58 protein-coding genes and 1 pseudogene (1 of these 59 running past the window's edge) are annotated in these 56993 nt (G+C 68.1%); 28 read left to right on the forward strand and 31 right to left on the reverse strand.

Translation table 11 applies throughout. The annotated features are described in order from the left end of the window. Positions 1 to 91 (forward strand): annotated as a pseudogene (locus C8K36_RS25475) (superoxide dismutase); the annotation flags it as partial. A 244-nt stretch (positions 92 to 335) separates the two neighbouring features. On the opposite strand, the gene C8K36_RS16110 reads toward C8K36_RS25475, so the two are convergent. Genes C8K36_RS16110 through C8K36_RS16120 form a run of 3 tightly spaced genes read right to left on the reverse strand, consistent with a single transcriptional unit; the run spans position 336 to position 3564 of the window. Then, positions 336 to 2033, reverse strand: coding sequence for a CotH kinase family protein (locus C8K36_RS16110; RefSeq protein WP_107985535.1), 1698 nt, complete (start codon positions 2031 to 2033; stop codon positions 336 to 338). Next, entirely contained in the window at positions 2033 to 2710 is a 678-nt protein-coding gene (locus C8K36_RS16115) for a DUF4956 domain-containing protein (RefSeq protein WP_107985536.1), read from the reverse strand. Before C8K36_RS16115 ends, C8K36_RS16110 begins: the two co-directional genes overlap by 1 nt. After that, positions 2707 to 3564, reverse strand: a complete 858-nt coding sequence (locus tag C8K36_RS16120) for a polyphosphate polymerase domain-containing protein (protein ID WP_107985537.1) — start codon at positions 3562 to 3564, stop codon at positions 2707 to 2709. The genes C8K36_RS16115 and C8K36_RS16120 overlap by 4 nt, the downstream gene beginning before the upstream one ends. Positions 3565 to 3688: 124 nt before the next feature. Here C8K36_RS16120 and C8K36_RS16125 point away from each other — a divergent pair, with 124 nt between their 5' ends. From C8K36_RS16125 to C8K36_RS16175, 11 genes are all read left to right on the forward strand, one after another. Then, a complete protein-coding gene (locus tag C8K36_RS16125; protein WP_107985538.1) occupies positions 3689 to 4549 on the forward strand; it encodes an SMP-30/gluconolactonase/LRE family protein in 861 nt (286 codons plus the stop codon). A gap of 175 nt (positions 4550 to 4724) precedes the next feature. Continuing rightward, complete coding sequence (locus C8K36_RS16130) at positions 4725 to 5252, forward strand: peptidase (protein ID WP_107985539.1); 528 nt, start codon at positions 4725 to 4727, stop codon at positions 5250 to 5252. A gap of 268 nt (positions 5253 to 5520) precedes the next feature. Then, positions 5521 to 6225, forward strand: a complete 705-nt coding sequence (locus C8K36_RS16135; RefSeq protein WP_107985540.1) for a TMEM165/GDT1 family protein — start codon at positions 5521 to 5523, stop codon at positions 6223 to 6225. A gap of 9 nt (positions 6226 to 6234) precedes the next feature. Continuing rightward, entirely contained in the window at positions 6235 to 6720 is a 486-nt protein-coding gene (locus tag C8K36_RS16140; protein WP_107985541.1) for an FABP family protein, read from the forward strand. Positions 6721 to 6928: 208 nt separating this feature from the next. Beyond that, positions 6929 to 7765: an alpha/beta fold hydrolase gene (locus C8K36_RS16145; RefSeq protein WP_107985542.1), complete on the forward strand. Its 837-nt coding sequence runs from the start codon at positions 6929 to 6931 to the stop codon at positions 7763 to 7765. A gap of 33 nt (positions 7766 to 7798) precedes the next feature. Continuing rightward, complete coding sequence (locus C8K36_RS16150; protein WP_107985543.1) at positions 7799 to 8962, forward strand: acyl-CoA dehydrogenase; 1164 nt, start codon at positions 7799 to 7801, stop codon at positions 8960 to 8962. Between the two features lie 26 nt (positions 8963 to 8988). Beyond that, entirely contained in the window at positions 8989 to 9870 is an 882-nt protein-coding gene (locus C8K36_RS16155; RefSeq protein WP_107985544.1) for a VOC family protein, read from the forward strand. After that, a complete protein-coding gene (locus C8K36_RS16160; RefSeq protein ID WP_181319598.1) occupies positions 9867 to 11351 on the forward strand; it encodes an MFS transporter in 1485 nt (494 codons plus the stop codon). The genes C8K36_RS16155 and C8K36_RS16160 overlap by 4 nt, the downstream gene beginning before the upstream one ends. A gap of 73 nt (positions 11352 to 11424) precedes the next feature. Then, complete coding sequence (locus C8K36_RS16165) at positions 11425 to 12186, forward strand: TetR/AcrR family transcriptional regulator (protein ID WP_107985780.1); 762 nt, start codon at positions 11425 to 11427, stop codon at positions 12184 to 12186. Between the two features lie 54 nt (positions 12187 to 12240). Beyond that, the gene (locus C8K36_RS16170) at positions 12241 to 13659 is read left to right on the forward strand and encodes an amidase (RefSeq protein ID WP_107985546.1); all 1419 of its coding nucleotides are present in this window, start codon (positions 12241 to 12243) and stop codon (positions 13657 to 13659) included. A gap of 193 nt (positions 13660 to 13852) precedes the next feature. Next, entirely contained in the window at positions 13853 to 14398 is a 546-nt protein-coding gene (locus C8K36_RS16175; protein WP_107985547.1) for a hypothetical protein, read from the forward strand. Between the two features lie 24 nt (positions 14399 to 14422). On the opposite strand, the gene C8K36_RS25210 is transcribed toward C8K36_RS16175, so the two are convergent. Together C8K36_RS25210 and C8K36_RS25215 are read right to left on the reverse strand one after the other, a co-directional pair. Continuing rightward, the gene (locus C8K36_RS25210) at positions 14423 to 14830 is read right to left on the reverse strand and encodes a PadR family transcriptional regulator (RefSeq protein WP_258195447.1); all 408 of its coding nucleotides are present in this window, start codon (positions 14828 to 14830) and stop codon (positions 14423 to 14425) included. A gap of 11 nt (positions 14831 to 14841) precedes the next feature. Next, the gene (locus tag C8K36_RS25215) at positions 14842 to 15024 is read right to left on the reverse strand and encodes a hypothetical protein (RefSeq protein WP_258195448.1); all 183 of its coding nucleotides are present in this window, start codon (positions 15022 to 15024) and stop codon (positions 14842 to 14844) included. A 261-nt stretch (positions 15025 to 15285) separates the two neighbouring features. On the opposite strand from C8K36_RS25215, the gene C8K36_RS16185 reads away from it, so the two are divergent. Together C8K36_RS16185 and C8K36_RS16190 are read left to right on the forward strand one after the other, a co-directional pair. Continuing rightward, a complete protein-coding gene (locus C8K36_RS16185) occupies positions 15286 to 15780 on the forward strand; it encodes a DUF3558 domain-containing protein (protein ID WP_258195449.1) in 495 nt (164 codons plus the stop codon). A gap of 84 nt (positions 15781 to 15864) precedes the next feature. Then, positions 15865 to 16164, forward strand: a complete 300-nt coding sequence (locus C8K36_RS16190; protein ID WP_258195450.1) for a hypothetical protein — start codon at positions 15865 to 15867, stop codon at positions 16162 to 16164. On the opposite strand, the gene C8K36_RS16195 is transcribed toward C8K36_RS16190, so the two are convergent. The 3 genes from C8K36_RS16195 to C8K36_RS16205 all read right to left on the reverse strand — a co-directional run bounded on the left by C8K36_RS16195 (position 16139) and on the right by C8K36_RS16205 (position 18036). Then, on the reverse strand, positions 16139 to 16750 hold the full coding sequence (locus tag C8K36_RS16195) for a TIGR03086 family metal-binding protein (RefSeq protein WP_107985551.1): 612 nt from the start codon (positions 16748 to 16750) through the stop codon (positions 16139 to 16141). The two genes, C8K36_RS16190 and C8K36_RS16195, sit on opposite strands and share 26 nt — an antisense overlap. Before the next feature lie 70 nt (positions 16751 to 16820). Further along, positions 16821 to 17453 (reverse strand): DUF6308 family protein, encoded by a 633-nt coding sequence (locus C8K36_RS16200; protein ID WP_181319599.1) that lies wholly within the window; start codon positions 17451 to 17453, stop codon positions 16821 to 16823. Between the two features lies 1 nt (position 17454). Beyond that, complete coding sequence (locus C8K36_RS16205; protein WP_107985553.1) at positions 17455 to 18036, reverse strand: hypothetical protein; 582 nt, start codon at positions 18034 to 18036, stop codon at positions 17455 to 17457. A 158-nt stretch (positions 18037 to 18194) separates the two neighbouring features. Here C8K36_RS16205 and C8K36_RS24570 point away from each other — a divergent pair, with 158 nt between their 5' ends. Then, positions 18195 to 20801, forward strand: a complete 2607-nt coding sequence (locus C8K36_RS24570; RefSeq protein WP_146176500.1) for a hypothetical protein — start codon at positions 18195 to 18197, stop codon at positions 20799 to 20801. A 121-nt stretch (positions 20802 to 20922) separates the two neighbouring features. Then, positions 20923 to 21690: an SDR family NAD(P)-dependent oxidoreductase gene (locus tag C8K36_RS16235; protein WP_107985559.1), complete on the forward strand. Its 768-nt coding sequence runs from the start codon at positions 20923 to 20925 to the stop codon at positions 21688 to 21690. Positions 21691 to 21711: 21 nt separating this feature from the next. Here C8K36_RS16235 and C8K36_RS16240 read toward each other — a convergent pair whose 3' ends face one another. Next, complete coding sequence (locus C8K36_RS16240) at positions 21712 to 22221, reverse strand: pyridoxamine 5'-phosphate oxidase family protein (RefSeq protein ID WP_107985560.1); 510 nt, start codon at positions 22219 to 22221, stop codon at positions 21712 to 21714. Positions 22222 to 22416: 195 nt separating this feature from the next. Continuing rightward, positions 22417 to 24012, reverse strand: coding sequence for a TM0106 family RecB-like putative nuclease (locus C8K36_RS16245; RefSeq protein WP_107985561.1), 1596 nt, complete (start codon positions 24010 to 24012; stop codon positions 22417 to 22419). A gap of 121 nt (positions 24013 to 24133) precedes the next feature. On the opposite strand from C8K36_RS16245, the gene C8K36_RS16250 reads away from it, so the two are divergent. The 5 genes from C8K36_RS16250 to C8K36_RS16270 are packed head-to-tail and all read left to right on the forward strand — an operon-like array spanning position 24134 to position 27542. Continuing rightward, positions 24134 to 24775: a DUF6474 family protein gene (locus tag C8K36_RS16250; RefSeq protein WP_107985562.1), complete on the forward strand. Its 642-nt coding sequence runs from the start codon at positions 24134 to 24136 to the stop codon at positions 24773 to 24775. A 21-nt stretch (positions 24776 to 24796) separates the two neighbouring features. Continuing rightward, a complete protein-coding gene (locus C8K36_RS16255; protein WP_107985563.1) occupies positions 24797 to 25324 on the forward strand; it encodes a hypothetical protein in 528 nt (175 codons plus the stop codon). Between the two features lie 42 nt (positions 25325 to 25366). Continuing rightward, entirely contained in the window at positions 25367 to 26041 is a 675-nt protein-coding gene (locus C8K36_RS16260) for a YcnI family protein (protein ID WP_107985564.1), read from the forward strand. Then, a complete protein-coding gene (locus C8K36_RS16265) occupies positions 26038 to 26589 on the forward strand; it encodes a copper resistance CopC family protein (RefSeq protein ID WP_107985565.1) in 552 nt (183 codons plus the stop codon). Before C8K36_RS16260 ends, C8K36_RS16265 begins: the two co-directional genes overlap by 4 nt. Positions 26590 to 26597: 8 nt before the next feature. Continuing rightward, the gene (locus C8K36_RS16270) at positions 26598 to 27542 is read left to right on the forward strand and encodes a CopD family protein (RefSeq protein ID WP_107985566.1); all 945 of its coding nucleotides are present in this window, start codon (positions 26598 to 26600) and stop codon (positions 27540 to 27542) included. Positions 27543 to 27552: 10 nt separating this feature from the next. On the opposite strand, the gene C8K36_RS16275 is transcribed toward C8K36_RS16270, so the two are convergent. The 3 genes from C8K36_RS16275 to C8K36_RS16285 form a co-directional block, all read right to left on the reverse strand. Continuing rightward, on the reverse strand, positions 27553 to 28278 hold the full coding sequence (locus C8K36_RS16275; protein ID WP_258195451.1) for a hypothetical protein: 726 nt from the start codon (positions 28276 to 28278) through the stop codon (positions 27553 to 27555). Between the two features lie 17 nt (positions 28279 to 28295). Beyond that, positions 28296 to 29318: a DUF916 domain-containing protein gene (locus tag C8K36_RS16280; RefSeq protein WP_258195452.1), complete on the reverse strand. Its 1023-nt coding sequence runs from the start codon at positions 29316 to 29318 to the stop codon at positions 28296 to 28298. A gap of 66 nt (positions 29319 to 29384) precedes the next feature. After that, a complete protein-coding gene (locus C8K36_RS16285) occupies positions 29385 to 29915 on the reverse strand; it encodes a hypothetical protein (RefSeq protein WP_107985568.1) in 531 nt (176 codons plus the stop codon). A 283-nt stretch (positions 29916 to 30198) separates the two neighbouring features. On the opposite strand from C8K36_RS16285, the gene C8K36_RS16290 reads away from it, so the two are divergent. The 3 genes from C8K36_RS16290 to C8K36_RS16300 all read left to right on the forward strand — a co-directional run bounded on the left by C8K36_RS16290 (position 30199) and on the right by C8K36_RS16300 (position 31773). Beyond that, on the forward strand, positions 30199 to 31059 hold the full coding sequence (locus C8K36_RS16290; protein ID WP_107985782.1) for an SDR family NAD(P)-dependent oxidoreductase: 861 nt from the start codon (positions 30199 to 30201) through the stop codon (positions 31057 to 31059). Between the two features lie 76 nt (positions 31060 to 31135). Continuing rightward, positions 31136 to 31576, forward strand: a complete 441-nt coding sequence (locus tag C8K36_RS16295) for an SPW repeat protein (RefSeq protein WP_107985569.1) — start codon at positions 31136 to 31138, stop codon at positions 31574 to 31576. Next, positions 31576 to 31773: a hypothetical protein gene (locus C8K36_RS16300; RefSeq protein WP_107985570.1), complete on the forward strand. Its 198-nt coding sequence runs from the start codon at positions 31576 to 31578 to the stop codon at positions 31771 to 31773. Before C8K36_RS16295 ends, C8K36_RS16300 begins: the two co-directional genes overlap by 1 nt. 42 nt (positions 31774 to 31815) lie before the next feature. Here C8K36_RS16300 and C8K36_RS16305 read toward each other — a convergent pair whose 3' ends face one another. The 9 genes from C8K36_RS16305 to C8K36_RS16345 all read right to left on the reverse strand — a co-directional run bounded on the left by C8K36_RS16305 (position 31816) and on the right by C8K36_RS16345 (position 43476). After that, positions 31816 to 33459, reverse strand: a complete 1644-nt coding sequence (locus tag C8K36_RS16305) for a DHA2 family efflux MFS transporter permease subunit (protein ID WP_107985571.1) — start codon at positions 33457 to 33459, stop codon at positions 31816 to 31818. Positions 33460 to 33602: 143 nt separating this feature from the next. Then, a complete protein-coding gene (locus C8K36_RS16310) occupies positions 33603 to 35153 on the reverse strand; it encodes a carboxylesterase/lipase family protein (RefSeq protein WP_107985572.1) in 1551 nt (516 codons plus the stop codon). Between the two features lie 49 nt (positions 35154 to 35202). Further along, complete coding sequence (locus tag C8K36_RS16315; protein WP_107985573.1) at positions 35203 to 35886, reverse strand: GAP family protein; 684 nt, start codon at positions 35884 to 35886, stop codon at positions 35203 to 35205. Positions 35887 to 36069: 183 nt separating this feature from the next. Continuing rightward, positions 36070 to 37782 (reverse strand): hypothetical protein, encoded by a 1713-nt coding sequence (locus C8K36_RS16320; protein WP_107985574.1) that lies wholly within the window; start codon positions 37780 to 37782, stop codon positions 36070 to 36072. Beyond that, positions 37779 to 38438 (reverse strand): response regulator transcription factor, encoded by a 660-nt coding sequence (locus tag C8K36_RS16325; protein WP_258195453.1) that lies wholly within the window; start codon positions 38436 to 38438, stop codon positions 37779 to 37781. Before C8K36_RS16325 ends, C8K36_RS16320 begins: the two co-directional genes overlap by 4 nt. A 94-nt stretch (positions 38439 to 38532) precedes the next feature. Then, a complete protein-coding gene (locus tag C8K36_RS16330; protein ID WP_258195454.1) occupies positions 38533 to 40128 on the reverse strand; it encodes a succinic semialdehyde dehydrogenase in 1596 nt (531 codons plus the stop codon). Between the two features lie 39 nt (positions 40129 to 40167). After that, the gene (locus C8K36_RS16335) at positions 40168 to 41166 is read right to left on the reverse strand and encodes a hypothetical protein (RefSeq protein WP_107985576.1); all 999 of its coding nucleotides are present in this window, start codon (positions 41164 to 41166) and stop codon (positions 40168 to 40170) included. Between the two features lie 43 nt (positions 41167 to 41209). Continuing rightward, positions 41210 to 41737 carry a hypothetical protein gene (locus C8K36_RS16340; protein WP_107985577.1) on the reverse strand — a complete coding sequence of 176 codons (528 nt, stop codon included), beginning with the start codon at positions 41735 to 41737 and terminating at the stop codon, positions 41210 to 41212. Between the two features lie 140 nt (positions 41738 to 41877). Beyond that, complete coding sequence (locus tag C8K36_RS16345; RefSeq protein WP_107985578.1) at positions 41878 to 43476, reverse strand: acyl-CoA synthetase; 1599 nt, start codon at positions 43474 to 43476, stop codon at positions 41878 to 41880. 185 nt (positions 43477 to 43661) lie between these two features. Between C8K36_RS16345 and C8K36_RS16350 the strand changes: the two genes are divergently transcribed. The 4 genes from C8K36_RS16350 to C8K36_RS16365 all read left to right on the forward strand — a co-directional run bounded on the left by C8K36_RS16350 (position 43662) and on the right by C8K36_RS16365 (position 48790). Beyond that, a complete protein-coding gene (locus tag C8K36_RS16350) occupies positions 43662 to 44321 on the forward strand; it encodes a TetR/AcrR family transcriptional regulator (RefSeq protein ID WP_107985579.1) in 660 nt (219 codons plus the stop codon). Continuing rightward, complete coding sequence (locus tag C8K36_RS16355) at positions 44318 to 45217, forward strand: ABC transporter ATP-binding protein (RefSeq protein ID WP_107985580.1); 900 nt, start codon at positions 44318 to 44320, stop codon at positions 45215 to 45217. The genes C8K36_RS16350 and C8K36_RS16355 overlap by 4 nt, the downstream gene beginning before the upstream one ends. Further along, positions 45214 to 46845, forward strand: a complete 1632-nt coding sequence (locus C8K36_RS16360; protein ID WP_107985581.1) for an ABC transporter permease — start codon at positions 45214 to 45216, stop codon at positions 46843 to 46845. The genes C8K36_RS16355 and C8K36_RS16360 overlap by 4 nt, the downstream gene beginning before the upstream one ends. A 97-nt stretch (positions 46846 to 46942) precedes the next feature. Next, positions 46943 to 48790: an AMP-dependent synthetase/ligase gene (locus C8K36_RS16365; RefSeq protein ID WP_107985582.1), complete on the forward strand. Its 1848-nt coding sequence runs from the start codon at positions 46943 to 46945 to the stop codon at positions 48788 to 48790. Here the strand turns inward: C8K36_RS16365 and C8K36_RS16370 are convergent. The 9 genes from C8K36_RS16370 to C8K36_RS16410 all read right to left on the reverse strand — a co-directional run. Next, the gene (locus C8K36_RS16370; RefSeq protein WP_107985583.1) at positions 48771 to 50402 is read right to left on the reverse strand and encodes a class I adenylate-forming enzyme family protein; all 1632 of its coding nucleotides are present in this window, start codon (positions 50400 to 50402) and stop codon (positions 48771 to 48773) included. The two genes, C8K36_RS16365 and C8K36_RS16370, sit on opposite strands and share 20 nt — an antisense overlap. Before the next feature lie 39 nt (positions 50403 to 50441). Then, entirely contained in the window at positions 50442 to 52013 is a 1572-nt protein-coding gene (locus C8K36_RS16375) for an ABC transporter substrate-binding protein (protein WP_107985584.1), read from the reverse strand. Positions 52014 to 52101: 88 nt separating this feature from the next. After that, positions 52102 to 53316 carry an acyl-CoA dehydrogenase family protein gene (locus C8K36_RS16380; RefSeq protein ID WP_107985585.1) on the reverse strand — a complete coding sequence of 405 codons (1215 nt, stop codon included), beginning with the start codon at positions 53314 to 53316 and terminating at the stop codon, positions 52102 to 52104. Positions 53317 to 53356: 40 nt separating this feature from the next. Continuing rightward, positions 53357 to 54337 carry an NADPH:quinone oxidoreductase family protein gene (locus C8K36_RS16385; RefSeq protein ID WP_181319600.1) on the reverse strand — a complete coding sequence of 327 codons (981 nt, stop codon included), beginning with the start codon at positions 54335 to 54337 and terminating at the stop codon, positions 53357 to 53359. Next, positions 54334 to 54750, reverse strand: coding sequence for a MaoC/PaaZ C-terminal domain-containing protein (locus tag C8K36_RS16390; protein ID WP_181319601.1), 417 nt, complete (start codon positions 54748 to 54750; stop codon positions 54334 to 54336). Before C8K36_RS16390 ends, C8K36_RS16385 begins: the two co-directional genes overlap by 4 nt. Further along, complete coding sequence (locus tag C8K36_RS16395) at positions 54747 to 55196, reverse strand: FAS1-like dehydratase domain-containing protein (protein ID WP_107985587.1); 450 nt, start codon at positions 55194 to 55196, stop codon at positions 54747 to 54749. Before C8K36_RS16395 ends, C8K36_RS16390 begins: the two co-directional genes overlap by 4 nt. Positions 55197 to 55223: 27 nt before the next feature. After that, positions 55224 to 56009, reverse strand: coding sequence for an SDR family oxidoreductase (locus C8K36_RS16400; RefSeq protein ID WP_107985588.1), 786 nt, complete (start codon positions 56007 to 56009; stop codon positions 55224 to 55226). Next, positions 56002 to 56877, reverse strand: coding sequence for an SDR family oxidoreductase (locus C8K36_RS16405; RefSeq protein WP_107985589.1), 876 nt, complete (start codon positions 56875 to 56877; stop codon positions 56002 to 56004). The genes C8K36_RS16400 and C8K36_RS16405 overlap by 8 nt, the downstream gene beginning before the upstream one ends. Before the next feature lie 33 nt (positions 56878 to 56910). Further along, positions 56911 to 56993, reverse strand: partial view of an NAD(P)H-dependent flavin oxidoreductase gene (locus tag C8K36_RS16410; RefSeq protein ID WP_107985590.1) — the final stretch only. It continues 1003 nt past the right edge of the window; 83 of the gene's 1086 nt are visible here — the last part of the coding sequence; its start codon lies off the right edge, out of view — the gene reads right to left on this strand; the stop codon is at positions 56911 to 56913.

Genomic DNA, 56993 nt, shown 5'->3' on the forward strand with positions numbered 1-56993 from the left:
CGCCTTCTGGAACATCGTCAACTGGAACGACGTCACCGACCGCTTCACCAAGGCACGCACCCAGACCGCCGGACTCATCGTCCCCGCCTGATCCGACGCGCGCGAGCGCTCCGGAACGCCTGACGGCGCCGCCCCCGATCACTCGGGGTGCGGCGCCGTCGTCATTCCCTGCGCCACTCCTCAGTCCTGCCCCCCAGTCCTGCGCCGCTCCCCAGTCCCGCCCCCCTCCCCAGTCCCGCCCCCGCGTTTTGCGCACTTATCGCGAGTTTCCGTCGTGGGGAACCGCGACAAGTGCGCAAAACGCGGGAGGAGCGGAAGGGGCGGGGGGCGGGGGGTCATCCCGCGGTGATCACCGCGTCGTCGGAGAGGGCGTCGGTGCGGGCCTGTAGTCGCGTCCGCATCGTCTCGACCTGCTGCACGAGCGCGTCCGCGGTGAGTCCGTCGCTGGTCGGCACGGACGCGGCGATGTCGTCGAGCACCTCGACAGCGCGCCCGCTCGCGAACAACTGCGCGTACAGGTCGCGGTAGGCGTTCTCGTAGACCTCGGTGAACGCGCCGGACGCCAGGAAACGTTCCTTCAGTGCGTTTCCGCTGCGCATCCCGCCGCCACCCATCGCCCGGCCGCCCTCCTTTGGCGTTTCGGTTTGCCGCTGCGCTCCGGCATGCTGCTGTCCACGGCCCTGCGGAGGCCCACCCGCCCGCATTCCACGCTGCTGCGGCTGACCTGCCGTGTCGCCCGTGGCGGCGGGAGGCCCACCCATGCCTCCACCCATGCCGATCGAATCATGGGGCCCTGCAGTGGAGTTCGACGACAACGCAAGGTTCAGATCCCACGACACCACCGACAGCTTCTTCGACCCCAGGCCGTACCAGAGGTAGTAGTTGCGGCCGGGCCCCGCCATGTCGTCGCTGTTGACGAGAAGGTTCTGGGTGGCGACGTAGCGGGCGAACGACTCGACGTCGACATGGTCCGCGAGATGCGCGGCGAACTCGTCGTCACTTGCGCCGTCCATCCACTTCAGGAAGCTGATGATCGGCTGCAGGTCTTGCGAGCCCTCACCGTTCACCTGAGTGAACTGGTCGGCGTACGTCGTCTGGTCGTCGCCCTGGTATGCGAACGACGAACTCGCGTCGGCCTTGTACAGCACACCGGGATTCTCGAACAACGAGTTGGCATAGCCGTCGTCGGGGTGCTCGAGCAACAGACGCGTCTGCGTCGCACCGCCGTTCACGGAATAGGTCGCGTAGCTGTAGCGCTGCGTCGCCTGCCCCGACTCCGCGGTGAGCGACAGTGCCGTCGCTTCGTTCAGCACAGGGGACCCCGGACGCACCGACAGTTCCGTCATGCCCTGGTACGCCCGGCCTTCGACGTACTTGTCGAAGCGGATCAGCAGCGGCAGTGACGTCGGGTCGTCCGCGGACAGCGAGACCATGCCACCCGGCCCACCTCCCCCGCCGAAGCCGGTTGCGGCACCGTCCGGGGCCGTGGTTCCCTCCGGAAGTTGTCCCCCGTAAGGCATTTCCATACCGTCCGGCAGTTCCATGCCCTCCGGCAGTTCCATACCCTCCGGTGGCTGCAAGCCCTCCGGCCGTTCACCGTCGGGGCCGCCCATCCCGCCTCGCAGTCCGCTGAGCGTCGAGTTGCCCTTGAGTCGCACACCGACGTCGGTGATCAGCGTGCCGTCGACGGTGATGTCGGCGGTGATCCACTCCTTCTCGCCCTCGTCCTGGTATGCGGCGATCATGCGGTCGTAGTCCGATTGGGAGAACGCGAGATTCACCGAATGGTCCTGATCCGTTTCGAAGAAGTCGACGGTGCCGGCGACATTCTCGGTGATGTCGGACGCTATGACGCTCGCGTTGCCGGTGATGTAGGGACGCACCCGGGTCGACCCGAACACCGTCGCGGCGACGAGGACGAACGCGCAGAACACGGCGACGATCGGCCAGTGCTGCCGCAGCGATACCGGAACCCGGTGGCGCAGCCTCCGCCGCGGCGGACGGCCTGTGCCGGAACCTGTCTCGGCCGTCATCAGATGTCGGTCTGGTCGTATCCGGTCAGGACCGTGACGCGCTGACCGGCGTTGACCTCGCTGAGCGCGGCGATCAACTCGGCCGGCTTCTTTCCGGACTTCAGCTGTGCGGTGTAGTACAGCTCGGTGAGGGCGCCGGCCCGGACGGATTCGGTGCTGACGAGTTCGAACTCCTTGGCGAACTGGACCAGGATGTCCTCCACCACCGCGGTGTAGCCGGGCTCCGGCGGCACCTGAACCTTGACGACCTGACGCTGGACGTCGAGCTTGAACCAGTTGAACCGACTCATCAGCACCAGCACCAGGCAGATCGCGACGGTCGCGGCGATCGCGAGGACGTAGAACCGGGTGCCCGTCGTCATACCGATCGCCATGACGAGAAAGATGAAGCCTACGTCGCGAGTCTCCTTGATGGCGTTGCGGAATCGCACCACCGACAGCGCGCCGACGAGCGCGAAGGCCCGAGCGATGTTGGAGCCGACCACCAGCATGATGAGGCTGATGACCATGCCGACCATCACGAGGGTCTGCACGTAGGACTGGCTGTAGGACACGTTCTTGTGGGTCAGTCGGTAGACCCAGCCGATGATCGCGGACAGCACGAACGACAGTGACAGCGAGATGACGATGTCGAAGGTCGAGAAGGTGCCGCTGAGATCCTGTAGATCGAAGTTCATCGGGTTCCTGTCGGGACGAGCTGATCATCGAACATGTCAGCGGTGGTGAATGATTCGGGGATCCCGTGCATACGGGAACGCGGTGCGAGGCCGAACGCCTCGACGCTCTGGCAGTACTTGGATACGCGAACCACCGACATGTCCAGTCGGGCCGTGAGATCGGTGACCCAGTACGGAACCCGCTCGTTGGCCTTGATCTCGACGATGCACAGATGCGGCGGAATGATGAAGCGATTCTCCGACTTCGACGCGAAGTGGAAGTCCCTGTCGCGACCGTGCACTCGATGGTCGATCGTCACGCGCAGACCCAGATCGGCCTCGGTGCCGACGAACGCCTCCCGCAGGTAGCCGGTGGTGACGGTCGGGACCAGTTCGAGGTTGCCGACGAGAGTGGACACTTCGTTGACGAAGGCACGCTGCCCGTCGTCGTGTTCGATCATCCGGCGCTCGTCGCACAGCGAGCGGGCGTCGGCGTACGGCAACCGGATGCGGCGCTTCTGCGTCACCCGGTTGACCCTCTGTTTGATCTCGACGTACACCGGGGTCTCGTCCGTCGCCTCGGCCGGACGGCCGTACAGCCGGACGCGCAGTTTGCGCCGGAAGCGGAGTCCCTCGATCTTCTCCCAGTAGAACCGCAGGTTCCGGGTGTCGTAGTAGAGGCTGGTGACGGGGTAGCCGCCCACCGGGCTGAACTCGTCGGCCGCCATGTGGGCGGCGAGGGCCTCCCGAAGTCGCGGCACGTCCCGTTCGTGCGCCAGGTACTTGATCTCGTACCTGTTGAACGCGTGCAGCGAACTGGCCGTTCGGAGATAGCCGGAGGGCGCGTCGGTTCCGCGCGGCGCGGGTGATGACATGGCGGTGCAGCCTTTCTCTCGAAGTCTGCACCAGTTCAGTGGGTGAACCTCGAGTGAACCTCGAGTGAACCTGGGAGGTTCCTCCAACTCGTCGAGCAAGCGTTCACTGGATAGGGTTACGGCTATGACGGACATCACAATCGACACCATCGCCACTGGCCTGGCCTTTCCCGAATGCCCGCGGTGGCGGGACGGCCGCCTGTGGTTCTCCGACATCTACCGCGGAGTCGTCCTGCGACTGGACCCCGCCACCGGAGAACTCGAGCGCGTCGTAGAGGTGCCGGGCCAGCCTGCCGGCCTGGGATTCCTTCCCGGCGGCGACCTCGTTGTCGCATCGGTCGAGGAACGCAGGATCTACCGTCTCGGCAGCGACGGCACACTGAGCCCGCACGCGGACCTCCACGGCATCGCCACCTGGCACCTCAACGACATGGCGGTGGACGACGCCGGACGGACCTACATCGGCAACTACGGCGATGCCAGCGCGCCGCCGGAGCCGCCGTTCCCGGCCGATCTGGCGATGGTCGAGGCCGACGGCTCCGCCCACGTCGTGGCGACCGAGATGATGTTCGCGAACGGCATGGCGATCACCCCGGACGGGTCGACGCTGATCGTCGCAGAGACACGTGCGACGCCGGCGCGCCTGTCCGCGTTCACGATCGAACCGGACGGCAGCCTCGTGAACCGCCGAGCGCTCATCGAATTCGGCGATCCGCGGGTCATGCCCGACGGCATTGCGCTGGATGCCGAGGGGTCCGTCTGGGTGGCGTCACCTTTCAGCGAGGAAGTGATCCGGGTGAGTGCCGACGGCGCAATACTCGATCGCATCCCGGTACCGCACCCGTACGCGGTGGCGCTCGGCGGCGCCGACGGGCGCGATCTGTTCGTCTGCACCGCCGACACCTGGGTTCCGGAGGACGCGATCCGGATCGGCGGCGGCGCGATCCGGCGCGTGCGGGTCGCGGTGCCCGGCGCCGGGTTCTGACCCTCCCCCGCCCCTGTCCTACTGGCACTCGGGACCCCTTGTGTGCCAGTAGGACAGGGGCGCATGCTCGTACTACCCAACGAGGTGTGAACGACGCGCGCCGGGCGGGCCCGACCATCGGGTCCGCTCGGCGCTCCCGTCGTCGAAACACTCGCGCGGGAGAATCGAGGCCGAGATGAACGAGAACGATTTCGTCGGAATCGCGCCGTTCCACGCCTTCGGAGACCTTCGGGGATTCGTGATCTCCGGACGCTGGCCGGACACCACGCGGGAATGGGCGCAGTTGCTGGCCCTCGCGGTCCGGATCGCGTCGCTGCCGGGCCTGCTACCCACGTCCACGGTGTTCGGTGCCAGGGAAGAACTTCCCGACGATCCCGCGCCGGGAACGGTCGGTTTGATCATCGCCGAAGGACCGGTCCTCGGCGAGTCCGCGGTGGCGCCGGGGCGCTTCGCCCAGCGCCAGCCGCCCGCGCTGATGATGCTGCATCCGCCCGCCGAGACGGTCCCGTCGCTTCCTGAGTGCGTGGGCGCGGCATCGGGGTGCCTGCTACTGCCGGGCCTCCCGCACCTCGGGCTCGAGCATCGGGCAGCGTGGGTGGAGGCAGAGGCGGACGGCACTGTCACATCGATGATTTCGCGCGTCGGAATCGATCCGATCAGCGATCCCGACACCGCAGTTCTGGCCATGCTGCTCGCGGCGTGACTACCCAAGGAAGAGAAAAGTTCGGGAATCCAAACTTATTGTGGCCTTTGCACTTTGGATGAATCCGGGTTATCGTTTCCTCAGCGAAGGGGAGTAGCCCCCAATCGTTGGGTCGACATACTGGCCGACACCTCGCGTGTCCGCCCGGCTCAGCGAACCGGTCCTGTACCGGTGGGCGAGACCTTCGGCCTTCGAGCGCACCGCGTTCGGGGCCGGAGGAAGGTTTCCCGACATCCTCCGAAAGCGAGAAATACGGAGGAGGTTCCACGTGCTGGCCGCAATGCTGCTGAGTTTCGGCGTCATCTTCGTCGCCGAACTGGGCGACAAGTCCCAACTCATGGCGATGACGTTCGCCCTGCGCTACCGCTGGTGGGTGGTGATCGCGGGCATCACCGTCGCCACCACCGTCGTGCACCTCGTCTCGGTCGGTGTCGGCCACTTCCTCGGTGCGTCACTACCCACCACCGCCATCTCGATCGTCGGCGGAATCGCATTCGTGGTCTTCGGTCTGTGGACGCTGCGCGGCGACAGCCTGTCGGACGAGGAGGAGAACAAGGCCCGGAAAGTCACCGGATCTGCATTCCTGGCCGTCGCGTCGGCGTTCTTCCTCGCCGAACTCGGCGACAAGACCATGCTCGCCACCATCACCCTTGCCGCCGACAACGACTGGGTCGGTGTGTGGATCGGGTCGACGGTCGGCATGGTCGCGGCCGACGCCCTCGCGATCGTCGTCGGCGCACTACTCGGCAAGCACCTTCCCGAGGCCTTCGTGCGAATCGGGGCCGCGGTGCTGTTCTTCGCCTTCGGCGCATGGCTCGTACTCGAGGGCCTCTTCCCCGAGAGCCCCGCCGGGCCGATCACCGCGGGTGCGTTGGTGACAGTCGCAGCTGCGGGCGCGGGCGTCCGGCGCATCGTGGTGGGACGCAAGACACCCGCACCCGTCGAACAGGTCGACCCCACCCGCACTTCCTAGACTGGCGGCATGGATCAGACGCAGCCCGACCTGCTCGCACCCCTCGGCGAACTCGCCGCCTTCGCCGGACGATGGACGGGCGGCGGCTCCGGCCACTACCCCACGATCGACGACTTCAGCTACGACGAGGAGATCGAGCTCTCGCCCAGCGGAAAGCCGTTCCTGTTCTACCGGTCCCGCACCCGCAAGCCGGGCGGCGGCATGCCGATGCACACCGAGACCGGCTATCTGCGCCTCGCCGGCGACACTGTCGAACTTCTGGTGACGCAACCCACCGGGTTCGTCGAAATCCACCGCGCCACCCTCTCCGACGGCGTCCTCGGCTTCACCGCGCACGCCCTGAATGCCTCCCCGGATGCCAAGCCGGTCCACCAGATCCGCCGCCGCTTCGAGCTCCTCGAGGACGGTGCCGCGCTCGCGTACGACATGTGGATGGCATTCGACACCACGCCCATGACGCACCACCTGCGTGCGGAGCTGCGCCGCGCGAACTGAACTCGCGCGGCCGTCACGCCTCCATCGTTCCCCTGTCCCGCCCACTGGGAATCTCGAGACACACGTCACTCAATCAATTGATTGAGTGGCCGAAGGGCCGTAGGCTCACCGCCCAACACCCGCACACAGATTTTCCGGGTCTCGTTCGGGCCCAAAGCTTCCGAATCTGCGCACGGGTACGCCCACCACACCGCGAGATAGGACCACGATGGAGATCCTCGACTACGCCGGCACCACCCGCGGACCCTCCGCATCGGACAAGCTGCACTACCACGAGGCCGGCGAGGGCCACCCCCTCGTGCTGCTGCACGGATCCGGACCCGGCGTGTCCGGCTGGTCGAACTTCTCGAAGAACCTGCCGGTCTTCGCGCGCAACTTCCGAACGATCGTCGTCGACATGCCCAGCTTCGGTGCGAGCCCCGACATGGCGTACGACCGCCCGTACCCGGAGATCGCCGCCCAGTCGATCGTCACACTGCTCGACGACCTCGGCATCGAGAAGACTCACCTGCTGGGAAATTCGATGGGCGGCTGGGTCGCCCTCGAAACGGCCGCGCTCGCGCCCGAGCGGGTAGAGCGGATGGCCCTGATGGGCCCCGGCGGCCTGTACGCCCCACTGCTCGGTCCGATGATGAGCGAGGGCGCGCGCCGCCTAAGCGCCTTCCTGACGGACCCGACCCGCGAGGCGCTCGAGGCGTGGGTGGACTCGATGGTCTACGACCCGGCGACCATCACCCCGCAATTGCTCGACGAGCGCTGGACCAACGCCACCGCGCCGCGCGCGATCGAACGCATGCGGGCGGTCATGGCATCGCTCGCACTGCCGGGCAAGGCACCGTTGTGGGCGCGCACCGACGAGATTCCGCACAAGACCCTCGTCACGTGGGGTCGCGACGATCGCATGCTGCCACCCGACGGCGCCCTCTTCGCGCTGCGCCGGATGCCGAAGGCCGACCTGCACATTCTCGGCGAGTGCGGGCACTGGGCGCAGGTGGAGCGCAAGCACGACTTCGAATCTCTCGTGACCGACTTCCTCACTCGCTGATCCGGCACCCGCCGGCGAAAGGAGCTTTCACACATGCTTTTCCAGCACGATGCGATCGACACTGTCCTTGCCGCCGAGGACCGCCTGCGGGCACTCGAGACCGACTGCACCGAGGAGCGTCGGCTCACCGCGGACACCGCCAAGATCCTGCGCGACGCAGGAATCATGCGACTCATCCAGCCAAAGCGATACGGCGGCTTCGAAGCTCACCCCGGCGTGTTCAACGCAGCTGTGTACGAGATCGCGCGACTGTCGAGTTCCGCCGGCTGGGTTACCGGCGTCGTCGGCGTCCACTCGTGGCACCTCGGCCTGTTTCCGGACCGAGCGCAGCGGGATGTGTGGGGCGACAACCCCGATGCGTGGATCAGTTCGTCCTACAGCCCGGCCGGCACCGCTCGGATCGTCCCCGGCGGGTACGAACTGACTGGGCGCTGGGGCTTCTCGTCGGGTAGCGACCACTGTGACTGGGTGTTCGTCGGTGCGATGGTCGCCGACGAGGACGGCCGCCGCACCGGTCAGCACGTCCACCTGCTGCTTCCCCGCTCGGACTACACGATCGACGACGTCTGGTTCACGTCCGGCCTGGCCGGCACCGGCAGCAACGACATCGTTGTCGACGGCGCGTTCGTGCCCGAGCATCGCGTGCACGACGTTGCCGACCTGTACACCGAGCGCTACCCCGGCAACGAAGTCAACACCGCCCCGCTCTTCCGTCTCCCGTGGTACACCCTGTTCGTCAATGCCGTCGTCGTGCCCCTGGTGGGCATGTCCCGCCGCGTGCTCGACGAGGCGGTGGGAATCCACAAGTCCCGCTTGGCAGTCGACGCCACCAAACTGCCACACCCGGCGACGCTCGCCCGCCTGACCCAGGCGGACTTCGAGGTCGATACCGCGTACCGGATCCTGCAGGCCGACCTCGCCGACGCCTTCGCGGCGGCCGAACGCGGCGAGCAGGTCTCGATGCCGATCCGGCAGCGCACCAAGCGCGATCACATCGCCGCGGTCGGCTTGGCAGTCTCGGCCGCCGACAAGGCGTACCAGGTGGGTGGACCGCGCTCGATTTCGTCGTCGAACGCGCTGCAAGCGGTGTGGCGAGACGTCCATGCCGGCCAGCATCATGCGATCAACCTGCCCGACAAGGTCGAGCACGAGTACGGCCAATACCTGCTCACCGGCGACCCCGGCACCCTCTACTGATCACCCGACCGATCCGAGGAGACGCAATGCCTGTTCTCTCGTTGGGATACCTGCGCCTGGGCGTCGAGTCCACCGCGCAGTGGAAGAGCTTCGCGGACGACTTCCTGGGCATGATGCCCGTCGACGGCCCCCTTTCCGGTGCCCTGCACTACCGGATGGACGACTACCCGCCTCGCCTCGTGGTGGCCGAGTCCGCCGCACCCGGACTCGACGCCGTGGGCTTCGAAGTCCTCGATCGCTCCGACCTGCGGGAAATCGTGGGGCGGGTCGAGGCCGCGGGCGTCGAGACCCACGCCGGCAGCGCCGAGGAATGCGCCCTACGTCAGGTCACCGGGTTCGCCGCATTCGACGACCCGTCCGGCAACCGCGTGGAACTGTTCTACGGACCGGTGCTCAGTCACCGTCCCGTCGACCTGCCCCACGTGTCCGGGTTCGTCACCGGCGACCAGGGCATGGGTCACGTCATCCTGAACGCCACGGACACCGAGGCCGCGTACGAGTTCTACGTCGGCGTACTGGGATTCGTCGAGCGCAACTCACTGCAGCTCCCGGGCGGGATCAGCTACTTCCTGGGCTGCAATCCGCGGCAGCACACCCTGGGGCTCAATCCTGCCGACGGTCCGGCGCTGCTCCACTTCATGATCGAGACGGAGTCGATCGACGACGTCGGCAAGGCGCTGGACCGCGCCGAGACCCTCGGTATTCCGATGATGCAGTCGCTCGGCAAGCACACCAACGACCGGATGCTCTCGTTCTACGTCTATTCCCCCGAGGGGCATGCAACCGAGATCGGTTGGGGTGGTGAACGAATCGAGGGTGCAGCACCGACGTACCGAATCACGGAAGGCGCGATCTGGGGGCACCGCTACACTCCGCCGCCCGCGGGCGCCAAGGGTCTTCCGCGGTGACGGGCACACTCGACGGCGGGGCGCCGGTCGGCACCCCGCCGGTGGCGGTCGACACCGACGCCGGCACTCATCGGTGGACTCCGCGACTGGTCACGATCCTGGTCGTGTTGATCCTCGTCTCCGAGATCATCCCGGTCTCCGCGGTTCTCGCCGGAACGGCGCTGCCCGCCATCGCCGCTGAGTACGCGACCACCCAGGCCGGCTGGACCATGACGATCTCGTTCCTCACGGCGAGCATCGCGATGCCGTTGGTGGGCAAGCTCGCCGACATGTACGGCAAGAAGCGTCTGCTGATGATCGTGCTCACCGTGACCTTGGTCGGCTCGGTGTTGTCGTCGATCGCCTCGAGCTTCTCGATGTTTCTGGTCGGCCGGGCTCTGCAGGGCGCGATCTTCTCGGTCGCGTTCCTGTGTTACTCGCTCATCCGGGACGTGTTCCCGGCGAGGATCGTTCCGTTCGCGGTCAGCGTCACCGTGACCGGCACCGGCGTCGTCGTCGTGCTGCAGCCGTTCCTGGCGGGCTGGCTGATCGACAACCACGGTGTCGCGGGCGCGTTCTGGTTCGTGACGGCGCTGACAGCGGCGCTGGGAGTTGCTGCGCTGCTGGTGGTTCCGGAGTCACCGGTGCGGGCAGCGGATTCACGCCCCGATCTGCTGGGCGCCTTCCTGCTGGGCAGCGCGGCCGCGTCGGTCCTGGTCGCTGTGAGCTCGGCGCCGCAGTGGGGCTGGACCAGTGAAGCGACCGTCGGCCTGCTGGTACTCGGCTGTGTGCTGTTCGCGACATGGATCGTGCAGGCCGGACGGACCCCGGAACCGCTCATAGACCTGCGTCAGCTGCGGCGTCCGGCGCTGCTGTACACCGTGCTCTCGTCGGGCCTGGTGTACGGCGTCGGCACCACGACCAGTTCCATTCTCGCGATCATGGCGATGACACCTCGGGAGGCGGGCGTCGACTACGGGTTCGGCATGACCGCGAGCGAGTTCGCCGTGTTCGGTGTCGTGAACGGCATCGGCATCGTGCTCGGTGGCCTGATCGTCGGCGTCACCGCGCGCCGGACCGGGGCCAAGGTGCACATGATCGCGGCGGCCGTTGTCATCGCCGCCGCCGTGCTGACGATGGGCTTCGGGCGCGGCGAGGAACTGGTCGTGCTGATCGCGGCCGGACTCGTCAACCTGGGAACCGGCCTGGCCGGTGCGGCCATCCCCAACCTGGTCATCGCGGCGGTACCGCCGGACAACCAGGTGGTCAGCTCGAGCCTCGCGGAAGTGAGCCGCACACTGCTGGCCGGTGTCGGCACGACGCTGGTGTTCGTCATGCTCAATGCCAACGTTCGGACGGCGGTGGATGGCGTGCCCGTGTACTCGGGGGGCGGATTCATGTGGGCGTACAGTCTGGTCGCCGCATGTGCGGTGGTCGGTGGCGTCGCGGCAGCGTTCCTACCTCGCCGATTGGGTGCCGCAGAGCAAGCGCTTCGTCGGTGAGTCGGCGGGGCGGCCGCTGCTAGCCTCGTCTGGTACACGATCGATACGAAATACCTGAACAAAAGGAGTGAGCGTGGCGTCTCCGGGCCGGCGCGAGGTGATCCTGATCGAATCGGCGCGCCTGTTCTCCGATCGCGGCATCGCGGCAACGACGATCCGTGAGATCGGTGAGGCAGTGGGCCTGAACTCCGGAACGCTCTACCACTACTTCCGGTCCAAGGACGCGATCGTCTCGGAGATCCTGGTCAGCTTCCTGGCCGATCTGGTGGACCGGTACCGCTCAGTCGTCGACGAACCCGAGGACGCGCGGTCCCGCCTCGTTCGAATCGTCCGTGCCTCCCTCGAAGTTGCGGACATGCATCCCTACGCGACGGAGATCTACCAGAACGAGATCGCGAACCTCGGCTCTCTGCCTCGCTATTCGGAGATCGCCGACGCCGTCGAGGCCTCGCACGACGCCTGGTTCAGCGTGGTGGAGGACGGCGTTCGTGACGGCGAGTTCAACTCGGGTATAGATGTTTTCGAGTTCCAGCGGATGATGCGCGAGTGCGTGTTCATGTCGGTGCGGTGGCACCGCGAGACGCTCACCCGGGACATCGATTCACTCACCGAGATGCTCACACGGGTGTTCCTCAACGGCTTCGTTCCGCCGCCGTCGGGATCCTCCACGCCACGGCCCGCTCCCAAGCGCAAGCGGATCGTCAAGCAGGCAGTCGCGGTGGACCGCACGCCGCCCGAGGGCGCCTCCGAGGAGGCTCAGGACATCCGCTCGGAGCTGGATTCGCTGCGTTCCGAGCTTCGGGCAATACGCGAGGCCATCGCCGATCGTCGCTGACGGCGTCCGTCCCGACCTGTTCCCACCGGCGCATTCTCGTCCTACACTCCCGGAATGACCGGCGATCCACGAGTTCACACGTTCCGGGACGACGCCCTCGGCGACCTCGATGCGACAGGCGTCGCCGCCCGGATCGCGTCGGGGGAGGTGTCGGCGCGCGAAGCGGTGCAGGCCGCGCTCGAGCGCGCCGATCTCGTGCAGGGGCGACTGAACGGTATCCAGGTCCGCGACTTCGATCGCGCACTCCTGCAGGCCGAAGCGCCGCAGGCAGGTGTCTTTGCCGGTGTCCCCACCATCATCAAGGACAACGTCGACGTCGCGGGCCTGCCTACCGGGCAGGGCAGCACGGCGTTCACGCCGGAGCCCGCCCGCCGGGACAGCGCCTTCGTCGAGCAGTTCCTGTCGACGGGCGCCGTCCCGATCGGCAAGAGTCGACTACCGGAGTTCGGTTTCAGCGCATCGACCGAGTACGAACATGCCGATCCCGTGCGCAACCCGTGGAACCCCGAGTACTCGTCGGGCGCGTCGTCAGGCGGGTCGGCGGCATTGGTGGCGTCCGGCGCGCTCCCCTTCGCGCACGCCAACGACGGCGGCGGCTCCATCCGAATCCCCGCTGCTGCTTGTGGACTGGTCGGCCTCAAGCCGACCCGCGGCCGCACCGTCGCCGACGCGACGGACAAGACGATGCCGATCCGCATCGTCACGCAGGGCGTGGTCACCCGCTCGGTGCGGGACTCGGCGCGGTTCTACGCGGACGCCGAACGCTATTACCGAAACCCCAAGCTGTCGCCGATCCGGCTCGTCGAGGGTCCCGGATCGGCGCGGCTGCGGATCGGGGTGATCGTCGACTCCGTGACGGGCGTACCCACCGACGACGAGACGCGGAAGTCGGTGCAGGCCACCGCCGATCTGCTCGACTCCCTCGGTCACCACGTGGAGGAGGCCGCGCTGCCGGTGGACACCGGGTTCATGAACGACTTCAAGCTCTACTGGGGTTTCCTGTCCTTCGCGGTCCTGTCCGGCGGCAAACGCATGTTCGGGCCGTCGTTCGATCGGGCCGGTACCGACAACCTCAGCCGCGGTCTCGACGCCCTCTACCGCCGGCACCTGGCCCAGACACCGCGCATGCTCTACCGACTGCATCGCAGTGCCCGCACGTACGCACGCATGTTCCAGACGTACGACGTGGTCCTGTCTCCCGTCGTGAGCCACACGACCCCGAAGATCGGCTATCTTTCCCCCGCACAGGATTTCGACACCCTCCTCGATCGGCTGGTGAACTACGCGGCGTTCACACCGCTCAACAATGCCTCGGGCGGGCCCGCAATCTCCCTTCCGCTGCACCGCACATCGACGGGTCTGCCGCTCGCGTCGCACTTCTCGGCCGATCACGGTGACGAGCGCACGCTCCTCGAGCTGGCCCTCGAACTCGAGGCCGCCAAGCCCTGGGCACGGATCCAGGATCCGGACTGACCTGCCGGTCGGGAACCCCCGGCACAGTCTCGGGCCGGGGGCGTACCCTCAGTTCCCGTCGGTCGCGGTCGGGAGGTTACGGGAGGGGTTGTTGCGAAATGTGTCTCGCCGAGTCCGGCTGTAGCGCAACCGTGAGCGTCGAATTTCGGGCCGTTGCGGACTCGATCACTTTGCAGGGGAGAACGGTTCGCTGATGTTCTGGTCTTCCTCGCTCCGCGTCCAGGGCTCGCCCACGCTCTCACACCTCGATCTCGAGCTGCTGGACTCGTTTCGGTTCCCCGACGGCGCCGGTTTTCCGGAGTCCTATCGCAGCTTCGTTCGCAGTCTCGGCTGGGGCAGGCTGTTCGGCCTGTGGCTCGTCTACCCGCCGGTACTCGAGGGCTACGCCGACGGCTGGCAGGCCAGGAGCCGCATCCTGACCGAGCGCCTGCGCGAGGCGTACATCGACGGTCGGGCCGAGGAGTTCGACTGGATGGTCGAACCGGACGGCGACTGGTCGCTGGTCGATTCGCTGCAGGTCTTCGCGTTCAGCGAGAACGGGGATGTCCTGCTGTGGGATACCGCGACTCGGGACGAGCACGGCGAGTTCCCGGTGTACTGCTCGCAGCGAATGAATTCGCTGCGGCTGCTCGGACCGTCACTGGATGTGGCGGCGCCGGTGCTGCGCGCCGAAGCGGCGGAGTTGTTCAGCAAGAACGAGTTCGACCTCGAACCGCTCGACGCGCAGCGCCTCTCGTGACCGGGTGGCCGATCACGCTGGTGCTCATGACTCCGTGACAGTGCCGTCGGCGCTGTCCTGGTCGTCGCCGGCCAAGATCAGGTACAGCGCGCGCCTGGCGTCGGTGAGCACCTTCTCGGCAGCGGCGAGTTGTGCGGCGTTTCCGGACATCTGGACCTGTCGGGCCGCGCCGTGCAGATCGTGCAGGGGCGCGCGCAGATCCGGGCCCGATCCCGCAAAGGCGAACGGGTCGCCCCAGGATTCGGCGTTGTTCTCGATGAACTCGCGTCCCGTGTCGGTGAGGGTGACGAGTTTGCGTCCACCCTCCGCGGTGGTCTGCACCAGACCCTCGTCCTCCAACTGCTGGAGCGTCGGGTAGATCGCACCGGCGCTCGGGCGCCAGGCGCCGTTGGTGCGATCGGCGATGGTCTGCATCAATTGATAGCCGTACATCGAGTCCTCCTTCAGGAGGAGCAGGACGGCCGCGCGGACGTCGCCGCGACCTGCGCGACGCGGTCCACCGCGCCCTCGAGGTCCACCGCGCCCTCGAGGTCCGCCGTGGCCACGTCCGCCGCGCATTCCGCGCTCGCGCGGATCCTCGCCGTCGAACGGACGGTGATGGCGACGCTGCCGACCCATTTCCTCACCCCACGCGGGGTGTCCGTGCATCTGTTCCGGCCCTCGCCGGTGGTTCATGTTCCTCATCGGTTTCTCCTATTCATCGTTGACCGACACACTCACGATATATCGTGATCGTATCTTTGAAAAGGGTGGTGTGAGTCACTGGCGCTCCCGGGTGGGCCTTTCACTGGAACCGGGTGCGGTCCCGCTGCGTCTGATCCAATGAGCGAGTCGTCTGGGCGAATCGAGGGGGAAACGTGAGGTCGTGGGGTGTTGCTGTTCTCGTAGTGGCCAGTGTCGTGGGACTGGCCGGCTGCGGTTCGACGAGCGTCGAGGGGCAGGCGGAGACGACCAGGTCTGAGGCCGGGGAGCCGATCTTCGATCCGTGCAGCATTCCGGACGAGGTGTTGCGGGCGGCGGGGGCCGATCCGGCCACTGAGTCGCGGGACATCCTCGGCGTCAAACAACCCGGCTGGAAGCTTTGCGATTGGGGAGGCGACGGAACAGCGATCACCGTCTTCGCCACCGCACAGGCGCTCAGCGAGATTCAGGCGAATGACCGCTTTACCAGCTTCATGTCGATCGACCTCGACGATCGCGAGGCGTTCACCTTTCGTGAGGTGACCGACAAGCGCAACGAGTACTGCGATGTCGTTTTCGCTGCCGGAACGGACACCGTGATGATCAAGTCGGGCTACTTCGCCGGAAGGACACCTGCCGAGGGTCCGTGTCCGCTCGCGATTCGGAACGCCCGGATCCTCGCTCCCTCGATTCCCGACTGACAGGCGGTGGTCTCGATAAACGGCAATTTGTGGAGTGAACTCGGCGCACGAGCAGAGGCTGGCGAGCTCTATCTCGAACCCGATGTGGCACAGAAGTGTGCACAACGCTGTGCCGAACTTGTCGCAGAACTCGATCAAATCAAGCGTGGGGCAACGGGTCTGACCCGCATCGACGGCCTCGGCCACCTGCCCTCCGGCGTCGCGCTGGCCCGCAAGTTCGAGCAGAAGGCGTCGGGCGGCGACTACCCGCTGGATCAGGCTCTTGCCGACCACATCATCGTCGTCGAGGAGATGCAGTCGGTGTTCGAGAAGATCGCGGCGAACTATTCCGCCGCCGAGGAGTCGAACACGCAGTCCGTCAACGCAATCGATCGTGGCCGCTGATCTCGTCCGACGACCAGAGCGGGTCACGGCCCGCATAGCCGAGGAGCCTGTCGAGGTCGGGTGCGTCTGCCGAGACCGGAACCACCGGCCCGTAGAGGCCCTCTCGGGCGGCTTCCTCTCCGGGAATGGACATCTCCGCCGCAAACTCGAGGCTCGCCTTCACGCTGGCGGGATCGGATTCGAAGGACTGGCCCGTGGCGCGCGCGAGGTCCCACCCGTGCAGGACCAGTTCGTCGATCGCGACCGCGCCCATCAGGGCCGCGGGCATGGTCACTCCCCCGGCCTCGGCCTCGCCCACCCAAGCGTCGGGTCGGCGCCACGCCACGACCAGTGCGTCGAGCTGGTCGGTCAGCCGGCCCTGCCAGCTGGCCGGCAGTTGCGGCGGCCGACCGGAGCCGTCACCGGGGAACGGCTCCTTTCGTGCCGCAGCGGTGAATGCGCCGGTCAGCTCGAGAAGATGGCGCAACAGGTCGTCGACCGTCCACTCCGAGCACGGCGTCGGGAGATCGAGATACTCCTCGCGAACACCCTCCGCCAGCCGCGCCACCTGGTCTGCCGCCGATCCCAGATCATGTTCGACCGCCATGCGCGTCTCCGTTCATCGAAGGTCGTCTCACAGGTATCGACCGGGCGGAGGCGCGAAACTCATCGCGACGTCAGCGCGGATCCTTGAGTTGCATCCAGGCGAGGACCGTGAGGATCCGTAGAGCAGGAACCGACTCGTCCAACTCGGCCTGCTCCCGGAGCGACACGAGCCTGCGGTGCAGGTCGCCGTCGTCTGCCCGCAGCGCGTCCCGTATCGGTTCGAGGTGTGCCTGTTTGGTCCCGAGCACCTCGCCGATCGCACGGTCGTAGATCGGAAGCAGTCGCGGCCGCTTACGGGCGATCAGCTTCGACGCAACGGTGCGCCCGATGCTCGGGACCGTCCACAGCGCGGAGTCGAGCCGACCTACAGGCGAATCGGGCGTCAGCTCGCCGGTCTCGTCGACGAGGTCGCGGTCGGGACCGACCTCGACGAGCAGACGGGCGAACTCGTCGCCTCGCTCCCTCAGCAGAATCTGCGCGCCGTCCGGTGACACCTCCACCGACAGCATGGTGACCGCGACGAGGTCGTCGGCCGTGAAGACATTCACGTCCTGCACACGGGTGCCGGTCGAGTCCCACGTGTCCCATCGGGCACCGCTGCGAAGGTACCCGGTCTTGACAAGCGGTTCGGTGAAGTAGCGCCGGAGGACCGCGACGGCAGCATCGTCGCCGCCGGCAAGGACCTTCGGGAGCTGAATCACCATGTCAGGCATCCTCTTCCATCGCATCGAGGACGAACTGGGCGAACGCACGGTTATGGAACTGCGCGTAGGGTCCGCGGCCCTTGCCGACCAGTCGCTCGGCAAGCGGGCGGATCGTCGTCTCGTCCAGCGGCAGTGCGAAGAACTGCTCGTCGGCGCCCTCCTCGGAAAGGAAGAAGTCGATCAACACACCGTCGCCGTCCGCCGGAGCGAGGTCCGTCTTCTTGAAGCGCAGCAACGGGTTTGACAGCGTCAGACCATCGAGGCTGTAGCCGGTCGCGCGCTGCAGCGCGGACAGCGACGTGTACAGCACGGTCCGGAAGTCGACTGTCTCCCCGTTCTCCGTGTACCGCTCCACGTAGAGGACTTCCATCGGTCCGATGTTGAGCGTGAAGAGACGTTCGCGCTCATCGGTCTTGTTCGTCGCCGGCAGGCAGGCGATGGTCCACTTGTCCACCTCGCCCGATGCGGGATCGTCGAATGCCGACGCGAGATACCCCGCGACCAGGTCGACGACCACGTCGAAGAAGGGATCCGTGCGCAGCAGTTCGAAGTTTTCCCGAGTAGCGGCCGGGTTGATCTCCATGTTCACAGTTCGATCCTGCACGCCGACGTCGGCGAACGGGAAATCGAATCCACCACTCGACGGCGGTCCCGCCCGCACCTGCGCTTCGTCGCCGCTAGATTCTGACCACGTGCTCCAGCGCCGAGTTCTTGTGTGTCTGACACCGGGAGGGATCCAGAATGGTTCGTGAGGCGGTGGGTCGAGCCCGCGAAATGCTCGCGGCAGGCGACCAGGAACACGCGCACCGAATTCTGATGCTGACGCTGGACGCCCAACGCGCAGCCACCGATGACGGCGAGGCGATTGCGATAGCGGAGGCGACCGGCATGCTCGTCCGGTTGGAGGCGCCCCTCGAACCGCGCGACGTCGTCCAACGCCTTCTCGCGAGAATGGACGAACTGACGGAAGGCCTCGACGCCGACGCCGTTCGGGAGGCGCGCGCGTTCGCCGAACTCGAGGCGATCGAGTGGGTCCACCAGCACGAACCTGACGACGCCGTGGTGCTGGTCGATGTGATGCGCGCGGCGGAATCTCTCGTGTCACGACTCGATGGGAACGCCCGACCGCTCGGCGTGCGGCAGGCACGAGCGGAAGCCATGTACACGGCGGCGGTCCTGCAGGAACGCCTGGGCCAGGCCCCCCGTCGGGTGGCGGTCGGACTCGAGACGCTGGCGCTGACTCTCACGTCGGAATCCGACGAGCGGTTGCGCCATCTCCGCGTTGCGGCCCTCCATCAGGCCGCCCGCATCCGTTACGACAGCGGAGACGATCCCGAGTCGGCTGTCGCGCTGATGCGCCGGGTCGTCGACGAAGCCGCGTCTCTCCCGTCGGCGCGTCCGCTCGTGCATGCGGCGTCGCTACGCCTTGTCGACCACGACATCGGTCTCGGTGTGCCGGGGACGACGGCGATCGCGCACGGCCTGCGCGTCCTGGGCCTGCCCGTCGAAGCGGACTTCGAGACCGTGTCCGAACAGGCCCGACATCTCGACCGTGTGCTGGACCGCCTCCCCGACTCCGAGCGCGACCTCGTCGCCGCCCGGCACACCACGACCTTGGTGGACCGATACGCCACCTGTCCGTCCGCGCCCGCTCGTGAGGCCATCCTGTGGTGGGTGCTCACGCGCACTCGCGAGCCAGCCGCGACAACCCCTGCCGAGCATCGGCTCCTCGTTCACACCGACCACGCGTTCGCCTCCGACACCGACGCGGCCACGGCGCCCGCTCGCGTTCGTGTGGCGGCACGCGTCGCCGAGACGACATCGCGCTTCGGGGACCCCGAAAGCGCCGTGCGTCTCTACGAGCAGCTCGACGAACGCTTCCGCCGGCATGCGCACGACGCGCGTCTCGTCGTGCCGCTCGCGTTGGCAACCGTCGACCGGGCACTGCGACTCTGCGACATCGGCCGACGCGCCGACGCTCTGCGCGTCCTGGCGGAGATGCCGCCCCGATACGCCCCCGCGATCGACGTACCCGGTATCCCGGCCGCCATCGCCCAAGCCATGTATTGGCGAGGACGCTTTCTGCGGGAGGCGGGCGATCTCGCCGCGTCCCGACGTGTCGTCAGCGAGTGCGTCGAGGACGCTGCCTCTGTCTCCGACCCGGACGTGCGCCTGTGGGCCGCGAACGCACTCTTCTCGGTGTGGCAGTCTCCCGAGCTGGGCAAAGACGAGATCGACCACGCGTTAGAGCGATTCGCTGGTCTTTTCGCCGACGAGCGCGACGTTCGCATCCGCCGTCTGGACGCGCGGCGACGCCTCCTGGAGTCGACCCGTGCCGCCGAACGCGGCGACAGGCAGGTCGCGGCTGCCCTACTGCAAGGCCTGGTGACGACTTACGGAAACAGCGACGATCCGGACCTCCGCGACACCGTGGAGCTTGCGGTCGAGAATCAGAAGATCATCGCGATCTCGTCCCCTGTCGATGGCGGATCGACCTCTGCCGGCGGGGCCCGCTATCGCGAATTGCGGGAGCGACTGCTCCGAGCCGACGACGCCATCGACGAGGGACGGCGCGCAGATGCCGAGACGCTGCTGAGAGCGGTCGCCGCCGACACCGGGGCGGACTCCGACCCGAACGTCGTCATGCTCGGGCTCGCGGCGACGGACGTGCTCGGGGGGATTCTGCTCGACGCCGGGCGGTGGGAGGAGCTCGTCGCCGTCGCCCGCAGCGCCGCGTTGCGCCGTCCGGGTCTCGACACCCGGGCGAGCCGGGTGCAGGCGCGAGGTCACCTGCGCCTCGGCATCGCGCTCGGCCGGTTGGGAGACCAGCGTGCGGCGATCGCGGCGTACGAAGCGCTCGACCGGCTCGCCGACCGATCGACCGACGGCGACATCGTGGACGCCCGCGAGGTGGCGGCCTACAACCGCGCCGTTCTCATCGACGATCTGGGCGACCCCATCGCTGCAATCGCCGCCTACGACCACGCACTCGCTGTCCACGAGCGCTCCGTCGATTCACCCGGGCGTCGGCTCCGCCGCGTCAAGTGCCTGCGCAACAAGGCGCTGCTGCTGTCGGGCCTGGGCCGCCTCCCGGAGGCGACCGGCGTCCATCGACTGGTCCTGGACATCGCCTCCGCTGCCCCCGACACCGCGGTCGCGGAGCGGGGCCGCAAGTCCGCATTCGACCTGGCGGCCGGCTACACGCAACTGGGCCATCATCGAGCAGCAGCGGACCTTTACGCCTGGATGCGGTCGGCCCACCACCTCGATTTCTCCCGACCCGAACTCGCATGCATCAAGAGCGCTGCGGGCAAGGCGGTCCGTGCCGCCCGACGCGCACAACAGTGACCTCCCCGGTCGGAGGATTTCCCGCGGATCGGCGCGCACACCCGGGCGACGCCCCGCGACCACGTTATGGTGCAGATCACACGGCCGACCGTGGGTCGACCCGGAGCGAAGGGGAACCGCAGTGGAAATCCAGGGAACCGCGGCACTGATCACCGGCGCAGCCTCCGGGCTGGGGGCCGCCACCGCCAAGCGCTTCGCCGACGCGGGTGCCACCGTGTTCGGCCTGGACCTGGCCCAGTCCATCGAGCGTGCGGGCGACAACGCACCGGCCGGTGTCACGTTCATTCCTACCGATGTGACGAGCGAGGCCGAGGTGCAGGCGGCGATCGATCAGATCACCGCGTCCAAGGTTCCGCTGCGCACCGTCGTCAACTGCGCCGGCGTCGGCTGGGCCGGCCGCATCCTGTCGAAGAACGGCCCGCACGACCTCGAGTTGTTCCGCACCGTGATCACCGTCAACCTGCTGGGCACGTTCAACGTGATGCGCCTGGCGGCCAACGCGATGCAGCACCTGCCCACCGTGGACAACTCCGGCCAGCGCGGCATCGTCATCAACACCGCGTCGGTCGCGGCGTTCGAGGGGCAGATCGGGCAGATCGCGTACACGGCGTCGAAGGGCGGTGTGCACGCCATGACGATCACCGCAGCGCGCGACCTCGCGCAGGTCGGCATCCGCGTCAACACCATCGCCCCCGGCACCATCGACACCCCGATGCTCGCGGGGGTCACCGACGAATACCGCAAGAACCTCGAGGCCGGCATCCCGTTCCCGTCCCGGCTCGGCAAGCCCGACGAGTACGCCCAGTTGGCGCAGTTCCTCGCCGAGCACGACTACCTCAACGGCGAGACCATCCGTATGGACGGCGCGCTGCGCATGGCACCGCGGTAGGAGCCCGAGGCCGCAAGGCGGTCAGAACCGCCAACGCGTCTGCGCGTAGACACCTTTCGCGAACGCCAGAACCGTGGACGGTTCGATGCGGAACACCGTGGCCGGTCCACCGACGGTGTTGACGAACCGCCCGCCCACGACGTCGAAGCTCCAGTCCGGCCCGTACTTCGCGCGGTACGCGTCGGCGACGCCGGTCAGCGACGCCGGATCCGAGATCCGTACCGCCCGCCCCTCGATGACGACGTCCAGTCCGGATCCGAGTGCGCTCGACCCCGTCGTCAGCACGATCGCGTCGGATCCGGAGAGGTTGCGCGCCTTCTGCTCGTCCGGACCGGTGCAGAAGTGCATGCGATCGTCGACCCGGACCGCGATCAGCGGCGTCACGTGCGGTCGGCCGTCGGCGCGCACGGTGGACAGCCAGAACACCTCGGCGGCGTCGAGCGTGGCCGTCACCTGCGCCCACGTGGAGGGCGGTGCGGACTCGTCACTGAAGCGGCGGTCGAGTTCGGCGGTGGGCAGCTGGGCGGTCATGGAGGTCTCCCGTCTCGTGGGGTGCTGTCACAGGTACAGACCCGGGCCCCGCGGAGAACTCATCGCGAGGCCCCCACCCGCCGCGACAAGTGCGCGAAACGCGGGGTCGGGGGCACGAAACGCGCGATAAGTGCGCAAAACGCGGGGTCGGGCGGGGAGACGGGCGGGTGACGGGGCGGGGAGGACGGGAGGCGTCTACAACTCCGACTCGTGCGGGATCTCGGAGACCGCCCGCTCACTCATCCACTCGCGCAGCACCTTGGTGGCGATGACGTCGTCCTCGTTGTACTCGAGGAGCCGCTGGCGCTGGGTGAGATCGGGGTCGCCGTCGTAGCCGACGGCCTCGCGGTACCAGCTCATGGACGCCTCGCCGTTGGCCTCCGCGTCGCGCCAATGGAAGCCGGCCACCGGGGCGATCTTCTTGAGCCCCTTGCCGTTCGGGCATACGAAGTTCTCGCCGACGGCCTGGTAGATGTCCACCCACTGCGGGCTGTCGATGAACTCGCGGATCGCGGCGACGGTGGGGATGCCCGGGGCGCCGGCGAAACGGCGGGCCGAGTCGAGCAGCCACTTGTCCTCGGCGGAACGCGAATAGCAGTAGGCGGCAAAGGTTTTGCCGACGGCCGCAGCGCCGGCCCGCTCGGCCATGAGCCACGTCCAGAACTCTGCGAACGAGCGCGCCTCGTCGACGGTGGGCACCGGGTCCCAACTCACGAACGGGCGATACACAGACGTTCCGGCGACGTTGAGCAACGTGCCCCACAGGTAGGCACCGTGCTCCTGGTAGCTCTCCATGTCGACGTCCACCTCGACATCGGCCCGGGTCACGGTCACCATCTGATGCCGGCGTACCAACGGCGCCTTCGCGATCCACGCCTTCGCGGTGACGAGGGTGTCGTGGAACGACGTGTGCGGCCAGTCCTCCGGCGCATCGCCCTCCCACGCGGCGAGTTGCTCGATGGTGCGCACCCCACGCTCGCGCAGTGCGTCGGCGCGCGATCCCGACGCCACCAGCGAGACGTCGTGGGCCGCCTCGAGCTTCTCCCGGCAGCCGGTCCACCACGGGCACGAGCGGCACTCGCCGATCTGCGACGGCACCGTCTCGATCTCGCCGCGGGCGACGGCGATCCGGTCGGCGAAGCGCTCGTCGTAGTCCCCGAGGACGGTGGACAGGTCGTGCACGAGCACGCAGTCGGCGCCGTAGCCGATCGCACCGCCGAGCAGAGCCGGGCTCGCCAGATCGTGCCGCTCGAGCATCCGATGCACCTGGGCGAGCCGCATCTGGTCGCGCAACTGGGCGCGGACCTTCCGCTTCTCGTCGACCTTCGGGGCCCACTCGAACAGGCCGGTCGTGGTGGCGCCGGTGCCCGGGTCGGTGACCTTGTGGTTGACGACGATGACGGGGATGTAGCCGCCGCGGTCGGCATCGCGCAGCAGGATCTCGACGCGCCCGCGCCGGCCGGTGTCCCGCTCGGAGGGCAGCACTGCGCCCCAGATCTTCTCGGCCCCGGCCCGGCACGCCTCGAGGGTGGCTCGGGCGCGCTGCCCGGCCGGTCCGTCGGGGGCGATCCGCACCCACGCGCCCGGGTCGGCGTCCATGAGCCGGACGCGGACCGCCTCGCGCTGCGCGGCCGCCGCCTCCTGACGCTGCTTGACTCCGGTGTTCTCGGGAGCCGCCGCCAGCAGGTCGGGGTAGGAGGCATCGAGATGGACGCGGTGGCGACACCGGGTCAGCGCACCGGGCTCGAGAAGCACGGGGGCGCCGTCACGCGGGCCGTTCGGGGAACACACGATGTGGAAGATTATGTGCTCACCTAGGGTAAAGCCGAAAGCGGCGGAGCCTAAACAAACACAGATAAGCTGTGAGACAGTCCGCCGCCGCGCCGAAACACCAGATGGAGGGGCCTTTCCAGTGGGGTTGTTCACAAAACGTAAGCGGCGCGCCACGCGCAAGGCCGAGGCGAAGGCGCTCAAGCACAAGGCGAAGCTCGAGGCCAAGCTGGGCGCGAAGAACGACCGCAAGAAGCACCGGTCGGATTCGAAGGCCCAGCAGAAGGCTCGGAAGAAGGTCGACAAGGCCCAGATCTCGACGCTGAAGGCTCAGGAGAAGGCCGCGGTCAAGTCCGCCGAGACGGGCCTGAGCGTCGCGCAGCTGCGCCGCTACATGGGTGTCGCCCGCCTGCTCGCCCCGGTCGTGGTGCCGCTCGCCTACCGCGGCGCGACGGCACTGCGCGGCCAGCTCGACGCGCAGCGCGCGCAGCGCATGGGCATCGCCGTCGACCAGCTCGGCGAGTACACCGGCCACGGCGCCAAGCTCAGCGCCCGCATCGCCGGTGCCGAGAAGTCGGTCGACGAGATCGTCGCCCGGCATCCCGGTGACGCGGAGACGCAACAGTTCGCGACCGCGATCCGTGGCCGCCTCACCGACCTCGGCACCGCCGTCCACGCCTCCGAGCAGATGCCGCCCGCCCGCCGCAAGCAGGCGCACCACGCCATCTCCACCGAGCTCGACGGCGTCGAGGCCGACATCCTCGCCCGCCTCGGCGTCCGCTAGCCGAAGAAGCCCCCGGCCACCGTGTCCACCCGCCGCCCCGCCCCGACCGCCGCGCTTCGTGGCGGCGCGGTGGGCGCGCTGGCGGCGGCGCTGGCCGTCGCCGCGCACGGCATCGCCGGCGGCGGGTTTCCCGGTTCCGCGGCCCTGACGCTGCTGCTGGCCTCGTGCGCCGCGGTCGGTGCCACCGTCGGCGGGATTCCCGTCCTCGGTCGCAGCCGTGTCGCGCTACTCGCGGCGCTCGCGGCGGGCCAGGGCGCGGGGCACCTCACGCTCACGCTGGTGTCCGACAGCCACGTCCATGCCGGGACGCCGGCCACCGCGATGCTCGCCGCGCACGCCGCGGCGACCGTCGTGTGCGCGGGCCTGATCCTCGGCGCCGAACGGTTGTACGGACCGGTCACTCGCGTGATCCGGACGGTCCTGACACCGCCCACCCTCGGCGTCCAATCGACGCTTTCTGCTCGTCCGCGGCCGCTCGACCGCCGCGCGGCGCGCCTGACCGTGCTCGCCACCGGGCTGTCCCGGCGCGGACCGCCGCTGTTCGCCTGACCCGCGAACCGGTACCTCCGCACAGAAAAGACACCCGAAGAAATGAAGAGAATCCTCACGCGCGCCCTCCTCACGGTGGGCGCCGCCGGCAGCGCGCTGCTGCTGGCCACCGGCGTGGCCTCCGCGCACGTCTCCGTCGCCGCCCCCGGCGCCGAGCAGGGCGGCTACTCCGTCCTGACCTTCCGCGTCCCCACCGAGTCCGCGACCGCCGGCACCACCGCCCTCACCGTGCAGTTGCCCGGGCTGAAGTCGGCCCGCACCGAGCCGATGCCGGGCTGGCAGTCGACGGTCCAGAAGGACCCGTCGGGCGTCGCGACGTCGGTGACGTGGACGGCCGACCCCGGAGTGAGCGTGGGCCCCGGCCAGTTCCAGCAGTTCGTGCTGTCCGCGGGACCGTTGCCCGAACAGGGCGAGGTGGAGTTCCCGGCGGTCCAGACCTACACCGACGGCAACGTCGTCAACTGGGACCAGAAGCCCGGCGCCGACGGCGCCGAACCGGACAAGCCGGCCCCGAGCCTGACGCTCGCCGCGGGCAGCGGCGGCGGCCAGGCGCACGCCGCGGTCGACACGGCCGTCACCGCCGACGCCGCCGACGCCGCCGAGACCACCCACAACACCGACACCACCGCGCGCTGGCTCGGTGGCATCGGCCTGGTGCTCGGTGCGCTGGGCGCAGCCCTGGGGATCGGCGCGACGGTCCGGAGTCGCCGCTCATGAGTCCCCGACTGATCCAACGTCTACGCATCGTCGCGATCGGTTTCGTCGCGATGCTCGCGACGCTGCTCGGCGCCGGCACGGCGTCCGCGCACTCCGCGGTGATCGCCAGTACCCCCGCGAACGGCTCCGAGATCGCGGCCGCCCCGGACCGGGTGAGCCTCACGTTCAACGAAGCGCTGCAGGCCAAGTTCGCGACGCTCACGGTCGTCGGCCCCGGCGAGGACCGCGCCCTGTGGTCCAAGGGCGATCCGACGGTCCAGGGCGACACGGTCAGCGTCCCGCTCGAGGGTCTCGGCCCGGCCGGCGTCTACACGATCGCCTACCGCGTCACGTCGGCCGACGGGCATCCCGTCAGCGGCACGCAGACGTTCACGCTCACGCAGGACGGCACGGGGACGCCGGGCCCCCAGGTGGGCGGGCAGACCGACGGCAGCAGTAGTGACGACTCCGGCCCGAACCTGATGATCTGGGTGATCGTCGTCGCCGCGGTGCTGGTGTTCGGCGGCGGCCTGTGGTTCGCCCTGCGCAAGCCGCGCGGCGAGAACTGACCCGCTGAATGAGGACGGCGAGCATCGGTCGCACCTGGCTGCTGTTCGCCGTCCCCACCGCGCTGCTCGGGGTGGCGCTCGCGTGGCTGCTCGCGAGCCCGGACGGGCCGTCCCCCACCGCCGCGGTCCGCGTGCTCGCGGTGGGCCTCGGCGCGACGGTCTTCGGGCTCGCCGGATGGCTGTGGCTGCAGCGCGACGAGCGCCGTCCCGCGCTCGACCGCGCACTGCTGTGGCAGAGCACCGCCGCGGCCGCCGGCGCATGGACTGTCGCCGAGGTCGTGTTGGTGGTCCTCGAGGCCGCCGAGACGGAGGGCCGTTCCCGGTTCGCGGTGGCACCGGGCACCGTCGTCGACTTCGTCCGGCTGGTCAACGCCGGACGTCTCGGCGCCGCCACTGTTGCCTGCACGGCGCTGGTGGCACTGGTCGCGGCGATCGCCTACCGGCGAAGCCTGCCGTGGCCGGCCGCGCCGGTGCTGGCGCTCGCGGGCCTGGCCCTCGTCGCCCGCCCCATCGGCGGGCACATGTCGCAGCAGACCCTCGGTTCGCTGCTCGACGCCGCACATGTCCTCGCCGCGGCCACCTGGTTCGGGATGCTCACCGCGCTGGCCCTGACGGCCCGTTCCCGAGGCGCGTGGGCGAGCCTGCTCCCCCGCTACTCGACGATCGCGTGGCGGTGCGTCTGGGTGCTCGCGGCGACCGGCGTCGTGAACGCTGCCGTCCGGCTCGGCGGTGTGGCCCCGCTCGTCACCACCGGGTACGGCCGGGTGGTGCTCGCCAAGGTCGTGGTCCTCGTCGCGCTGCTCACGGCCGGATGGTGGCTGCGTCGCACATGGGTCGCCCCCGCTGCCGCGCACCGGATGAACGCCGACGCGTCACTGCGCCGGGCGGTCGGCGAGTCCGTCGCGATGGCCGTCGCATTCGGGCTCGCCGCGGCCCTCGCGACTACCGCCTGACCGGTCGCAGTCAGGCGACCGAGATCGTGATCGTTCCCGTGTAGCTGCCGACCGCGGCACCGTCGGGGTAGTCGACCCGAAGCGCCGGGGTCCAGGTGACCGTCTCCGACGGCCAGATACTGCCCGTGCGGTCCACGACGGTCTTCGGGCTGTCGAGAGTCTGCCTCGGAGTCGAGGTCGAACCGCCGACGTTGCCGGCGATGGCGGTCGCCTCGTAGGTGACGGCACTCTTGGGGATCGTGCCGTTGGTGCCGACGAAATCGGTCGACGACGCGGTCGCCGTCCAGGCGACCGGTGAGCCTGCCACACCGCCGGTGGAGTTCACGGAAATCAGTGTGAGCGTGCCGTTCGCGCTCTTCGCACCGGGGACCACGGTGGCCCACTTCCCGGCGACGGTGATCGACAGTCCCGCGCGGCCGGCTGCCGCCGCGAACTTGCCGGGACCGCTCGACTGTGTCGTGGTCGTCGGGCTCGACAGTTCCGGAGACGCAGTCGTCGTGGTGGGCGCGCTCGTCGTCGTGGACGCCGGGGTGCTTTCCTCGGAATCGCGCCGGGAAACGTACCGCTCGGGGGTCGTCGGCGGCGCTGCGGTTGTCGTGGTCGTGGTCGGGACCACCGAGGTCGACGTCACCTCAGCCTCCGACGTTGCACCGGACGGCGCGGCGGCTGCGGTGGGCGCGCCGGCGATCACCAGCACGCCGGTGGCCGCGAGGGACAGACGAACGATGCGAGGCATCCTGTTGTGCCACATGACTACTGATCCGTTCCCGAGAGACGACGCTTCCGCATCGTCAGGTAGGCACCGGCTCCCGCGACGGCGAGCACCGCGACGACGACACCGGTGATCAGCAACCACGACATCGAGTCGGACGCGCCGACCGAGTCGCCGTCGCCCTCGTCCGGGAAGGTGACCGCGGCCGACAGGTCGTGCTTGATGATGCCGCTTTCGAGCTTGACGGCGGCTGTCCAGGGGCCGGCAGGCAGGGCGGTGCTGTCGGGCACGCCGATCACGACCTCGCCGTCCTCACCGGGCGCGATGGTCGCGACCGCGCTGTCGATGGGACCGGCGGACAGGCCGCCGGGGCCACCCGAGAGGTTCAGGGTGCCGGCGAGATCGACCGCGCGACCACCGGTGTTGGTGACCTGGGCGACGACGGATGCGAGACCGTCGGCCCCGCGCCGCGGGGTGAGGCTGGAGATGGTGAAGTCGGCCGGCGGCCCGTTGCCCGGGCCCACCGACAGGTAGACGCGCACACCTACGCGTGATTCGTTGGTGATGCCGTTGGAGGCCGGAGCCTTGTGCGACGCCCAGATCACCGCGTACTGCTCGACCTCTGGCGCATCCTTCGGGACGGCGATCGTCACGGCCACCTCCGCCTGCTCGCCGGAGGCGAGTTCCACCGACGGGCGATCGACGGAGATCCACGACGTCAGGGCATTGGTCTCGCCGGGCTCCCCCAGCGTGAACGCGCCGTCGGCGACACGTGCGGCGCCGGCATAGACGTCGATCGTTGCGGGTGCACCGGTGTCGTTGGACACCATCACATGTCGGGTGATGGTGGCCCCCGGCGGGAGGTTGTCGACGATGTACCGCAACGCTCGGGGATCGTCCTTGAGGGCCACCGGCGCATCGAGCAGGCGGATGCCGATCGACCCGCCCGCGGTACCGCCCGCGGGCTGATCCGGGGCAGCGAGAGCGGACGCGGGAGCGCCGATCGCGACGAGAAAGGCGACCAGGAACGCGAGGAGGTTGCGCAGCGCGGGGAGGGAACGCATGGATCACTTTCTGGCCGAACGGCCGGGGACGCTGCACGCGTCCCCGGCCGATGGGGGCCGGTCGCTTTAAGCGACCGAGATGGTGATGGTGCCGGAGTAACTGCCGAGGGCTGCGCCGTCCGGGTAGTTGACGGTGAGAGTCGGGCTCCAAGTGGCGACCTCGAGCGGCCAGGTCAGTCCGGTCCGGCTGACAACCGTCTTCGGCTCGTCCAACGTCTGCGCGCCGGTGGACGCGAGAGTGCCCGGCCCCACCTTGCCCGCGGGCGACGACGCAGAGTAGGTGACCGCGCTCTTCGGGATCGTCTGGTTGGACCCCACGAAGTCCGTCGAGGAGGCGCTGGCGACCCATCCGCGCGGCGCCTGGTTGCGGCCGTCACTGACCGAGACGAGGGTCAGTAGACCGCTGGCCTTGCCGGCGGCGGGGGTGACAGTGCCGAGCCCACCGGCGACGGTGACGGACAGACCGCCCCCCTCGGTGCCGAGGATGGAGAAATTGACGGTGGTGCTGGCGTCGTTGGCTGCGTTCGCGGCGGCGGCCGGGACCAAGAGTCCGGCAGCTGCGGCTAAGCCGGCAGCGAGAAGCGTTACTTTGCGCATGGTTCCTCTTCGGGGCGTTCGGGGTCAGCAGAGATGAGCTACTGACCGAATCGAACCGAACGGCCCGATTCGGGTGGTCGACTATTAATACTCGACAGTTGGTCAAGTGTCCAGCAGGAAGAACAAACATTTGCGGAGATCGCCGTCGACTCGCCTCGAAGCGTTCGTTCCGTGACGCCGCACCCTAGGGCGGGAACGCACGGTTTCGGTGATGTACTTGTCGGGCAAGGACTCCGATCGTTTTCGTATTCGAGGAGTCACCGCCGCACTAGTATCCGACATCGTGACGTCGACGGGGTGGTGGTTCCAGGCCAAGCATGCACTCGACACCCGGGGGCCGTTCCCGCGCCGGCGACGGGGCACGCTCGCCGAGGCCGTCGCCGGACGCCGCGTCCTCGTCACGGGGGCGTCGTCGGGCATCGGCCGCTCGGCCGCGATCGACCTGGGCGCCGCGGGCGCCACCGTGCTTCTCGTGGCCCGTCGGGAGCCCGAATTGCAGGAAGTTGTCGACGCCGTCACGGCACGCGGCGGAAAGGCGTTCGCGTACTCGTGCGATCTCAACGATGCGGAAGCTGCCGACGCGATGATCCGGCGAGTGCTCGACGAGCACGGCGGCGTCGACATCCTCGTCAACAACGCCGGCCGGTCCATCCGGCGGTCCCTCGAACAGTCCTACGACCGCGCACACGACTTCGAACGCACTATGGCGCTCAACTACTTTGCGGCGGTGCGGCTGATGCTCGCAGTGCTGCCGGGGATGCGGGAACGGCGCTTCGGGCAGGTGATCAACATCCTGTCGGCGGCGAATCTGTTCGGCGGTCCGGGCTATTCCGCGTACGTGGCGTCGAAGGCCGCACTCGACGAGGTCTCGACGTCGTTCCAGGCCGAAACCCTGGACCAGAACATCACTTTCACGGCGGTGTACATGCCGCTGGTGCGGACGGCGATGATCGCACCCAACGCGCAGTACCTGAAGGCCTCGGCGCTCAGTCCCGACGAGGCCGGCCGGGTCATCTGTGACGCCGTCCTCCACCGTCCGCGGCGCATGGGCCCGACGTTCGGACGCCTGACCCGCCTGGTCGACGCCATCAGCACCGAACGCGCCGACGCGGCCCGCCATCGCAGGTTCTCGGCGGGTACCTGAAAGGCCCTGTACGCGGCGCGGCGCGGCAATTACTGTCGAAGTACACAGGTCGAACAGGCCGAGGAGATGATTCGCCATGTCGATCACACCGAACATGTCGATGGAAACCCACCCGGACATCGTGGCGCTCCGGAACAGCTACGACGAACTCGGCGAGGGCCCTGCCCTCCAGGTGGCCGAGGGGTTGATGGTGCTGGCCGGTCTCTACGCGGCGGCGTCGTCGTGGATCGTCGGTTTCAGCGGGCAGACATCGCTGATGATGAGCAACCTCATCTGCGGACTCGCGGTGGCGCTGCTGGCCGCCGGATACGCGACCACGTACGGACGAACGCACGGGATCACCTTCGTCGCACCGCTTCTGGGGGTGTGGTTGATCGTGTCGCCGTGGCTGGTGTCCGGGGTGAGCACGAGCACGGGAATGATCTTGTCGAACGTCATCGTCGGGGCCGTGGTCGTCGTACTGGGCGCCGCGGGCATGGCGATGGCGATGACCCGGCGGCGCACCGCCCGCACGTAGTGCCGGAACGGCCCGAGCGCCGGCCGGCGCGGACGGTTCAGACGATCGGAGTCGCCGTCGCGGCGCTGGTCGTCCTCGCGACCACCCTCACACTCACGGGATCGCTCGTGATGGCGACCGCGTTCGGGGTGGCGTGCGCGATCGGTGTTGCCGCGATCCTGGTGCTGTGGCGGATACTGCCGCCCACCGACGACTGACCCGCGCCGTGTCGAGGGCCCTGTGTGCCCGAGACCCGCCGCCTACGCCGTGGCCGCGGAATCCTCGCGGCGGCGCGGCTGCAACTGGGTGGCGGTCACCAGGCCCGCGGCGAGGAAGCCGGCGGCGACGAACAGCGACCAGCGGGTGGCGTCCGCGAAGCCGTCGGACAGGGCGTCGGCGGTCTCGGGTCCGGCCGGGCCGAGACGTCCGTGGTCGCCCTGCTCGCGGATGGCAGGAATGGTGCCACCCGCCGAGTCGCGGGTGCTGTCGGCCAACTGAGATTCCACCTGTGGCGGCAGGGGAACCGGCTCGAGCCGGTCCGAGAGACTGTGCGCCAAGCCGAGCGACAGCACGGTGCCGAGGATCGCGGTGCCCAGCGCGGCACCCAACTGCCGGACGGTGCTCTGGGTTGCCGACCCCTGCCCCGACTCCGCCGTCGGGATGTCGACGAGAACGGTGCCGGTCAGCTGGGCCGACGCGAGACCCAGCCCCAGCCCGTAGATCGCGAGCAGCAGCGCCAGCAGCCACGCCGACGACGACGGACGCAGGTACAGCGCGAACGCGAGCACGCCGATCACCTCGAGCGCCAGGCCGAGCATGACGGTGCGCGGGGCCCCGAACTTCGCGGTCACGTGCCGGGCGGCGGCACCCGAGGCGAACGCGCCGGCGGCCATGACGGCGAGCACGTATCCGGCGCCGAGAGTGCTGAGCCCGAACGCGTTGACCAGGAACAGCGGCAGGACGAGCAACAGACCGAACTCACCGATCGCGACGGCCATCGCGGTGAAGTTGCCCCAGCTGAACGTGTGGAAGCGGAACAGTCCCAGATCGAGGATCGCCGAGTGCGCGATCCGGGCCCGGTGCCGCTCCCAGACCACGAATCCCACCAACGCGAGGACGCCCACCGCGGCCATCACCGGGGTGGCCGAGATCGGCGCGGTCTTCGACCAGGTCGCCCCGAAGACGTTCAGGTCGGCGATCGGCATCCACCACCCGATGGTCTGGCCCTCGATGAGCGCGAAGATCAACGCGCCGAAACCGATTGCGCTGAGCAGCAGGCCCACCACGTCGAGGCCGGGCACCGTGATCTTCGCGCGGGTCTCGGGGACCGTGAGCACGGCGCCGATGATGACGAGGATGCCGATCGGCACGTTCACGAGGAAGATCCACGGCCACGTGAACGACGTCGTCAGCCAGCCGCCGAGCAGCGGTCCCACCGCGGCCATGCCCGAGATCACCGCGCCCCACACCCCGAACGCGATGGCGCGGTCGCGTCCCCGGAACGTGGCGTTGACGGTCGACAGCGTGCACGGCAGTACCAGCGCACCACCGACACCCTGCACGACACGGGCCACGATCAGCGCCGTCGACGAGTCCGATGCCGCCGCCATGAGGCTGCCGCCGATGAAGACGACGACGCCGACGATGAACAGCAACCGTCGGCCGAGCCGGTCACCGAGTCGGCCGGCGGTGAGCAGCAGCGCCGCGAACACCACCGAGTAGATGCTGTTGATCCACTGGGCATCGGTGAGGTCGAGACCCAACTCGTCGATGATGACCGGCAGCGAGACGTTGACGATGGTGCCGTCGACGACGATCAGCGACAGGCCGGCGGCGAGGACGCCGAGGCCGATCCACTCCCGGCGTCCCACCTGCGGTTCGGTGTCGGGCGATTCCACGGTCATGTCTGCGCCTTTCTTCGGGTGGCGCGTCTCGTGACGACGCTACCGCGATTGCACCAGAGACAACGGATGCCCGCGGCGTGAATTCGCCCGCGATCCGGGCATTTCCATCTTTCGGACGATTTTCGGGCACACGCCGCCGTGGATCACGCGAACGCGATGACCTGCTCGCCCCACGCGGCGCGCAGCGGACCGTCGAGATCCGGCACCACCGTGTCGTGCTTGTCGATCAGCAGGGTGGCCCGGCCGTCACGGTCGTACGCGTTCCACGCGGGCTCGCCCGGGGCGCCGGTCGGCACCGCCGACTTGGCGAAGGCCAGCCACCGGCGCTGCATCCGCTCCGACACCTTCCGCCCCGTCGACAGACCGCCGAGCAGGTAGGTGACCTCCTTGGGTCCGTGCGCGATGTTGCCGAACACGTACGGCAACTCGGTGGCATGGGTGGCACCGATCTTGAGCGCCTTGAGCATCGGGGTCGCGTAGTCGAAGCGGTACAGCCACGTCGGGGCGTACCGGCTGTGCGCCTCCACGATCCACAGCGTCGGCAGCCGGAACCCGAAGTCCCGGGTCAGCCCCATCGCATCGCTCTTGGTGGCCAGTCCCGAGTACGCCGACTCGATGCGGGCCTGGTCGGGGAACTCCACGTCCGGGTGCTCGGCCGCGATCTCCGCGAACATCCCGCGAATGACGTCCGGGTCGAGCGGCATCAGCGGCGACTTCATCAGCTTGAACAGCGATGCCTCGTCCTTGTTGGTGCCGATCAGCAGCGGAACCCGGAGCGCGGTGCCGTTCCAGTACGAGTTCACCGGGTAGTCGGGCAGCAGGTCGCCGTCCACCACCGGACCGAACGCGAGCGTCCCGGGAGTGTCGGAGGGGATGCGCGAGAACAGCTCGTCCGACGCCGCCAGCAGTTCGTCGGTGCTCGCGGTGAGCAGGCGTTCGACGGGATCGTCTGCTCCACCGAGGATTTCGAGGAACGTCCGGGCCACGTGTGCGGCCCGCTCCTGGTTGTAGACCGACGTTGCCGGCGAGCTCTCGGCGATCGCGCGATGGAACAGCCCGCGTGCCGACGGCATCGTCATCAGCGTGGTCACCGCGCCGCCTCCGGCCGACTCCCCGAACACCGTGACGCAGTCGGGGTCGCCGCCGAACGCCGCGATGTTGACCTGCACCCAGCGCAGCGCAGCGATCATGTCCTGCATCGCGACGTTGGTGTCGAAGCGGTGTCGGTCGGTGCTCAACGACGAGAAGTCGACGAAGCCGAACGCGCCCAGTCGGTAGTTGATCGTGACGACCACGACGTCACCGTTCTCGGCGAGCGCCCGGCCGTCGTACACCGGCTGGCTCGACGCGCCACGGAAGTACGCTCCCCCGTGGATCCACACCATCACCGGCTTGCGGTCGCCCGGGGTTCCCGGCGACCACACGTTGAGGGACAGGCAGTCCTCGTCCTGACGGACATCCTCGCCGAGCGACATGCCGGGCATCGCGCTCTGCGGTCCCACGGGCCCGAACCGGTCGGCGTCGAACACCTCGGTCCACGGCCTGGGGGCCACCGGTGCGGCGAAGCGGCGCTTGCCGGTGGGAGCGGCTGCGTAGCTGATTCCCTTCCACACGTCGACGGGTCCGTCGGTGGTTCCGCGTACCGGTCCGTAGGTGGTTTCGACCACGGTGGTGGCGGGAGCGATGAGAGTCATGGGAGTTGCTCCTTCGAATCGCTTGGTTGAACTCGGGTTTCGAGAAATGTCACGCGAGTACGACGAGCGCGGTGACGACGTGCGCCACTTGTACGCCGGCCAGCAGCGCGAAGACGACGGTCATGATGGCGGCGTTGTGCTGGATCAGTTCGTTCTTCACGACGCCGAGCGCGGCCGCGACACGCTTCGACGGCACCGCCGCCAGGATCGACAGCGCGATGAGCCCGACTCCGCCGAGCAGGGCGACGCCGACTGTCAGCAGCACCACCTGGGCGGGAGCCATATTCGCCTCGGCGATGAGGGCTCCGGCCTTGAGCTCGAGTGGCAGGTTCTTCGCATTGACGACGGCGATCGCGACGCCCAGCACTGCCGCCTGGCCGCCCCGCATGGTGTCGATCCGAGCCATCCACGACGGCATCGCCGCGACTACGCCCTTGGGCGGCCGGCTCCGCCAGCTGAGTGCGGCCAGCACCACGAAGACGAGACCGACGGTCAACGCGAAAACGAGCTGGGTCCGGTGGGCGCTGCGCCCGATGTGCTCGGCGCTCGCCTCGGTGGTGAACGCGGTGATCCCGATGAGAACTGCGGTGGCGGTGATGCCCGTCGCGGTGAAGATCGCGGCGTTCGCCTTGGCCCGGGCGGAGAGCAAGATCGCGATGAGAGCAGCGAATGGAGTGGGGCTGACGATCATCTCGATTCCGACTGGAACCAGGTGCGTCACTGCGTTTCCCATACCGGCATCACGTCCTTCACGTTCACGCGGATGCCGAGGCTGGTACTCAGCCGGGCGGGATATCCGCCGGCATCCGAAACGAACGATAGGAACCGCTACTCACCGGTCACGGTCGATGTTCGGGTATTGCGACAACCCGCCCATCGGAACCCGACAACGGGCCCGAAAACGGGCGGTCAGGGCTCAGGCGAGACGCACCGAGAGCAGCACCGACCCGGGCTCCTCCACGAGTTCGGCCGACCCGACCCTGCTGGACAGCGTCGCCAGCCCCAGCCCCTCACCACGATCACGAACGACCCGACCGGGCGAGCGGATGCCGATGCAGATCACCGAGGAGCGGGGGTCGACGGCCATCTGTAGGTGCAGGGCCCCACCGGTACCGTGCCGGATCGCATTGGTGAACCCCTCGGACAGGACGTCGACGGCGTTCTCGAGTCGCATCGGGTTGCCCGACAGCAGCGGCCATACCTGTGCGTCGATGTCGGTCCGGACGGGAACCGCGGTCGACCACATGCCGATCAACTCGGTGATCTGCTGCTCGGCATCGGCTCTCGGGACGGCGGACCGCGACCCGTCGTCGCCGATCTGGCGCAGGACGCGCTCGATGAGATCGCCGACCGCGACGCCGCCGGCTCGTGGGGCGCCGCGCATCGCCAGCGCGGCTGCCACCAGTTCGCCCTGCACCGACGAGTGCAGCACGTGCGCCAGTCGTCGTCGGGCCGCGATCACCTGCGAGTGCACCTCGGCGGTGAGTCGGCTCTGTTCCCCCAGCGCGTCCGCGAGTTGCTGTTCTTCCAGTGCGCGCCGTTCGTTCGAGGCGGCGATCAGGCACATCGCCATTGCCGCGAACGGATAGAACGCGACACCCGGGACCGCGAACGCCGGTGGAAATCCTCTGCCACCGAGAATCAACCAGAAGGTTCCCGCCGTGGCGGCGGCGGCCAGGCTGTAGCCGAGGGCCATGACCGCGATGCGTCGGCCCGCACCGCGGATGCGGGACGCGGCACGTGCCACGATCCAGTTGCAGGACACGCAGATCGCGATCCCGGTGGTGACCTGCAGGACTGTTTCACGGACGCCGTAGCTGGTCACGAGGAACGTCAGGATGACGACCATGTAGAGCAGGATCGGCAGCGCCAGCGGGGCCGGACGTACCGACTGCACCACCCCACGCCAGCGTTCGCGCCACGCGAGCGTCGGCACCGCGACGACGGGATTCGGTAGCGGGGTGGCGTCGTCGAACAGCGCGTGGCTCATCGGCCGGACGATGTCCTCGGAAATACCGCGCAGGAGCCGGGCGCCTCGCTCACTGTCGATGGTGCCGTGGTCCGTGGTCGCGAGAGCGGCGTCGATCCGAACGGACAGATCGTCCGCACACCGGCGCGCCAACCCGGCGAGGTATTCCTCGTCGACACGCCGCTGTTCGTCGAGCGCCGCGCGAGCGGTCCGCAGCCGCCGCACCGCCGCGTCGTGCTGACGCACCGAATCCACGAGGATCGCTATGAGCGACAACGCGATCACCGCCGTGGTGACGTTGATGATCAGCCGCACGCCGATGTGCCGCGGATCGGTGGGAAAGCCCTGGGCAGCCAGCAACACGTCGAGCAGGAAGGGTCGCGACGCCCCGAGCGCGGCGAACACGGCCAGCGCCACGGCCGGACGCGGGCGGGTCCGATCGGGGCGCAGCACCGTCAGCCAGGCGACCAGCAGACCGACGCCCAGGATCAGATGCACGACGACCGCGACGCTGAAGTTCATCGGCCAGTCCTTGGGACCACGCGCGGAGATGTAGCTGCCCATCACCGTCACCGCGAACGGGGCCGTCAGGATCCACGACCACCGGGTTGCGGCCGAGTTGCCGCCGATCCGCATCAGCCAGGAGAGACGGCGGGTCAACCGATCTCCGCGGGCATCCCGAAGCGGCGAACGTACAGCTGGGCCGCGGCGACCCGCGGATTCAGCTCGGGGCTGTGGTTCACGCCGAGCGCATCGAACGTGCGCGTGACCATCTTCTCGACGCTGCGCACGCTCGAGCCGCGACGTCGTGCGATCTCGGCGTTGGACCACCCGAGCGCGATGCACCTGAGCACGTCGAGCTGGGTGCGCGTCAACCGGTCGAGAACCGCGTCCGGGTTGTCGTCGCGGGTGGGCCCCGGCGGCAGCGGCTTGTCCGCCAACGCGGATTCCACCGCCGCCACCAGGTCCTCGACGGACTCGAGGGACACCTTGTCGAGGAACACCGAACCCACCGGAACGCCCTCGCCCGGAGCGATTCCCGCGCGCGGATAGTTCGTGAGGAACACCGTCGCGCAGTGCGGCGCCCGGGCGTGGACGATCATCGCCATCTCCATGCCGTTGGGCCGCGCACCCAGGTCGATGTCGGTGACCAGCACGTCGGGGTCGATCTCGTCGAGGTCGGCGAGCGCGGACGCTGCGGACGGGCGAGGGTGCACCTCGAAGCCGGCATGCCGGAGGGCGTCGGCGACCAGCACACGCATCAGCGGCTGGTCCTCGACCACGAGTGCCCGACGCACCCATGCGGCTTCTTTCACGAGAAAGAGACTAACGGGTCGAAATGGAAACCATCAGGTCCTACGCGTGTCTAACGAACTATCGACACCGCCGACGGCGCGGAAAAGGGGTGCGTCAGCGACCCGGCACGTACTTCATCGCCTTGATGAACGGCGGCAGCAGCTTGGCCCACAGCTTTGCCGGAAGCCACCGTGGACCACCGAGATTGACGACGCGTGTGGTCGCGACGGTCTGCGCCTCGGTGTACTTGAGCAAGCCCTCGGCGCCGTGCCGGCGTCCGACACCGGACACGCCCATGCCGCCCATCGGCGCGGCGGTACTCCCCCACGTGGGGCCGTAACCCTCGTCGACATTGACCGTCCCGGCCATGACGCGGGCTGCGATGGCCTCGCCCTCGGCGTGACTGGCCGCCCACACGCTCGCGTTGAGTCCGTACTCGGTGTCGTTGGCGCGACGGATCGCCTCCGCGACGTCGGCGACCGGATAGATCGACACGAGCGGGCCGAACGTCTCGTTCGCGTAGCACTCCATCTCGTCTGTCACGCCGGTGAGCACGGTCGGTTCGTAGAACAGCGGGCCGAGATCCGGGCGGGCCTTGCCACCCGCAACGACGGTGGCGCCCTTGGCAACCGCGTCGTCGACGTGTCCGGACACGGCCTTGACCTGTGCCTCGGAGACCAGGCTTCCCATCTCGATACCGAACTCGTAGCCCGGCGCCAGACTCATGTTCCGCACCCGCTCACCGAACATGCGGATGAATTCGGGAGCGATCGCCTCCTCGACGTACATGCGCTCCACCGAGATGCACAGCTGACCGGAGTTCGAGAAGCACGCGCGGACCGCGGCATCGGTAACCGCGCGCAGGTTCGCGCCCTTCGTGACGATCATCGGATTCTTCCCGCCCAGTTCGGCAGAGAAGCCGATGAGCCGGCGGCCCGCCTGCTCGGCGAGCAGCCGGCCCGTAGCGGTGGACCCGGTGAACATCAGGTAATCGGTGTTCTCGACCAGCGCGGTCCCGACGACGGAGCCGGGGCCGGGCACGACGGCGAACAGTTCGCGGGGCAGACCCGCCTGGTACAGCAGTTCGGCACACGCGAGCGCGCAGTACGGCGTCTGGCTGTCCGGCTTGATGACGACGGCGTTGCCGGCGAGCAGCGCGGCGATCGCATCGGATACCGCGAGCGTCATCGGGTAGTTCCACGGCGAGATGACGCCGACGACCCCCTTGGCGTGGTGCCGCACGACGGTCTTGGTCAGTCCCGGGAGCATGCCCTGGACACGCTTGGGGCGCAGCAGCTTCGGAGCGAGGCGCGCGTAGTAGCGGGAGGTCATCGCAATGTCGAGGACCTCCTCCTGCGCGGACGCGCGGGACTTGCCGGTCTCGGCCTGCGCCATGTCCATGAGCGCGTTCTTGTGCTCGAGCACGAGGTCGCGGTAGCGGAGGAAGATCTCGGCACGCTCGACCGGCGACCTCTTCTCCCACGCCTTCTGCGCGACGCGAGCCCGTTCGACCGCGGCGAGCGCGTCGGCCGCAGTACCGACCGGAACGGTCGCGAGTTCCCGCCCGGTGAAGGCCTCGACAACCGGTCGCGTCGCGCGGTCGGCGGCATCCGGGATGGCGATGAGATCGGCGAGGCGGGCGAACGTCGCCGCGGACGGAGCAGGCATTTTCTTACTCCTACTGGTGAGTAGATTTCGAGTTACACACAACCTACCCCGTCCGTGGCAGTCGTCACAGGGATCCGCGGACTACCGGACGAGTGGCGCATTCTGCTGCTGCAACACCGTCCAGCCGATGGCACCGATGGCCGCGGCGGCAGCACCGGCGACACCGACCCACATCAGCGGGGAGTCGGAGGATCCCAGGCTGCCGAGCGAGCCGCCGCCGCCCGCATCCGGCGTCGGGAAGGTGACCGATGTGCTGTGCTGACGCTCGACCGGGCCGCTCCCGAGCGAGACGTGCGCCGTCCACGGGCCGGCCGGCAGCTCGGCACTGTTCGGGACGCGGAAGCGAACCTTCCCGGCGACGCCGACGGCGACGATCGTCTCGTCGGCCCACACCGGACCGAGAGTCCGCCCGCCGGGCCCGTCCGAGAGCGTGACTTCGCCGCCGACCTCGACGGCCCAGCCACCGGTGTTGCGAATGTCGGCGACGATCACGGCTTGGCCGTCCGAATCGCGTTCCGCCGTCAGACCGTCGATCGCGAAGTCCGCGGTCGTACCGGCGCCCGGCCCCACCCGGAAATTCATGCGGACGCCCACGCGCGACGTCGACACCACCCCGCCGCCACCGGCCGTGGCCGGTTGCGCCCAGATCACCGCGGAGCGGTCACCGGTGGGCGCATCTGCCGGAATTCGAACGGTCACTTTCACGTCGGCGTTCCCCAGGCCCGGCAGAGTCACTTTCGATTTGTCCAGACTCGTCCACGACGTGAGCCGGTTGGTGCTGCCCGGGCCCTGATCGGTGAACACACCCCTCCTCATCGAGGCGGCACCGGCGTAGACGTCGACAGTCTGGGTCGTGGAACCGGTGTTCGTGACCCGGACATGTCGCGTCACGACGGTGCCCGGCGCGACAGTGCCGCCGATCTCGGTCTCCCACGCCGGGAAGCTCGGGTCGCGCGAAGGATCCGCGAGCTGGACGCCGACCCCGCCCGTCGGGACGGCGTGAACCACCGTCGTGGACGCCACCGTGAACGAGGCGAGCAGAGCGAACAGGGCAATGATGTTCCGCAGGAACAGACGCATGAAAGACGCTTTCGTGAGTTGCCGATGGTGGCGGGTCGCAGGCTTACACCGCGGAATGGGTCAGGGTCGCGCTGTAGTTGCCCATGGTCACCCCGTCGGACACATCGATCCGGAGCGAGGGCGTCCACATGAACGTCACGTCGGGCCAGTTGTGGCGCGCGATTCCGACGACGGCCCTGGTCGAGCCGAGCGCCTGGGGGCCCGTGCTCACGAACCCCATCGTCTCGCCGGTCGCCGTATAGGTGACCGCGGACTTGGGAATAGTGGTGGTGCCGTTGGTGAAATCCGAGATCGAGGCAGAGACGGTCACCGATCGGTTTGCCCCGCTGCGTCGGTCGCGAACACCGGAGACGGCCACCGCTCCGCTGACATCGCCGCGACCGTTCGTCCAGATCATGGGTGCGGTTCCCGGGACGACCAGTTCGAGCGGGCCCTCCTGGCCACCGACGGAGAACGTGACGTCGGTGGCCCCGCTGGTCGCGGCGGCGGCCGTCCCGGTCCAGGAACCTGGAACGACCGCCGCCACCAGTGCCGTGGCGCAGACGCCCAGCGCCGCTGCCGTCCTACGCATCTCGTTCCTCCAGTGAGCCTTACGGAATACAGGGGCTACCGAGGCGTGGTCGGGAAGCGCTCGAAGCGACTCATTTCAGCAAACATCTGGACGCTTGTCCACATGCATTGGGCTTTCGGAGAAAACAGACGGTTGACCACTCAGCCTGCCGAGACGACCTCCTTGGCCCACCGGTAGTCAGCCTTGCCGCTGGGCGACCGGCGAATCGAGTCGACCACGACCACCGAGCGCGGGATCTTGTAGCCCGCAACGTGAGTGCGGCAATGCTCGGCGATGTCGTCCGTGGCGGTGTCGGCGAATTCGGGGCGCAGCTGGACGACCGCGGCGACCTTTTCGCCGAATCGGACGTCGGGGGCGCCGGCGACGAGGGCATCCAGGACAGCTGGATGCGTCTTGATCGCCTGCTCCACCTCTTCCGGGTACACCTTCTCGCCGCCGGTGTTGATGCACATCGAACCGCGACCGAGCAGCAGGATGGTGCCGTCCTCCTCGATCGTCCCCATATCGCCGAGGATGGACATGCGGACCCCGTCGACCACGGGGAACGTCGCGGCAGACTTGGCCTCGTCGTTGTAGTAGGCCAGCGGCACGTTCCCCCTGCGCGCGAGGTAGCCGACCTCGTCGGACCCCGGCGCGATCGGCCGGAACGTCTCGTCGACCAGAAGCATGTTGGGGTTGGAGCGAATTCGCTTGCTGCCGTCCTCGCCGAATTCGACGATGCCGTCGTTGCCGGTCTCCGACGCCCCGAAAGCGTCCTTGATGGTCAGGCCCGGAACCATCGCGCGCAGTTCGTCCTTGAGCTTGGGCGAGAACAGGGCACCGCCGGATCCCATCACCTTCAGCGAGCTGAGGTCGTAGCGGTCACCGTGCTCGCGGATCGCCTCCGCGATGGGACGCGCGATGGCGTCACCCACCACGGTGATACCGGCGATCTTCTCGGTCTCGATCAGGCGCAGCGCGTCGACCGGATCAAACGTTCGGGTGAGCACACGCGGGGCTCCCATGAAGAAGGCCGTCAGCAGCGAGTAGATGGCGGCGCCGTGCATGAGCGGCGGAATCAGCAGGTACACCTGCGGATCGGTGTTCGCGACGGCACCGTCCACCACTTCCTCGACCGAGTGGCGGGCGGGGCCGCCGATATTTCCGCCGGACAGGGCCGCGTAGTAGAAGTCCTCGTGCCGCCACACGACACCCTTGGGCATGCCGGTCGTGCCGCCGGTGTAGATGACGAAGTGATCATCGGCGCTGCGCGGCCCGAATCCGCGGGTGTCCGGCTGGGCGGCGAGGGCGAGCTCGTAGTCGGCGACGGTGACGCCGTCGTAGCCGGCCGGCATCCCGTCGTGCTCGCCGATCACGACGACGTGGCCGATATTCGGGCTCTGGAGCAGCGCGGCACCCGCGGGCTCGAGGTATTCGTTCTCGACGATGAGGACGACGCTCTCGGAGTTGGTGTAGAGGTAGATCAGTTCGGCGTCGGTGTACCGAAAGTTGACATTGATCGCGACGGCCCGGACCTTGAGGCAGGCCAGCAGCGCCTCGACGTACTCCATGCGGTTGCGGCTGTGGATCGCGACATGCTGGCCGGGCTGCACGCCGACCGACTCGAGGTGGTGGGCGAGCCGGTTGGCCCGCCGATCGAGTTCGACATAGCTACGACGCTCGTCGCCGCACACCACCGGAACCCGCTCGGGGATCGCGTCGGCGACAGCTTCGTACAGGTCGGCGATGTTCAGCGTCACGTAAGACCATCCTCACTCACTTGTGACCCGGGTCACGGGTCAATTCGTTCGCGAAGCTAACACAGTCGGACGTTTGATGGGCCGGAATTCTTGTGTCAGTCCCCAGCGGGTCCTCACCGTCAAGATTCCGTCAGGACGCACTACCTTCTCTTGCCCGCGTTGAACAGGCGAGCAATGCTTTGAACATGTGTTCAGCCACTGCTCCGGCGGATCGGGACCTGAACACCCGTGCCCGTATCCGCGACGCAGCGATCCACGTCTTCGGCGAGCAGGGATTCGACGCCGGAGTGCGCGTCGTCGCGACCGCGGCCGGAGTCTCCCCCGGGCTCGTCAACCACCATTTCGGATCCAAGCAGGGTCTGCGCGCGGTATGCGACGAACACGTGCTCGATATCATCATGACGGAGAAACGCGAGGTACTCACCGCGTCCGGCCCGGGACGAATGCTCTTGTCCCTGAGCCGGATCGACCGCTATATGCCGCTCGTCGCATACCTCGTGCGATCGTTCCAGGCGGGCGGAGAACTCGCCACCTCCCTTTTCGAGCACATCGTCGCCGGCGTCGAGGCGTATCTCGAAGCGGGCGTCGCCGAGGGCCGCGTGCGCCCGAGCCGCGATCCGCGGGCGCGGGCGCGGTACCTGGCGATGGAGAGCCTCGGTTCGACGCTGCTGTTCCTGCAGATGCGCACCGGCACCGACGGGAGCGTCGACTACTCCCGCGCGATCGCCGACATGACCGACGAGACGATGCTCCCGGCCCTCGAGGTCTACACCGAGGGCCTGTTCACCGATTCCACGATGCTCGACGCCTACACCCACCACTCATCTCCCGAGGAGCGGGCATGACCACCATCATCGAAGTCGACAAGCTCGAGAAGTCGTTCGGCACCACCCGGGCGCTCGACGGCCTGGATCTTACGGTCGGCGAGGGCGAGGTCCACGGCTTCCTCGGCCCCAACGGCGCCGGCAAGTCCACGACGATTCGGGTGCTGCTCGGCATGCTCCGGGTGAACGCAGGCACCGCGATGCTGTTCGGCCGCGACGCGTGGCGCGACTCCGTGTCGTTGCATCGCGAAGTCGCTTACGTCCCAGGGGATGTCACGCTGTGGCCGTCACTGACCGGCGGCGAGATCATCGACCTGCTGGCACGGATGCGCGGCGGCCTCGACACCGATCGTCGCGCCGACCTGATCGGGCGCTTCGACCTGAACCCACGCAAGAAGGCGCGCTCGTACTCGAAGGGCAACCGGCAGAAGATTGCGGTGATCTCGGCATTCTCCTCACACGCCCGACTGCTCCTGCTGGACGAGCCCACGTCGGGGCTGGATCCTTTGATGGAGCGGGTCTTCCGCGAATGCATCGCCGAGGCACGCGCGCGGGGTGTGACGGTGCTGCTGTCGAGCCACATCCTGTCGGAAGTGGACGCGCTGTGCGAGAAGGTCACCATCATCCGGGCCGGTAAGGCGGTCGAGAGCGGCTCGATCGCGTCGATGCGCCACCTGAGTCGAACATCCATCACGGCCGAACTCACCAGCGATCCAGGCGATCTCAGCCGGATTCCCGGCGTCGAGGACATCCGGATCGACGGTCGGACGCTGCACTGCCAGGTCGACGCAGACAGCCTCGGCGCCCTCATCCGCGCTCTCGGCGAGATCGGCGTCCGCAGCCTGGTCAGCACACCGCCGACACTCGAGGAATTGTTCTTGCGGCACTACGAGCTTTCGGAGGAGGTTCGGGTATGACCACCACCACCGCACCGGTGGCCGCCGACGCGGCGACACCGGTGCAATCACCGTTCACCGGCACCGTCGCGCTGGCCCGCCTGGCCCTACGCCGTGACCGGGTGATCCTGCCGCTGTGGTCCATCGTCATCGGACTGCTGCCGATCGTCTACGGCAAGGCGATCGCCGGGCTGTACACAACCCAGAGCCAGCTCGACGCCTTCGCGTCGTCGACGGTGGCTCTCAAATCCGAAATTGCCTTGGTGGGACCGATCTTCGGTTCCAGTGTCGGAGCACTGACGACGTGGCGAGCCGGCTATCTCTTCACGTTCCTGGCCGTCTCGGTCATCCTCACGGTCGTCCGCCACACCCGAACCGAGGAGGAGACCGGCCGCACCGAACTGCTGGATTCGACGTCGGTGGGCCGCTACGCGGGCCTGACGGCGGCGCTCTTCGTCGCCGGGGCGGGTGCCGTCGTCAGCGCCGCCGTCAGCGCCGCCGGACTGATCTCGATCGGCACCGGTGGGGCCGGAGCCGTCGCGTTCGGCGCGGCCGTACTCGCGGTGGGCGTCGTGTTCGCCGGCGTGGCCGCGGTCGCCGCGCAGGTAAGCACCGGAGCCCGTCTTGCCCGAGGCATTTCGTTCGGTGTCCTCGCCGTCGCCTTCCTGCTTCGCGCAGTCGGTGACGCTGGTTCGGGAACGCTGTCGTGGCTGTCCCCGATCGGCTGGGCGCAGCAGGTGCGTCCCTACGCCGACGAGCGCTGGTGGGTGCTACTGCTCCCCGCCGTCACCACCGTCGCACTCGTCGCGGTCGCGTATCGACTTCTCGCGCACCGTGATCTCGGCGCAGGGTTGATCGCCGAACGCCCCGGTCCCGCAGCGTCACCGCCGTCGCTGTCCGGCCCGGAGGGGCTGGCGTGGCGCTCGCAGCGGGGACCGCTGGTCGCCTGGACGATCGGGCTGACCGTGTTCGCACTCGTGATCGGCGGAGCCGCGCACGGAGTCAGCGACCAACTGGGCAACAGCGAGGTTGTCACCCAGGCGCTCGCGCGACTGGGGGGAGCCCAGGCGATCGAGGATTCGTTCATTGCGTTGGGCTTCACCATCTTCGGACTCCTCGCCGGCGCGTACTCGATCTCCTCGACGCTGCAACTGCACGACGAGGAGGAATCCGGCCGGGCCGAATCGGTGCTCGCCGCATCGATCGGACGTCAGCGCTGGGCGATGAGCCACATCCTGTTCGCGCTCGCCGGTCCGGCCGTCGCGCTCACCGTCGCCGGACTCGCGGCCGGCATCGCCTACGGCGTCTCCGTCGGCGACGTGGGCGACCAGGTGCCGCGCATTCTCGGTGCGGCACTGGTGCAACTGCCCGGAGTCTGGCTGCTGACCGGCGTCGCCGTCGTGATGTTCGGACTCACGCCCCGGTTCGCGCCTGCTGCGTGGGGCCTCTTCGGAGCGATGATGGCGCTGTACGTGTTCGGCATCGTCGCCGATCTCCCGCAGCCCCTCCTCGACCTCGTACCGTTCCTGCACCTGCCGCGGCTTCCCGGCGGCGAGTTCAGCACGACACCGATCGTGTGGCTGCTACTGATCGACGTGTCGCTCCTGCTCGCCGGACTGCTGGCACTTCGCCGCCGCGACCTGCGCTGACCAGCCCGCCGAACGGGAATCCGCGTCACGCTTTCGAGACCGAACCGTGCCGTGGATTCCCGTTCGGCGGTTGCGACGACGTTCCTAGACTCGGATCATGACAGCTTCGCGCGCGTCAGACGAGGTCGTGGACTGGTCCAGGATCGAGGAGAGGGCGCCGTCGGTGGCCCGGATGTTCGTCGATCGGGTGGCAGCGTCGCCCCGCTCCGAGGCGTTTCGCCACCCGGGACCGGGCGGTGAGGGCTGGGCGAGCGTCACGTGGTCCGAAGTGGGCGAACGCGTCCGAAGACTCGCAGCAGGACTGATCGCGCTGGGCGTGCAGGCCGAGCAACGCGTCGCACTCGCGTCCGCGACCCGGTACGAGTGGGTGCTCGCGGATCTCGCGGTCATGTGCGCCGGCGCCGCGACCACCACCGTCTACCCCTCCACGAACGCGTCCGACGTTGCGTTCATCGTCTCGAACTCCGGCAGTCGCATCGTCGTCGCCGAGGACGAGGCGCAGCTCGCCAAGCTGCGTGAGCATCGCGCCGAGATCCCCGACGTCGACCGGGTGGTCCTGATCGAAGGCACCGTGCCCGACGACGAATGGGTGATCGGGTTGGACGAACTCGCCGGTCTGGGCGAGCGTCTGCTGTCCGAGCGGCCCGACGCCGTCGACGAACGGATCGCCGGCATCTCCCCCGACAGCTTGGCGACGCTCATCTACACGTCGGGCACCACCGGCCGCCCCAAAGGCGTCCGGCTACCGCACTCGGCGTGGACGTACGAGGCCGCGGCGATCGACGCGACCGGCATCCTCGATGCCGATGACCTGCAGTACCTGTGGCTGCCGCTGTCGCACGTGTTCGGCAAGGTGCTGCTGACGCTGCCGTTGCAGATCGGGTTTGCGACCGCCGTCGACGGTCGCGTCGACAGGATCGTCGACAACCTCGCGGTCGTGCGGCCCACCTTCATGGGTGCCGCGCCGCGGATCTTCGAGAAGGCGCATGCCCGGATCGAGGCGACGGTACGGGCCGACGGCGGCGTGAAGGAGAAGATCTTCGACTGGGCGATGGGCGTCGGACTGTCCGCGTCCAAGGCCCGGCAGTCCGGAAAGACTCTGTCCGGCATGCAGAAAGCGCAGTATGCCGTGGCCGACCGCCTGGTGTTCCAAAAGATTCGCGAGCGGTTCGGCGGCCGTCTGAAGTTCTTCATCTCGGGGTCCGCGGCGCTGGATCGCGGTGTGGCGCAATGGTTCGACGCGGTCGGCATCGTCATCCTCGAGGGCTACGGGCTGTCGGAGACCAGCGCGGCGTCACTCGTGAACCGGCCGTCCGCCTATCGGTTCGGTACCGTCGGCTGGCCCATCCCCGGCACCGAGGTGAAGATCGCGGAGGACGGCGAGATCCTCCTCAGGAGTCCCGGCGTGATGAGCGGCTATCATGAGAATCCCCAGGCCACGGCGGATGCACTGGACTCGGACGGCTGGTTCCACACCGGCGACATCGGGACCATCGACGCGAACGGCTTCCTGCGGATCACGGACCGCAAGAAGGACATGTTCAAGACATCCAACGGAAAGTATGTGGCGCCGTCGGCGATCGCGGCGACGTTCAAGGGCATCTGCCCCTACGTCGGCGAGATCATCGTCCACGGCGAAGGGAAGTCGTACTGCGTCGCGCTGATCAGTCTGGACGGCGAGGCGGTCGCCGAATGGGCGGTCGACAACGGGATGGGCGACAGACCGCTTCGCGAGATCGCCTCGGCCGGTCCGACGGTCGCAATGATGAGCGCGTACGTGGATCAGCTCAACGCCGGACTCAACCGGTGGGAGCAGATCAAACGCTTCACGATCCTCGAACGAGAACTGACCGTCGAGAACGGCGAGATCACTCCCAGCATGAAGCTCAAGCGCAAGAAGGTGGTCGACAACTTCTCGGACCGGATCACCGAGTTGTACGGCTGAGCACCTCCACGGCCGTGGCTCTCACAGCCCGGCGGTCGGTCTTGCCTCCGGGGCCGAGGGCCAGACCGTCGACGGGGACGACGTACTCCGGCAGGTACTCGGTCGTGACGCCTCGGGATCGCAGCCAGGTCGCGAGCAATTCGGTGTCGAGACTTCCGCCGCCGACGAGAACGACTACTGCACAGACGCGTTCGCCGTAGAGGTCGTCGGGTACTCCGACGACCGCGACGTCCGACACGGACTCGTGGCCGCCGACGAGTTCCTCGATCTCGACGATCGAGATGTTCTTGCCGCCCCTGATGACGAAATCGGCCTTGCGCCCGACGACGCGAACCCTGCCCGTCTCGTCGATCTCCACCACGTCGCCGAGCAGCATCCACCCGTCGTCGGTGTACAACTCGAGGTTCGCTGCCGAATCCTCCCAGTACCCTGCGGACAGCAACGGGCCCCGCACAGCAGGTTGGCCGCGGCGCCGCGGGCCGGCGCAATCGGACCCGGCGTCGTCGAGGACCCGAACGTTCGCCGACTCGAGCACGTGACCGCAGGTACGCAACCGGGTCTCGACGTCGTCGTCCAGGGTCGTGCGGCTCACGACGCCCGCCTCGTTCGACCCGTAGAACTGCAGAACCTTGGCCCCCGTTCGCTCCTCGAACGCGCGTGCATCGCGATAGGGCACTGGTTCACCGCCGGTGTACAGGACCCGGAGACTCGACAGATCGCGGTCACGCACGGCTTCCGATCGGAGCAGCATCTTGAACTGCGTGCTGACGCAGCACAGTACGGTCACTCGTTCGCGCTCGATCATCATCGCCATCTCGTCGACGTCGAACTTCGCCGTGACCACGACCGGGATGCCGAGCAGTGCGGGAAGGAAATGCGCCGACCACAAACCGAAGCCGAACGGCGCCGGAACAACCGAACAGACGACGTCGTCGGCAGTGATGTGAGCACCCTGCATCGCCTCACGAGCGAACTCCACCCACTTACGTTCGTTGTGTGCGACCACCTTCGGCAGTCCTGTCGTGCCCGACGTCGAGTTCAGAATCGTCACCTCCGACGTGGTGAACGGTTGCCCATCGGGCCCGTCCGGCGCAGCCTCGGCAGCGACGCCGGGCCGTTCCACCGCGCCAGTCTCCTCATGGACCACCACGACGCCGGCGGGGACGACGTCGTGCTCGCGCAGTTCGTCGAGCAATCGGCGCCAGGAACGTCCGCGCATCGTGGAGGCGGTGACGAGCACGGCACATCCGCTGCGACGCATGACGTGCGCGATCTCCCGCACCCCCGAGCGCGGACCGATGGCGGCCGCGATCCGACCGGCCCGGTAGCAGCCGACCAAGGCCGCGTGGAAGGTGCCCGTGTCGGGTAGCACAACCGCCACACGCGAACGGCTTCCGCCGGGGCCGGCGGCGAGTGCGCCAGAGATTGTGTCCGCGGTCCGGTCGTAGTCGCGCCACGTGAGAGCGCGGGTAGCGGTAATGAACGCCGGCCCCTCGGGGATTTGCTCTGCCCAACCCCGGAGGGCTTCGCTGATCGAGATGTCCCGGTAACGCTCGGGCCCGGCCGCGAACCCCCCTGGCACCAGTGCACTGTGGAACAGCCCTTTACTCATCGATCGTCTCCTCGCGCGTCCGCTCGGTTGCCGGAGTGGCTATCTCGTGATGGCGACCTGACGCACGTCGAAGACGCCGGAACCGACCCACGGGATGTCCTGGGCGCCTGCGACGTTGTCGGTGAACACCGTCAGATTGGTTTGGTGGCAGATGGGAATGAACAACGCTTCGTCCAGAGTCTTCGACCAGATGTCGTGGTACAGGCCGGCTCGGCCGTCCTGGCTCATCGTCGGATCGGCTGCCTGCTGGGCGAGCGCCGCGATCTCTGCGTTGTCGTTCGCGAACGCGTACGGCCCGGTGACGTACTGCGCGACGGTCTCGGCCGGATCGACGCGGACGTTGAGACTGCTGGTGACGACGGCCTCGAACTCGCCGGCCGCGTTGCGCGGTTCGCTCTGACTGTTGGGAACCGGATTGAGCTCGGCTCGAATTCCGGCCTTGGTCAACTGCGCCTGAATCACATTGGCCGGCTTCTCCATGTTCGTTCCGGCGCCGAAGGTCAGCGTCACCGTGGAGGGGCCGACAGCCTTCACCTGCCGCTGCGCGGCCGACGCGTCATACACATACGGGTACTGATAGGACTCGTCCGCTGCCCAGGAGTCTGCCGGATAGATCTGCCGGTACGGTGTACACGTCCCCGCGAACAGCGCGTTGATCTCATCTGGGTCGATGGCACGCGCGATGGCCTGCCGCAACTGTGGGTCGGCAAGATCACCACGCGAGCGCAGCATGACTCCCAGCACGTTTCGAAACTCGACCTCCTCGATGTTCAGCGCTCCGCCCGCTGCCAGATCCTTGGCCCCAGCGACCTCGCTGGCCGAACTCACCCACGTGAGATCCGTGGCACCGGTTCGGATTCCGTTCAGGCGCGTGGATGCATCGGGTATCGCCCGAATCTCCATTCCGGCCACTCGCCCGGCGGCGGGATCCCAGTTCTCCCCTTCCGCCCGCGTCAGCACGAGTGATTCCTCGGGAACGTACGTGGTGACGACGTAGGCGCCTGAGCCGAACTCCCCCGGGTCATTGCGAATGTCGGCGCCGGCCGCGATCGCGGCCGGGCTGATCATCATTCCGACGTTGGTGGTGAAGCGGCCGGGGAGCTCCACGCCCGTGCCGGGCGCGAGGTGCAGCCGGACATGTGTCGGGTCCACCACTTCGACACTGGTGACGTCACTGAGTGCGTCGACGACGGTGCTGCCCGACATTGTCTGTCCCCGAGTGATGTTGGCCGCGACGGCATCGGCGTCGAAGGCTTCCCCGTCATGAAATGACACGCCCTCGCGGAGCGTGAGTTCGAGGTACGAACCGTCGGCGGCGAAGTTCCACTCCGTCGCGAGTCCGGGGACCATCCGGTCGTTCGAATCCACCATGATCAGCCGATCGAAGACCGGCGTGAGGTAGCCCCAGCCGCCGTAGCTTGTTTGCAAGTACGGATCGAGGTTACGAGACGGGGCGGCGGTCGTCACCCGCAGAACGGCCGTCTGATCGAGTTCACCACCCGACGACGTGACTCCGCCGGATGCACCCCCACCACACGCGCCAAGCAATAGCGCGGATACGACCACCCACACTGCGATGTGCCCGCCACGCGGGCGACTACGTGCCGTCATCTTTCCTCCTCGATCAGTGAGTTCGTTTTCGCAACAACGACGAAAGGGGTCTGCCACCTGCTGTCTTCTGCTGGGCCTGTCGATCCGGCTATATGGACGGTGCCGCTCGGTACTTCCGTAGCTCCTGACGCGCGACGCTGCGGATGTGCACCTCGTCCGGACCGTCGGCGATTCCCAGGATGCGGGCGCTCGCCCACATGCGGGCGATCGGGAAGTCGTCGGTCACACCGCCGCCGCCGTGACACTGGATCGCCCGGTTCAGCACCGACCTGGCGACGCGCGGACCGATCACCTTCACAGCCGCGATCTCGATCTGCGCACCCTTGGCGCCCACCCGGTCGATCATCCACGCCGTCTTCAGCACCAGCAGTCGTGCCTGCTCGACCTCCATGCGGGACTCGGCAATCCAGGTACGGACCACCCCCTGGTCCGCGATGGGCCCTCCGAAGGCGTTGCGCGCCATCGTCCGTCGCACCATGAGTTCGAGACCGCGTTCGGCCATACCGATGCAGCGCATCGCGTGGTGGATCCGGCCGGGTCCGAGACGCGCCTGAGCGATCGCGAAACCCTCGCCCTCACCGGCGAGCATGTTGCCGACCGGAACGCGGACGTCCGTGAACTGAATCTCGGCGTGCCCCTGCTGGTCGTGGTACCCGAATATCGGCAGCGAACGGATGATCTCGACGCCCGGTGTCGCTACGGGAACCAGGATCATCGACTGCTGCCGATGAGGTGCGGCATCCGGGTCCGTCTTACCCATCACCACGAGGATCTCGCACCGCGGGTCCGCCGCGCCCGTCGTCCACCACTTCCGTCCGTTGACCACGTACTCGTCGCCGTCCCGCACGATCGACGTCGAGATGTTCCGCGCATCGGACGATGCGACATCCGGTTCCGTCATGGAGAAGCCCGATCGGATGCGTCCGTCGAGCAGCGGATCCAGCCAACGTTCCTGCTGCTCAGGCGTGCCGAACATGTGGAGAATTTCCATGTTCCCGGTCGAGGGCGCGGAGCAGTTCAAGGCCTCGGGCGCGATGTAGGGCGAACGGCCCGTGACCTCCGCGATGTGCGCGTAGTCCAAGTGGGTGAGCCCGGACAGCGCCGGCAGGAAGAGATTCCACATCCCCTGCCTGCGCGCCTCGGTCTTGAGCTCCTCGACGATCGGCGGCAGGACGTGGCTGTGCGGGCCGTCGGCCTCGAGCTGCTTCGCGTACACCGGCTCCGCGGGATAGACGTACTCGTCCATGAACTTCTCGAGGCGAGCGATGATCTCGCGGGCTTCGGGACTCGGTGACAGATCCACCAGGGTTTCCTCTCGATTCGAAGATGTGTCGTGACGCTGTCTAGTCCGCCACGGACGTCAGGACGACCTTGCCGAGGGCTCGCCGGCCCATCACGACGTCCAGCGCCGCCGCCGCGTCGGAGAGCGGGTAGGCCGCGCTCACATGCGGGTGGAGGGCGCCTCGCTCGTACCAGCCGAACAGACGATTCATGTTGTCGCCGTTGCGCTCCGGGTTGCGCTTCGCCCACGCGCCCCACAGCACGCCGTGCACGGAGCCGGAGCACACGAGCAGCCTGTTGAGCCCTACCCTGGGAATGTCGCCCGACGCGTAGCCGACTGTCAGGTACCGGCCGCCCCACGCGAGCGAACGCACTGCGGCCTGCGCGTGGTCACCGCCGACAGGGTCGTACACGACGTCGACTCCGCCGTCCGTGAGCGTGGCGACTCGCTCCTTCAGGTCTTCCCCGGAGTAGTCGATCGTCTCGTCCGCACCGTGCGATCGGCACAGTTCCAGCTTCTCCGGACTCGACGCCGCCGCAATCACGCGCGCCCCCAGCGCCTTTCCGATTTCGACGGCCGTGAGGCCAACGCCGCCCGATGCGCCGAGCACGAGGAGTGTCTCCCCCGCTCGTAGGTCGGCGCGGTCGACCAGGCCGTGACACGACGTCCCGTAAGTCACGGCGAACCCGGCGGCATCGGTGTACGACATGGCGTCCGGGATCGGGAACACCATCTGCGCCGAGACGACGACCTGCTCCGCGTAGCCGCCCATGCCGCAGAAGGCGAGCACGCGGGAACCGACGGCAATACCGGTGACGCCCTCCCCAACCGTCCGCACCACCCCGGCCGCCTCGGAACCGGGCACGAACGGCAGAGGCGGCTTGGTCTGGTAGTTGCCTGCCACGATGAGGCCGTCGGGGAAGTTCACGCCGGATGCGTGTACCTCGACCAGCACCTCACCCGGCCCCGGTACCGGATCGTCGATGTCTTCGTGCCGCAACGTGTCCGGCGCGCCGAGCGTCCGGCACAGCTGAGCCTTCACGCCGACCCCCCGACCGGGCCGGTCGCGAAGGTCGCCCACGCCTTGACCGCGAGTCCGCCTGTCTGCCGGGCACAGTCGAGTTCGAGATCCACCTTGGTCACGTCGCCCTCCTCGTACTGGCGCAGGATCTGCGCGGTGCAGGTGAGCACGTCGTCGGGCCACACCTGTTCGAGGAACCGCACCCGGTAGGACCGAATGTTCTCGGCACCGAGCCATTCGCTCGCATACGTCGCCAGCAACCCCGCCTGGAACATGCCCACCGAGAACGGCGACGGATACCCGGCGGCCTCGGCGAATGTCTGGTCGTGATGGATCGGGTTCATGTCGCCCGACGCACCCTGGTAGCGAACGAAGTCGGTGCGGGTCACCGGCCCGACGGTCCAGGGGCCGGGAACTGTCAGCGCTGCGGTCATGCGTCCTCCGTTGCGGGTCGGGCGGTTTCGACGCCGGTCATGGTGGCCTGGGCCACCAACGTGCCGGCCTCGTCGACGAAATCGGTCACCATCACCGCGAACGTCAACTCACCACCGCGACGGCCCTGCTTGGTGTAGACGTCGGTGATCCGCGACGTGCAGCGCAGCCGGGTTCCGGCTTTCGGTGGCGGCCCGAAGAACTCGTACTTCTGCTCGGCGTGGAGTCCACGTTTGCCGTCGAATTCGACTGCCTTCCAAGGATTGCCATCGGTAGGGGCCCAGAAATTGGTGGTGGTGAGAAAGGTCGGCGGCGACACCGCGTCCTCGCGCTCCAGATAGTCGGGATTCGACGAGTAGGTCGCCACCGCGAACTCACGGATCTTGCCACGCTCGACGTCGAGGTCGTAGGCCTTGCCCTCGATGCCGACGGCATCTGCGTTTGCCATGTTCCCTCCAGGGATGTGCGGATCGAATCAGGCGTGCTGACTACTGACGGAGACGACCTCACCGGTCATGTACGACGAGTAGTCGCTCGCGAGGAACACCATGACGTTCGCGATCTCCCACGGCTCAGCGGCGCGTCCGAAAGCCTCACGGGCGCTGAGCTGTCCGAGCAGCTCATCGCTCGTCACCTTCGCCAGATGCGCGTGCATCGCGATGCTGGGCGAGACGGCGTTGACCCGGATACCGTGCTCGGCCACGTCCAGTGCAGAGCAGCGCGTCAGGGCCATCACTCCCGCCTTCGCGGCGGCGTAGTGCGCCTGTCCGGCCTGCGCACGCCAACCGATGACCGAGGCATTGTTGATGATGGTGCCGCTGCGCCGCGGCACCATGTGCCGCAGCACCGAGCGAGTGGCGCGGAACGTGCTGGTGAGAGTGACGTCCAGGACCGAGTTCCATTCGTCGTCGGTCATGTGGGTCACGCTCGCCGTGCCGCCGAGGCCGGCGTTGTTCACCAGGACGTCGACGGCTCCGTGTTCCTCGACCGCACTGTCCATCAGGCGGTCGATCTGCTCCTGATCGGTCACATCGCAGACGACGGTGAGCGGACGGGTTCCGAACTCCGCCTCGAGCCTGTCCGCGGCTTCGGAGAGTCGGCGTTCGTGCCGGTCGCTGATCGTCAAGTGAGCGCCCTCGGCCGCGAACCGCTGAGCCGCAGCGAACCCGATACCGGTGCCTGCGGCCGCGGTCACGACGACGGACCGTCCTTGGACGAGACCGTGGGCCGGTCCGGGAGTGGGCGCGGTGGACTCAGACAAGACCGCTCATCTCCTGTACGAGCTCGTCGACGGTCCAGCGGGCGCCCTTGTCGATGATCTTCCCGTACTGCCAGCCGAGGAACTGACGGATCTCGCCGCCCTTGGCGTAGAACACCGAACCGCTGGCGGGGCACTGCTCGGTGAGAAGGTACGCGACGACGGGCGAGACGTTGCCCGGGTGGTACACGTCGAATGCCTCCGGGTCCGCGGGCACCGCGACCATGTCCTTGATGCCCGGAACCTCCTCGGTCATACGGGTGCGTGCGACGGGCGTGATCGCGTTCGCACGAATCCCGTAGCGCTCCAGTTCCTGCGCCAGGATCACCGTGAGCGACGCGATACCGGCCTTGGCCGCTCCGTAGTTGCTCTGTCCCACGGCACCGAGCAGTCCGGACGTGCTCGAGACGTTGACGATCGACGCCTTGACGTCGTCGCCGGCCTTCGACCGGTCGCGCCAGTGCGCGCCGAAGACACGGCACGGGGCGAACGTGGCCCGCAGCTGCCCGGTGATCACGTCGTCCCACTCGTCTTCGCTCATGTTGACGAACATGCGATCTCGCAGGATGCCTGCGTTGTTCACCAGTCCGTGCACCACTCCGAAGCTGCCGAGTGCCGTGTCGAGCAGGCTCTGCGCGCCCTCGATCGTGGTCACGTCGGCGTCGTTCGCGACAGCCACCCCACCGGCGGCGGTGATCTCGTCCGCGACCTGTATCGCCAGCGACGGATCCGAGCCCTTGCCGTCCGGGCCGGCACCGGTGTCGTTGACCACCACGCGGGCCCCCTCGGCGGCGGCCAGCAGGGCGTGTTCGCGGCCGATTCCGCGGCCCGCGCCGGTCACCACGATCACGCGATTGTCGAGTTGGTTCATCGTCGTCCTCCTCCAGAGAGAATCAAGAATTTGCTACGTGCGGTCGGTAGTTGCCAGCCGTGCCAGCGTGGTCTCGGCCTCGGCAACGATCCGCTCGATCAGTTCGGCGCAGCTGG

The sequence above is a fragment of the Rhodococcus sp. OK519 genome, from assembly GCF_003051005.1.
Lineage (GTDB): Bacteria > Actinomycetota > Actinomycetes > Mycobacteriales > Mycobacteriaceae > Prescottella.

Bases quoted from the DNA above. Each gene is read 5' to 3' on its own strand.
- C8K36_RS16110 (WP_107985535.1), bottom strand. From the start codon at position 2,033: ATGACGGCCGAGACAGGTTCCGGCACAGGCCGTCCGCCGCGGCGGAGG.
- C8K36_RS16115 (WP_107985536.1), bottom strand. From the start codon at position 2,710: ATGAACTTCGATCTACAGGATCTCAGCGGCACCTTCTCGACCTTCGAC.
- C8K36_RS16120 (WP_107985537.1), bottom strand. From the start codon at position 3,564: ATGTCATCACCCGCGCCGCGCGGAACCGACGCGCCCTCCGGCTATCTC.
- C8K36_RS16125 (WP_107985538.1), top strand. From the start codon at position 3,689: ATGACGGACATCACAATCGACACCATCGCCACTGGCCTGGCCTTTCCC.
- C8K36_RS16130 (WP_107985539.1), top strand. From the start codon at position 4,725: ATGAACGAGAACGATTTCGTCGGAATCGCGCCGTTCCACGCCTTCGGA.
- C8K36_RS16140 (WP_107985541.1), top strand. From the start codon at position 6,235: ATGGATCAGACGCAGCCCGACCTGCTCGCACCCCTCGGCGAACTCGCC.
- C8K36_RS16145 (WP_107985542.1), top strand. From the start codon at position 6,929: ATGGAGATCCTCGACTACGCCGGCACCACCCGCGGACCCTCCGCATCG.
- C8K36_RS16150 (WP_107985543.1), top strand. From the start codon at position 7,799: ATGCTTTTCCAGCACGATGCGATCGACACTGTCCTTGCCGCCGAGGAC.
- C8K36_RS16155 (WP_107985544.1), top strand. From the start codon at position 8,989: ATGCCTGTTCTCTCGTTGGGATACCTGCGCCTGGGCGTCGAGTCCACC.
- C8K36_RS16170 (WP_107985546.1), top strand. From the start codon at position 12,241: ATGACCGGCGATCCACGAGTTCACACGTTCCGGGACGACGCCCTCGGC.
- C8K36_RS16175 (WP_107985547.1), top strand. From the start codon at position 13,853: ATGTTCTGGTCTTCCTCGCTCCGCGTCCAGGGCTCGCCCACGCTCTCA.
- C8K36_RS25210 (WP_258195447.1), bottom strand. From the start codon at position 14,830: ATGTACGGCTATCAATTGATGCAGACCATCGCCGATCGCACCAACGGC.
- C8K36_RS16195 (WP_107985551.1), bottom strand. From the start codon at position 16,750: ATGGCGGTCGAACATGATCTGGGATCGGCGGCAGACCAGGTGGCGCGG.
- C8K36_RS16200 (WP_181319599.1), bottom strand. From the start codon at position 17,453: ATGGTGATTCAGCTCCCGAAGGTCCTTGCCGGCGGCGACGATGCTGCC.
- C8K36_RS16205 (WP_107985553.1), bottom strand. From the start codon at position 18,036: ATGGAGATCAACCCGGCCGCTACTCGGGAAAACTTCGAACTGCTGCGC.
- C8K36_RS24570 (WP_146176500.1), top strand. From the start codon at position 18,195: ATGGTTCGTGAGGCGGTGGGTCGAGCCCGCGAAATGCTCGCGGCAGGC.
- C8K36_RS16240 (WP_107985560.1), bottom strand. From the start codon at position 22,221: ATGACCGCCCAGCTGCCCACCGCCGAACTCGACCGCCGCTTCAGTGAC.
- C8K36_RS16260 (WP_107985564.1), top strand. From the start codon at position 25,367: ATGAAGAGAATCCTCACGCGCGCCCTCCTCACGGTGGGCGCCGCCGGC.
- C8K36_RS16265 (WP_107985565.1), top strand. From the start codon at position 26,038: ATGAGTCCCCGACTGATCCAACGTCTACGCATCGTCGCGATCGGTTTC.
- C8K36_RS16270 (WP_107985566.1), top strand. From the start codon at position 26,598: ATGAGGACGGCGAGCATCGGTCGCACCTGGCTGCTGTTCGCCGTCCCC.
- C8K36_RS16275 (WP_258195451.1), bottom strand. From the start codon at position 28,278: ATGCCTCGCATCGTTCGTCTGTCCCTCGCGGCCACCGGCGTGCTGGTG.
- C8K36_RS16280 (WP_258195452.1), bottom strand. From the start codon at position 29,318: ATGCGTTCCCTCCCCGCGCTGCGCAACCTCCTCGCGTTCCTGGTCGCC.
- C8K36_RS16285 (WP_107985568.1), bottom strand. From the start codon at position 29,915: ATGCGCAAAGTAACGCTTCTCGCTGCCGGCTTAGCCGCAGCTGCCGGA.
- C8K36_RS16295 (WP_107985569.1), top strand. From the start codon at position 31,136: ATGTCGATCACACCGAACATGTCGATGGAAACCCACCCGGACATCGTG.
- C8K36_RS16305 (WP_107985571.1), bottom strand. From the start codon at position 33,459: ATGACCGTGGAATCGCCCGACACCGAACCGCAGGTGGGACGCCGGGAG.
- C8K36_RS16310 (WP_107985572.1), bottom strand. From the start codon at position 35,153: ATGACTCTCATCGCTCCCGCCACCACCGTGGTCGAAACCACCTACGGA.
- C8K36_RS16315 (WP_107985573.1), bottom strand. From the start codon at position 35,886: ATGGGAAACGCAGTGACGCACCTGGTTCCAGTCGGAATCGAGATGATC.
- C8K36_RS16335 (WP_107985576.1), bottom strand. From the start codon at position 41,166: ATGCGTCTGTTCCTGCGGAACATCATTGCCCTGTTCGCTCTGCTCGCC.
- C8K36_RS16340 (WP_107985577.1), bottom strand. From the start codon at position 41,737: ATGCGTAGGACGGCAGCGGCGCTGGGCGTCTGCGCCACGGCACTGGTG.
- C8K36_RS16350 (WP_107985579.1), top strand. From the start codon at position 43,662: ATGTGTTCAGCCACTGCTCCGGCGGATCGGGACCTGAACACCCGTGCC.
- C8K36_RS16355 (WP_107985580.1), top strand. From the start codon at position 44,318: ATGACCACCATCATCGAAGTCGACAAGCTCGAGAAGTCGTTCGGCACC.
- C8K36_RS16360 (WP_107985581.1), top strand. From the start codon at position 45,214: ATGACCACCACCACCGCACCGGTGGCCGCCGACGCGGCGACACCGGTG.
- C8K36_RS16365 (WP_107985582.1), top strand. From the start codon at position 46,943: ATGACAGCTTCGCGCGCGTCAGACGAGGTCGTGGACTGGTCCAGGATC.
- C8K36_RS16370 (WP_107985583.1), bottom strand. From the start codon at position 50,402: ATGAGTAAAGGGCTGTTCCACAGTGCACTGGTGCCAGGGGGGTTCGCG.
- C8K36_RS16375 (WP_107985584.1), bottom strand. From the start codon at position 52,013: ATGACGGCACGTAGTCGCCCGCGTGGCGGGCACATCGCAGTGTGGGTG.
- C8K36_RS16390 (WP_181319601.1), bottom strand. From the start codon at position 54,750: ATGACCGCAGCGCTGACAGTTCCCGGCCCCTGGACCGTCGGGCCGGTG.
- C8K36_RS16395 (WP_107985587.1), bottom strand. From the start codon at position 55,196: ATGGCAAACGCAGATGCCGTCGGCATCGAGGGCAAGGCCTACGACCTC.
- C8K36_RS16405 (WP_107985589.1), bottom strand. From the start codon at position 56,877: ATGAACCAACTCGACAATCGCGTGATCGTGGTGACCGGCGCGGGCCGC.